Raw genomic sequence first — 56,344 nt, forward strand, 5'->3', positions numbered from 1 at the left:
GGACGCGAAGATCACGCAGATCTACGAGGGGACCAACCAGGTCCAGCGGATCGTGATGGCCCGCAACCTCCCGTAACGCGCACACACACGCACCGACGGCCGGTCCTGGGAGCGGCCCGGCCGTCGGCGCCGACCCCGCGCACGGATGTTAGGTTCCGGTGGATGAGCGAGAAGGAAGAGCAGGACCAGCCCATGAATGACGGGCCCTCGAAGCCGGCGATGCGCGAGGCGCTGGTGGCCGCGGCCTTCGAGCTCTTCCTGGAGCGCGGCTTCGAACAGACCACCGTCGACGACATCGTCTCGCTGGCCGGCGTCGGCCGGCGCTCCTTCTTCCGCTACTTCCCGGCCAAGGAGGACGTGGTCTTCCCCGACCACGAGCGCAGCCTCGCCGAGATGACGGAGTTCCTGGAGTCCGGCACCGGCGAGGAGGACCCGGTCAAGCACGCCTGCGACGCCGCCCGCCTGGTCCTGCGGATGTACGCCGAGCAGCCCTCCTTCTCCGTCCAGCGCTACCGGCTGACCCGCAAGGTGCCCGGCCTGCGGGCGTACGAGCTGTCCGTGGTCTGGCGCTACGAGCACACCCTCGCCGCCTACCTGCGCGGCCGCTTCGCCGACCGCCCGGACGGCCCCCTGCGCGCGGACGTGATCGCCGCCGCCGTCGTCTCCGCGCACAACCACGCCCTGCGCACCTGGCTGCGCTCGGGCGGGAAGAGCGACTGGGTGGCCGAGGTGGACGCGGCGATGGCCTTCGTCACCGGCACCTGGGGCGACCGCCCGGCCGAGGCCGCCGCCGAGGGCGAGTCCGACGACGTCGTGGTGCTGGTCGCCAGCCGCCGGGCGCCGCTGTGGCGGATGGTCCAGAGCATCGAGAGCGCGCTGGGCACCGACGCCCGCTGAGGCCCGACGCGCGGGCCCGGCAAGGAGCCCCCGCCCCGGTACGCGCCGCCCCCGACCGTCACCCGGACGGCGCAGCCGCGCCCGCAGCGGCCCCGGTTGACGGCCCGTGCGCCGTGCGCGGCTCCCGGCGCCGGGCGAGACTCGGTCGCAGGACGGGGCCTCCCGGGCGGCGGGCGGCCCGGGAGCGCGAGGGAGCGGCGATGCCGACGACGTCCCGGCAGCCGGGCAGCGGCCCGAACCTGCACGAGGTGCTGCTGCACAAGGGCTACCCGCGCCTGCTGCTGATCTCGGCACTGGTCGGCATCCCGGTCTCGCTGGCGGCCTTCGGCTTCGTCGGCCTGGAGCACGAACTCCAGCACTGGGTCTGGGAGAGCCTGCCGGCCGCGGCCGGCTACGGGCGCGCCCCCTGGTGGTGGCCGCTGCCCGCGCTGCTGCTGGCCGGCCTGCTGCTCGCCCCGGTCGTGACCCGGCTGCCCGGGCGCGGCGGCCACGTCCCGGTGGACGGGCTGGGCGGCCCGCCCACGCCGCCGGTCGCCGTCCCCGGCGTGGTGCTGGCCGCGCTCGCCGGTCTGCCGCTGGGCGTGGTGCTCGGCCCGGAGGCACCGCTGATGGCGCTCGGCGGCGGCCTCGCCCTGCTCGCCGTCCGGTCCGCCCGACGTGCCGAACAGCCGCAGCTGGTGGCGGTGTTGGGGACGGCGGGGGCGGCGGCCGCGATCTCCACCATCTTCGGCAGCCCGCTGGTCGCCGCCGTGATGCTGATCGAGGCGGCCGGGCTGGGCGGCCCGCAGCTGATCGCGCTGATCCTGCCCAGCCTGCTGGCCGGCGGGGTCGGCGCGCTGGTCTTCACCGGCTTCGGCCACTGGACCGGCCTGGCGATCGGCGCGCTCTCGCTGCCGCAGGTGCCGAAGAGCGGGGTCCCAGACGCGGGTGACTTCCTCTGGGGCGTCCCGCTGGCCGTCGCGATCGCCGTGGTCTGCGTGGCCGGGCAGACCGTCGGCCGCCGGGTGAAGACCCTCACCACGACCGGCACCGCCCGGCAGACGGCTCTGCGCACCGTGCTGTGCGCGGTCGCCGTCGGCGGCTGCCTCGCCGCGTACGCCCTGCTCACCGGCCGCTCCCCGGAGGAGGCCGCGCTCTCCGGGCAGGCCACCCTGGGCACGCTCGCCGCCGACCCGGCCGCCTGGCCGGTCGGCGCGCTGCTCGCCCTGGTGCTCTGCAAGGGGCTGGGCTGGTCGATCGCCCTCGGCAGCCTGCGCGGCGGCCCGATCTTCCCGGCGATCCTGCTCGGCGCGGCCCTCGGTACGGCCTGCGCGCCGCTGCCGGGCTTCGGCGCCGCGCCCGCCCTGGCCGTCGGCCTCGCGGCCTCCGGTGCCGCCGTCACCGGCCTGCCCGTCACCAGTACCGTCCTCGCGGCGGCCCTGCTCGGCGGCGAGGCGGCGAACTCGATGCCGCTGCTGATCGTGTCCACGGTGGCGGCCTTCATCACCGCGGAGGCGCTGCGCGGCCGGCCGAAGCGGGAGGCCGCCCCGGCCGGCCGCACGGAGGACTCCGGGGTCAGCTGACCTCCGCACCCGGGCCGTCCGGGACCGCGGTCAGGTACTGCTCGATCTGCTGCTGGTTCTCCACCAACCGCAGGCACAGGTGCCGCAGTTGGGCCAGCTCCTCGGCGCTGAAGCCGCGGAAGACGGCGGCCATCGCGCGCTCGGTGGGCGCCCGGAACTCCTCCAGCCAGGCCAGCCCCTCGTCCGTCGCGGTGACCAGCACCGCCCGGCGGTCGTTCGGGGCGGGGGAGCGGCGGGCCAGACCCTCCCGCTCCAGGGTGTCCACCAGGCCGGTGGCATTGCGCGGGCTCACCCCGCCGGCCCGGGCCAACTCGCCCACCGTCAGGCCCGGTTCACCCCCTCCGTCCGCTCCACCCGCCCTGCTCGCCGCACCGAGCCGCACCAGCACGTCCAGCGCCCCCGCGCTCAGCCCCCGCCCCCGTGATCCGTGCGCCCGCAGCTTCTCCACCGCGTGGAACGCCGAGCGTGCGGCGGCCGCCGCCTCCAGCGCCAGGGTGTCCCCGCCCTTGGTGAACACGCCCATGGCCGTCCGCACCCTGCTGTCGTACAGCCGGCCCTCGGCATCCCGCCCCAACGGGCCGGCCGCCGCTTCCTCCGATGTATGTACCTGCTTCATAATGAAGTCATTCTGCATTGTGCGGCGCGCCTGTCAAGGGGGTGGTCCGTCAACCCGCCCGCCGAGGGCGGGACTTCGATGGGAGCCGGACGTGCGATCCGCGAGAGTGCGTCGGCCGCCCGAGCCGCCAGCCAACCGTTCCCGTACGCCGGAGCCGCGTATCGGCCCGTTCGAATGACGCTGCCGAGGGACGGGGCGGGACGGGCGGTGCGGCGGCGGTCCGTGGCGGGGGGCCGATCGGGACGAGGGGTGACGGGGGAGTGCTCCAGCCGACTGATCCTGCGAGATAGGCATACGAACTGTATTTCCGCTGGTGGGATCGGCGATTCTGACGGGGCGTGAGGCCGGACGGGTCGCGGCGCCGGTTGCGGCGGGGTGCGGGCCGTGGCTGTCTGAATCGCGGCGGGGCCGACCGGCGCCGCCACTCGATCCAGAAACTCCGTGGAGGAGATTTTCATGCGTGCTCTCAAGCGAGTCGTGGCTGTCGGCGCCCTCACCGTTCCGCTGGTCCTCGGCTGCGCCGGCCTCGCCTCGGCCGGCACTGGAGGCATCGACGCGAACTTCGGCAAGGGCTACTTCACCGCCAACGAGAACGGCGCCGGTCTCGCGGCCCTCGAATCCCACGTCGGTCCCGACGGTGTGTCGCACGAGGACTTCTGGATCTGGGCGGACGACGAGGGCGTCACCGGCTCCTTCACGGGTTCGGGTGCCACCTTCGTCGACCCGGCCGCGGCCCCCGCCGACGCCCCGGCCGCCGCGGTCGCCGCGCCCGCCGCCGCCCCGGCTGCGGCTCCTGCCGCCGCTCCGGTCGAGGCTGCCGCCCCCGCTGCCGCCCCGGCCGAGGCTGCGGTTCCGGCCGAGGCCGCCGCTCCGGCCGCTGTCAACGAGGGCTGACCGAGCCCTGCCACCTCGGGTGTGACCCGCACCGTCCCGTCGGGCCAGGCCCACCCGGATGCCCGGCCGGTTCCCACCGGCCGGGCATCCGCCCGTGGCGGTCGCACCACAGCGGTGACCCGCGCCACAGGGGCGATCCGCACCGGAAAAGCAGAAAGGCCCCAGATCAACTGGGGCCTTTCTTTCGGTGTCCGAGGGGGGACTTGAACCCCCACGCCCGATAAAGGGCACTAGCACCTCAAGCTAGCGCGTCTGCCATTCCGCCACCCGGACTAGGTGTCGTCCTCGCGGCTTCCGATCTCTCGTCCGTCGCGCTGACAGATGTAACTGTAGCAAAGATCGGCTTGGGGTCCCAAAACGGTTTCCGGCGGGCTCCCGGCGGGCGGGTCCGACGGGTGGCGGGGGCAAGGGGCGGCGTGTGGCGGGGGCGTGACCAGCGGGTTTCGGGAACGTGCGGGGGCTGGATCGGGATCGGGGGCTGGGGGAGGATGGGCGGACGTGCTCGTACGGCCCGGGTGCAGGTCCTGGGGGTGGCGCGCTGGTGCGTCGGTGCGGGCCCAAGACGCGAGGAGTGACCGTGAGCGAGCGGAGCGAGTCGGCGGCGCCGAAGGTGACGGCTGAGTCGGAGGTCGCCGAGATCTGTCGCGATCTGATCCGGATCGACACCAGCAACTACGGGGACGGATCCGGCCCGGGGGAGCGGAAGGCGGCCGAGTACGTGGCCGAGCAGCTCGCCGAGTTCGGGCTGGAGCCGAAGATCTTCGAGTCGGCCAAGGGGCGGGCCTCGACCGTGGTCCGGATCGAGGGCGAGGACCGTTCCCGTCCGGGCCTGCTGATCCACGGCCACACCGACGTGGTGCCGGCCAACGCGGCGGACTGGACCCACGACCCGTTCGGCGGTGAGATCGCGGACGGCTGCGTCTGGGGGCGCGGCGCGGTGGACATGAAGGACATGGACGCGATGACCCTGGCGGTCATCCGCGACCGGCTGCGCACCGGGCGCAAGCCCCCGCGCGACATCGTGCTGGCCTTCCTCGCCGACGAGGAGGCCGGCGGCACCTACGGGGCGCGCTTCCTGGTGGACAAGCACCCGGGGCTGTTCGAGGGCGTGACCGAGGCGATCGGCGAGGTCGGCGGCTTCTCCTTCACGGTCAACGACCAGGTCCGCCTCTACCTGGTGGAGACGGCCGAGAAGGGCATGCACTGGATGCGCCTGACGGTCGAGGGCCGGGCCGGCCACGGCTCGATGGAGAACGACGACAACGCGATCACCGAGCTGTGCGAGGCGGTCGCCCGGCTCGGCCGGCACCAGTTCCCGCTGCGGATCACCAAGACCGTCCGGGCCTTCCTGGACGAGCTGTCGGACGCGCTCGGGGTCGAGCTGGACCCGGAGAACATGGACGAGACGCTGCGCGTGCTCGGCGGTATCGCCAAGATGATCGGCACCACGCTGCGGAACACCGCCCAGCCGACCATGCTCGGCGCCGGCTACAAGGTCAACGTGATCCCCGGTCAGGCCACCGCGCACGTGGACGGCCGCTTCCTGCCCGGCTACGAGGAGGAGTTCCTGGCCGAGCTGGACAGCGTGCTCGGCCCGCGCGTGAAGCGCGAGAGCCTGCACTCGGACAAGGCGATCGAGACCGGCTTCGACGGGGCCCTGGTCGAGGCGATGCAGACCGCGCTGCGGGCCGAGGACCCGATCGCCCGCGCGGTGCCGTACTGCCTGTCGGGCGGGACGGACGCCAAGTCCTTCCAGGACCTGGGCATCCGCTGCTTCGGCTTCGCGCCGCTCCAGCTGCCGCCGGAGCTGGACTTCGCCGGGATGTTCCACGGCGTGGACGAGCGGGTGCCGGTGGACGGGCTGAAGTTCGGCGCCCGGGTGCTGGACCGTTTCATCGACGCCTGCTGAGCCGTTCCGCGCGGCGGTGCCCGCGCTGATCAGGTGACTGGGTCGGCCCGCTCCCGGAGTTCCGGGGGCGGGCCGACCGCATTGTCCGAGCTGATGATTGTGGGACAGGAAGAAAGAGATCGACAGAAGCGATTCTGCTCGGAATTCCAGGCCGATCATGTGTGCGAGATCTCACCGTTGCGGGTGAATGGGAGATCCACTCCGTACCCCGTTTGCCGCAGCGTCGTTCATCCCTGTGCAGCCCGCCGAACGGGTTGCGTTGTCCATACAGGAGGAATGATGAAGGTCAAGAAGATCGCCGCTGTCGCCGCCGCCACCGGTGGCCTGGTGCTCGCCGCCGCCGGTGTCGCGTCCGCTCAGGGCGGCGCCGCCGCCGAGGGTGTGGCCGCCGGTTCCCCGGGTGTCGTCTCGGGCAACCAGATCCAGGTTCCGGTGCACATCCCGGTCAACTTCTGCGGCAACACCGTGAGCGTCGTGGGCGTGCTGAACCCGGCGTTCGCCAACCACTGCGCCAACTTCTGAGTCGACCTCCGGGCCGTCGGGGCCTGTTGAGCCGACTCACGCGAGCCCCCGGGCGGCGGACGCGCCGCGCCGGGGGCGTTCGCGTCCGCGCCGGGATACCGGATACACGGGATCCGACACGATCACTCGATCGAGTGAAGCGGGGTTTCGTTGCTCAACCTCCCCGTTGGCCTCTCGTTAACCCGTGTGCAGCCGAAGCCCTTGCGTGATTTACGGATATACGGAAATTCCGACTTTTTTGCAAGGTTCATGCCAAGGTCGACACGTCGTCTCGAAATGTCAGGGGAAAACATGAGGAAAGTAGCCAAGAAGGGGATCCTCACGGCCGTGGCCACCGGCAGTGTGCTGGCCTCGACCGCCGGCTACGCCTACGCGGGGGGCGCCGACGCGCAGGGGGTGGCCACCGGTTCACCCGGTGTCGTCTCGGGCAACTCGGTCCAGGTGCCGATCGAGGTGCCGATCAATGCCTGCGGCAACACGATCGATGTGATCGGCTTGCTGAACCCGTCCTTCGGCAACCGCTGTGCCAACGTCAGCGGCGGCGGCCATCAGGCGTCCAAGCCCGCCCATGGCGGCCAGTCCGGGCCCGCCGGCGCCGGCCGTACCGACAGCTCCAGTGCCAGCGGGAGCCAGGGTGCCACGGCTCCGGCCAGCACCCTCCCGGCCAGCACTCTGCCGGCCAGTACCCTCCCGGCGAGTGCCGTCCCGGACGCCGCGGGTCCGGCCACCAAGGTTCCGGGTGCCGATGGCACGGGTGTCGACGTCCCGGGGGCCGGCGCCTCCGGTGTCGCCGCCAACTCGGCGGGCGTGCTCTCGGGCAACAGCGTCCAGGCGCCGGTGGACGTTCCGGTCAACGCCTGCGGCAACTCGGTGAACGTGGCCGGCGTCGGCAACCCGGCCTTCGGCAACGACTGCGCCAATGTGGAGAAGGTCGAGAAGGTCACCCCGACGCCGCCGGCCGAGGGCTGCGTGGAGACCTGCCCGACCCCGCCGCAGACCTCCTCCGAGGAGGTGACGAGCGTCGCGCGCACCGGCGTGGCTCCGGCCACCTCCGCGTCCGCCGCCGTGGCGCCCGCCGCCAAGCCGGCGCCGTCCGCCCAGCTGGCCACCACCGGTGCCGGCAACGTCGAGCTGCTCGGGGCCGCCGGCCTCGCGATGCTGCTCGGCGGCGGCGTGCTCTACCGCCGGGCCCGGGCCGGCGCCCGCTGACACGGCGGGAGGGGAACCAGGGCGCGCGCTGAACGGGACCGGTGCGCGCCCGCCCCCGGGCGTACCTGAGGAACGACGCATCCGCGGCCGCCGAGCGAACGGGCGGCCGCGGACGCGTGAGGGCTCGCTGCCGCCCGGGGCCGCGGTGCCCCGCCCGTCACCAGTTCCGGACCTGCCGGATGATCCGCCGCTTCAGCCGGACCGTCCGGCTGCCGTCGGGGAACAACCTCAGCCGGTCGAGCTCCCAGTGCCCGTACTCGGCGTGCTCGGTGAGCAGTTGGCGCGCCGCGTTGCGCGTGGTGCCGCGCGGCATGCGCAGGGACTGGTACTCGTACTCCGGCTGCCGGACCGGCTTCCGTGGGGTCAAAACGCTCCTCCTGGGGATCACCTTCAGGCAAGCCTACGGCCTGCCCCGGACAGTCGGCCCGGGTATTTCCGGCCGTCCTCCCGTGCGCGGGCGACGGTCGGAACGGGTGCGGCCCCGGCCGCCGACTGACAGTGCATCAGTCCTGTTGCCACTGTGGAGGGGATACCCCGATCCCGGCGCGCGAAGCGGCAGCCGGACGGCCTCGGCGGGCCCGGCGTGCGCCCTCCGCGCCCGCTTCGCGCCGGTGGCGCGTGGGGACGAAGCGGGACGGATCGGACATCAGGGGGGAAGTTGCGGTGAAATCGCGGGTGTAGGTGACAACCGCTGTGCGTGGCGACACCGCGGGGAGATAGCGTCTGCACCATGTCTGATGCCGCGCAGCCCACCATTGCCGAGGTACGCGCCGCCGCTGAGGCGGTCAAGGCCGCCATCGACCGTCATCTGGAAGCGGTGTCAAGCCCCAACGCAGCCGATGATCCCGCCGTCACCGCCGCCTACGAGCAGCTCGCGACGGCGGCCATCGCCTACGACCAGCTCCTGTACGAGGCCTACGACGAGGTCACGCCCTTCGAGATCCCCGGGGACGAGGGCCCCGGCGGGTACCACGGCCCTGAACAGCCCGAGGCGATCAGCGTGTTGATCCGCCGTGACTACCACGTCGTCGACCCCGAGCGGCTGCGTGCCCAGGCCGAGCGGCTGGACGAGTCGCTGACCCCGGGCGGCGCCGGCGCGGGCGGGGTGAACGCCGCGATCGGCGTGCTGTTCGGCGAGTACGAGCCCGACGAGATCGCCGCCCGCAGCGAGGAGTTCGGCCTGGAGGAGGCCGACTCGACGCTCTGGGTCGCGGCCACCGAGCCGACCGAGCCGGGCGAGTGGCTGCCCGAGCCCTTCGAGCACGCCGACCCGCAGCTGCTGATCTGCCGGTTCGACGTGAGCGAGGTCTACGACGACGAGGACCCGGACGACTGACGCGGACAGGACGACCGACGCCGTGCAGGACGGCCGACGGGCGGGCCCGGGAACACCGGGGCCCGCCCGTCGTGCGTTCCGGCCGGCGGCCCGTCGGAGCGGGGCCGGCCGGAACGCCGGTCAGTACGCCGAGGCGGCGTTCTCGGCGAGGACCGCCCGCAGCCGGGTGGTGCGCGACTGCGCCTGGCGCTCGGCGACGGCCTGGACGAGCGCCGGGCCCGCCGCGTGCACCACGGACAGGTGCCGCTCGCCGCGGCCGAAGGCGGTGTAGACCCACTGCCGGGTGAGCGCCTGGGCGGCGTCCTCCGGGACCACCACGACCGCGCCCGGCCAGCGCCGGCCGACCGCCTGGTGGACGGTCAGCGCCCAGCCGTGCCGCAGCCGGGCGGCCTCGGCCGGCGGGACGGTCCGGTGCGAGCCGTCCGCGTACTCCAGGTGCAGACCGGTGGCGTCGCCGTCCAGCACCCGGGCCGGGCGGGTGACGCCGGGGGTGGGGGAGTCGACCACCCGGTCGCCCGGGTCGAAGCCGCCGAACCGGCCGGGGCCGGGGTTGAGCCGGGCCTTGGCGGCGGCGTTCAGCGCGCGGGTGCCGGCCGGGCCGCCGTGGCCCGGGGTGAGCAGCACCACCTGCTCGGCCGGGATGCCCAGCGCGCGCGGGATGGAGTCGGTGAGCAGCTGGACGGCGCGGTGGACGGCCTCGCCGGCGTCCTTGGCGGTCAGGATGACCACCTCCTTGTCCGGCGCCTCGACCGGCTGGAGCTCGCCGATGCCGACACCGGAGACCAGCTCGCCGATCGGGCCGAAGTCCGGGGTGCGGGAGGCGACCGCCGGGCAGGCCTTGGCGGCCAGCAGGTCGGCGAAGACCCGCCCGGGGCCGGCCGACCAGAGCTGCCCCGGGTCCCCGCTGAGCACCAGCCGGGTGCCGTCGGCCAGCGACTCCAGGACGACGGCGGCCAGGTCGACGTCCAGCAGCGGGGCATCCAGCACGACCAGCAGGTCCAGGGCGAGCGTGCCGTCCGGGGCGCGGCCGGGGCCGGCGGCGCCGGAGAGCAGCTCGGCGAGGGTGACCACGGGGGCCCCGGCGCCCGCCTCGGCGAGCGCGGCGAGGGAGTCCCGCCCCTGGTCCGTCCAGGTGGCGGCCCAGGCCCGCAGCCCGAGGCCGCGGGCGGCGGCGACCAGCGCGGCCGGCTCGGCGCGGGCCGCCTCGCCGCCGGTGTGCAGCACCAGGGCGTGCTCGGCGACGGCCTTGATCAGGGCGGTCGCGGAGGAGGACGACGCGGCCTCGGCGGCGGCCGCCCACGCGGCCGGGCCGGGGACGGCGGGGGGCTGCTGGGCGGAGCCCTCGGCGGCCTCCGCCCCGGCCTCCGCGTCCTCGGAATCGTCGGCGTCCCCGGGCTCCTCGGCGTCCCCGGTCTCCTCGGCGTCCTCGCCCGGCACGAAGGTGGCCATCAGCTGGAGCAGCTTCTCGGCGAGGCTGTCCTCAGCCATCGCCAGCCCGGCCAGGGCGAGCAGCGTCCGGGTCGGCGCCTCGGCCTCCTCGTCGCCCCCCGCCGCGTGCGCCTCGGGGCCGGCCAGCTCCTCCTGGAAGGAGAGCACCCGCCCGTCCTCGACGGCGGCCTGGATCGCGGTGGCCGGCTCGGGCATCCGGAGCCGGTCGAGCCCGACCGCCACCTCGGCCAGCTCCAGGGCGGAGTGCCCGCGCAGCGCCGCCTGCTCCAGCAGCCACGGCACCAGCGCCCGGGCGCGGCGCTCGTCGCCCGGGCCGGCACCGGCGCCGAGCAGCTCCCGGGCGAAGCCGTCCGCGTGCTCGGGCCGGACGCCGGGCAGGCCCAGCACCGCCCACGGGTCCTCGCGCAGCCGTGCGGGCGCCTCCTCGCCGAGCGCGGCCACGGCGGCGGCCGCCAGGTCGGCCGGGGCGCCGCCGGCGGTCAGCACCTCGACGGTGGCGCGGAGCACCTCCTCGCGCTGCCGGTCGGACACCACCGGGGCGGGGGCAGCCGGGGCGGGGACCCGGGCCGGAGCGGGGGCGGCCGCGACCGGGGAGGTCGGAACGGGGGCGGCCGCGACCGGGGCCGCGGCGGCCGGCTCCGGCTCGCCGGGCTCCGACCCTCCGGGCTCCGGGGCCTCCTCCGTCGGATCCTCCGCGGCCGGGGCTTCCGCCATCGAGGCCTCCGCACGGGCGGCACCCGCCCGTGCGGCACGGTCCGCGGCGTCCTCCGGCTGCATGCCGCGGATCCGCTGGGCCAGCTCCGCGAACTTCGCGGCCTTCGCCTCCGGGGTCAGCTTGGCCCCGGCGGTCACCTCCGGAGCGCCGTTCCCCGTGTCAGTCATCGTCGTCCGCTCCAAAGGTCACTCCACTGCAGGTTCTGCTCGACGACCCGGGCCGGTGGTCACAGCTCCGTCCACCCCTGGTCCGGGTAGTGGTGCACCGGCGACGAGATGTCGTCCAGCGCACCACGGATCTCATCCGGAAGCGTAAGCGCCTCCACCGACAGCGCCGACTGCAGCTGGGCCACCGTCCGTGCTCCGACCAGGGCGCTCGCCACCCCGGGCCGGTCCCGGACCCAGGCCAGCGCGACGGCCAGCGGGGTGCTGGCGAGCCCGTCGGCGGCGGTGGCGAGGGCGTCCACGATCCGCCGCGAGCGTTCCCCGAGGTACGGCTGGACGAACCCGGACAGGTACGGCGAGGCGCCGCGCGAGTCCTGCGGGACGCCGTGCCGGTACTTGCCGGTGAGCACCCCGCGCCCGAGCGGCGAGCCGGCCAGCACGCCGACCCCGGCGTCCAGCGCGGCGGGCAGCGCCTCCCGCTCGATGCCGCGCTGGAGCAGCGAGTACTCCAGCTGCGCCCCGGCCAGCGGCACCCGCCCGTGGTGGGCGTGCTGCCAGGCGGCGGACTTGGCGAGCTGCCAGCCGCTGAAGTCGCAGACCCCGACGTAGCGGGCGCGCCCGGAGGAGACGGCGATGTCGAGGGCGCTGAGCGTCTCCTCGACCGGGGTCACCGGATCGAAGGAGTGCACCTGCCACAGGTCGACGTAGTCGGTGCCGAGCCGGCGCAGCGAGGCGTCCAGGGCGCCGAGCAGGTGGCCGCGCGAGCCGTCGAAGCGGCGGGCGGACTCGGGGACGCTGCCGGCCTTGGTGGCGATGACGAGCTCGGAGCGGGGGACCAGGCTGTCGGTGAGCCGGGAGATCAGGTACTCGGCGCCGCCGTCCGCGTACACGTCGGCGGTGTCGACCAGGTTGCCGCCGGCGTCGACGAACTCCTTGAGCTGTTCGGCGGCCTCCTGCTCGTCGGTGTCGCGGCCCCAGGTCATGGTGCCGAGGCCGAGTCGGGAGACCTGGAGGCCGGTACGGCCGAGGTGACGCTTTTCCATCGGACGGGCCTTCCACTGGCCGGTGGCCCCGGGAGCCCCGGCGGCCCTGTGAACGCGCAGGTGGGGAGAGCGCTCCCCACGTCGGCTGAGCGTAGCGGCCGGTGCGCGGAGAGAGGTGCAGACCCGCAGAACGATCAACAGCACCGGTGTGACCGGATCCACCCCTACCCGTCAGTAGCGTGTTCGGTGCGGGCACGGTTACCCTCGCGACCAACCCCAACCCACTGGAAGGTGCGGCAGATGCGACTCGGGATCAACCTCGGCTACTGGGGACTCGGCATGGACGCCGACAACATCGCCGTGGCCCAGGAGGCGGACCGCCTCGGCTACTCCGTCTGCTGGGCGGCGGAGGCGTACGGCTCGGACGCCGCGACGGTGCTCAGCTTCGTCGCCGCGAAGACCGAGCGGATCGACGTCGGCTCGGCCATCTTCCAGATCCCGGCGCGCACCCCGGCGATGACCGCGATGACCGCCGCGACCCTGGACACCCTGTCCGGCGGCCGGTTCCGGCTCGGCCTCGGCGTCTCCGGCCCGCAGGTGTCCGAGGGCTGGTACGGGGTGAAGTTCGACAAGCCGCTCGCCCGCACCCGCGAGTACGTGGAGATCATCCGCAAGGCGATGTCCCGCGAGCGCCTGGTGCACGAGGGCGAGCACTGGACGCTCCCGCTGCCCGGCGGCCCCGGCAAGCCGATCAAGCTCACCGTGCACCCGGTGCGCGAGCACATCCCGCTGTACATCGCCGCGATCGGGCCCAGGAACCTGGAGCTGACCGGCGAGATCGCCGACGGCTGGCTCGGCATCTTCTTCTCGCCCGAGCACGCCGCGCTCTCCCTCGACCCGCTGACGGCCGGCCGCGCCAAGGCCGGGAGGACGCTGGAGGGCTTCGACCTCTGCCCGACCGTGAACCTCGCGGTCGGCGAGGACATCAAGGCCGGTGTCGACGCCCTGCGCTCGTACGCCGCGCTCTACATCGGCGGCATGGGCAGCAAGGAGAAGAACTTCTACAACCAGCTCGCCCGGCGGATGGGCTACGAGCAGGCCGCCGACGAGGTCCAGGAGAAGTACCTCGCCCGGGACCACGCGGGCGCCGCGGCCGCCGTCCCGCACGACCTGATCGACGCCACCTCGCTGATCGGCGACACCGCCCGGATCGCCGACCGGATGCAGGCCTACGCCGAGGCGGGCGTCACCACGCTCACCCTGGCCCCGGCCGGGTTCACCCTGGACGAGCGGATCCTGGCGCTGCGCACCGGTGTCGAGGCGCTGGAGCGCGCCGGACTGGCCTGACCGGGGCCGGGTGTCCGAGCGGCCCGACCGCCTGTGGTCCGACCGGCGGCGCTACAGCCAGTCGTGCCGCTTGAACACCCGGTGCAGCACCAGGCAGACCACGGTCATCAGCACCAGCACCGCCGGGTACCCCCAGATCTGGTGCAGCTCCGGCATGTGCTCGAAGTTCATCCCGTAGATGCCCGCGATCATGGTCGGTACGGCGGCCAGCGCCGCCCAGGCCGAGATCTTCCGCATGTCGTTGTTCTGCTGGACGCTGACCTGCGCCAGGTTGGCGTTCAGGATGTCGGACAGCAGCCGGTCCATGCCGTCCACCTGGTCGTTCACCCGGGCCACGTGGTCGGCGACGTCCCGCAGGTAGGGCGCGGCCTCGGGGCGGACGAAGCGGGCGCCGCGCTCCAGGGCCAGCATCGGCTCCAGCAGCGGGCCGGTGGCCCGGCGCACGGACATCACCTGGCGCTTGTAGCCGTAGATCCGTCCGGCGGTGTCGCGGTCGACCCGGGAGGGGGAGAAGATGTCCGCCTCCAGTTCGTCCAGGTCGGTCTGGAGCCCGGCGGCCACGTCCATGTAGCCGTCGACGATCGTGTCGCAGACCGAGTGCAGCACCGAGCTGGGCCCGTACCGCAACTGTTCGGGGTCCTGCTCCAGGGCGGCCCGCAGTCCGCTGAGCGGGCTGTCCTCGCCGTGCCGGACGGTCATCACGAAGTCCGGGCCGAGGAAGACCATCACCTCGCCGACCGTGACGACGTGCCCGCCGGGGTGGTAGCCGAGGGTCTTCAGCGCGACGAACAGCGAGCCCTTGTAGGCCTCCACCTTGGGGCGCTGGTGGGCGCTGACGACGTCCTCGACGGCCAGCGGGTGCAGCGCGAACTCCTGGCCGACGCGGTCGAGTTCCTCGGCGGTGGGCTCGAACAGGCCTATCCAGACGAAGCCGTCCGGACCGGCCGCGCGGGCGGCGGCGAGTGCGCCGGCCAGGTCCTCGGGGGCCTCGATGCGGCGGCCGTCGTGGTAGGCGGCGCAGTGGACGATCATGCGGGCCATTGTCACCCGAGCGGGGCCGTCCGGCACGGATCCGGGGGATTCCGGTCCACCGGCCCCCGGCGGCCGGGGCGGTGGCGGACCCGGCCGCCGCGGGCCGGACGGGCGGGAAATCCGGTCTCCACGGCCGGGCCCGGAGGCCGTAGGCTGACCCCATGCCCACCCTGCTGCTCGTCCGTCACGGCCGCTCCACCGCGAACACCGCCGGAATCCTGGCCGGTTGGACCCCCGGCGTGGACCTCGACGACACCGGCCGGGACCAGGCCGCCGCGCTGGCCGGCCGACTGGCCGGCATCCCGCTGGTGCGGGCGGTCAGCAGCCCGCTGGAGCGCTGCCGGCAGACGCTGGAGCCGCTGCTGGCGGTCCGGCCCGAGCTCGGGCCGCCGGCCGAGGACGAGCGGCTGGGGGAGTGCCACTACGGCGAGTGGACCGGCCGTCCGCTGGCCGAGCTGGCCAAGGAGCCGCTCTGGCGCACCGTGCAGGACCACGCCGCCGGGGCCGCCTTCCCCGGCGGGGAGTCGCTGCGCGAGCTGAGCCACCGCACGGTGGACGCGGTGCGCGAGTGGAACCGGAGGATCGCGGACGAGCACGGCGAGGACGCGGTCTGGATCGCCTGCTCGCACGGGGACGTGATCAAGGCCGTGGTGGCCGACGCGCTCGGGCTGCACCTGGACCACTTCCAGCGGATCAGCGTCGAGCCCTGTTCGGTCACCGCGATCCGCTACACCCCGCAGCGGCCCTTCGTGCTGAGGATGGGCGACACCGGCGACCTCGCCTCGCTCGCCCCCCGGCCGGGCCCGGCGGCGGCCACCCCGGCCGGCGACGCGGTGGTCGGCGGCACCGTCTAGGCCGCGCCGCCGACGGGCCGTCCGGGGAGGCGCCGTCCGCGGCGGCACCGTTCGCTTCCCCGGGTGCCACCCCGCCCGCGGCCGTCGGCTCGGCTCCCCGGCCGGAGCCCGAAGGTCGTAGGGTGACTAGCGAGTCCATCCGGCCGCGGCCCGCCCCCGGCGGAACCGCGCCGACCGACACGATCCGGAGCGAGAGCGTGCCCCGTCAGGTCTTCTTCTACGACCAGCCCGAACGGTTCGTGGCCGGCACCGTCGGCCAGCCCGGCGCCCGGGCGTTCTACCTTCAGGCCAGCGCCCGGGGCCGGATCACCAGCGTGCTGCTGGAGAAGACCCAGGTCGCGGCGCTCGCCGAGCGCATCGAGGAGGTCCTGGACGAGGCGCTGCGGCGCAGCGGCGGCGACACGTCCATCCCGGCCGCCGCCCCGAACGACCTGCTCGACACCGCGCCGCTGGACCTCCCGCTGGAGCAGGAGTTCCGGGTCGGCACCATGGCCCTGGCCTGGGACAGCGTGGACGCCTGCCTGGTGGTCGAGGCGCAGGCGCTGGTCGAGGAGGAAGAGGAGGAGGACGCCGCCGAGGCGGCCTTCACCGACGACGAGAACGGCCCGGACATGCTGCGGGTGCGGCTGTCCGGCGCGATGGCCCGGGTCTTCGCCAAGCGCGCGCTGGACCTGGTCGCGGCCGGCCGCAAGCCCTGCCCGTTCTGCAACCTGCCGCTCGACCCGGAGGGCCACCTGTGCCCGCGCGCGAACGGCTACCGGCGCTGAACACCGACACCCCGCCGCAGGCCGACCCGTCGGCCGCCGCCGCGCTGGCCGCCGACGTGCCCACCGCCCTCGCGCTGCTGCGCCAGGGCGGGCTGACGGTGCACGGGCGGCTCACCGACGCCTCCAACGCCGCGCTGTACTGCACGGTGGCGCACGGCTCGCTGAGCGCGCAGGCCGTCTACAAGCCGGTCGCCGGGGAGCGCCCGCTGTGGGACTTCCCGGACGGCACGCTGGCCGGCCGCGAGGTCGCCGCGTACGAGCTGTCCGCCGCGACCGGCTGGGCGCTGATCCCGCCGACCGTGCTGCGCGACGGCCCGCACGGGCCCGGCATGCTGCAGCTGTGGGTCGAGCCGGACCCGACGGCCGAGCCGCTGCTCGCGCTCCAGGACCCGCGCGGCCCGGAGGCGGGCTGGCTGCCGATCGTCCGGGCCGAGGTCGAGGGCGGGCGGACGGCCCTGCTGGTGCACCACGACGACCGGCGGCTGCGCCGGCTCGCCGTCCTGGACGCGGTGCTCAACAACGCCGACCGCAAGGGCGGCCACCTGATCCCGGCCGCCGACGGCCGGGTGTACGGCATCGACCACGGCGTCACCTTCAACACCGAGGACAAGCTGCGCACCCTGCTCTGGGGCTGGGCCGGCGACCCGCTGCCCGCCGAGGCGCTGGAGGTGCTGGCCCGGCTGGCCGAACAGCTGGACGGCGAGCTCGCCGAGCGCCTCGCCCCGCACCTGACGGCGGCCGAACTGGACGCCACCCGGGCCCGGGTGGCCGCGCTGCGCGGCTCCGGCCGGCACCCGCTGCCGCCCGAGGACTGGCCCGCGATCCCCTGGCCGCCGGTCTAGGACGGGGCTTCGGCGGGTCCGAACCGGTGCCCGAACCGGTGCCCCGGAGCGCCGGTGGTCCGGACCGCTCGCCGAAAACGGCGGCAGATGGTCTGGACCTGTCCCCGGAACAGGTCGCACACTGCTCCGATGGATGTGCGACGGACGACCCCCACCCCCCGAACCACGCCGGACCTGCCGTTGCACCGGTTACAGGTCCCGCTGCCCCAGCTGCTCCCCTTCGCCATCGGCAGTTTCGACGCGATCGGCCCGCTCTCCCGGGCCGGCTTCCCCCACCGGCACTCGTTCTACGAAATAGTCCACGTCACCGGCGGCCACGGCGCCCACGTCCTGGACCTCGTCCACCGGCCGCTGGCGCCACCGCAGTTGTGCGTGATCACGCCCGGCCAGGTGCACTACTGGGCGGACGCCGAGGAGCTGGTCGGCCGGGTCGTCCTGTTCAACGAGGACTTCCTGCTCGGCCACCCCCAGGACCTCGCCGCCCTGCGGGCGCTGGCCACCCGCCCGGCCCTCGCGCTCGGCGACCAGGCCGACGCGGTCGCCGCGCTGCTCGCCGACATGGAGTACGAGTACCGGACCAGGGGGCCCGGCTACCAGGGCGTGCTGCGGGCCAGCCTGCACATCCTGATCGTCCGGGCGCTGCGCGCCTGCGCCCCGGCCGACCGCCCGTCGGTGCCCGGCCGCCCGGCCGAAGTGGCCGCCGCCTTCACCCGGTTGATCGCCCGGCCGGGCGGGGTGCGGCACTCGGTGGCCTCCACCGCGCAGGAACTCGGCGTCTCCCCGGGGCACTTGCAGACCCTGGTGAAGCAGGCCACCGGCCGGACGCCCGGCGGGCTGATCCGCCGCCAGCAGACTCTGGAGGCCAAACGTCTGCTCGCCTGCACGGACTTGACGATCCGTCAGGTCGCCAAGGAGGCGGGCTTCGTCGACCCGGCGTACTTCTGCCGGTTCTTCCGCCGGGAGACCGGGATGACCCCGGGGGAGTTCCGGTCCAGGGTCGACGGAAATCACCACGATCCCCGGATCATGTCCATCGCGGTCGCACCGGACGGCCCGTAACTTTGCTGGTGGCCACCGGTGGCCGGTCCGGCGCGCACGGACGGGCGGCCGGTCCGGCCCTTGTCATGCCCCCACCATGGCAAGGGCCGCCCCCACCCCCCGCCTCACGATAAGGAGACGGCGCATGCCCACGCCCGACGGCATGATCAGCCGCAAGACCGTCCTCAAGGCCGCCGCCGCGCTCGGGGCCGCCCCGCTGCTCGTCGGCGGCGGGGTCGCACTGGCCCGGGACCAGATCGGCACCGGCGAGCCGCTCGCCCTCACCCCCGAGTGCCACGACGGCGACGCCCCCACCATCGAGCAGACCGAGGGCCCGTACTTCAAGCCCAACTCCCCGCTGCGCAGCTCGATGGTCAACGACGGCCCCGGCACCCGCCTGGTGGTCAGCGGCTACGTCTTCGGCCGGGCCTGCCGGCCCATCTCCGGTGTGCTGCTGGACTTCTGGCAGGCCGACGACGGCGGCAACTACGACAACAGCGGATACACCTTCCGCGGCCACCAGTTCACCGACGCCAACGGCGCCTACAAGCTGGACACCATCGTGCCCGGCCTCTACCCGGGCCGCACCCGGCACATCCACGTCAAGCTCCAGGCCCCCGGCCGCTCGATCGTCACCACCCAGCTGTACTTCCCGGGCGAGCCGCGCAACAACACGGACACCATCTACGACGCCCGGCTGCTGATGAACGTCCGGCAGAACGGGTCGACCCGCGAGGGCAGCTACGACTTCGTGCTGAACGTGGCGCAGACCCCGGGCACGCCGAGCCCCACGCCCACCCCGACCTCCACCTCCACCGGTGGCCCGACCACGCCGCCCGGCGGGAGCTGGGCCGCGGGCACCTCGTACAACGCGGGCGACCGCGTGACCTACTCCGGCGTCTCCTACACCTGCCTCCAGGCGCACACCGCCATGGCCGGCTGGGAGCCGCCGAACGTGCCGGCCCTCTGGCAGCGGTCGTAGCGGCTCCGGCCGCTCCACCCGAGGAGCCGGGCGCCCGGTCGGCGGCAGGGCCGACCGGGCGCTCACCCATGCCCGGAGCCGGGTGCGGGGGGCGTACACCACGCGTTCCGACAGCGCCGGATCCGTGCAATACCAGTCGGGAAACTGTCGGGCAACGGTAGGAAACGAATCCAGTCGATCTTTCGTACTGGTTAGGCTTTCAAATGTTCGCAAGGTTAAAGTTGTTTCCATGCATGCCTGGCCCGCCTCCGAGGTTCCCGCCCTGCCTGGTCAGGGGCTCCCCCTCCGTATCCACGACACCGCAGCGGGCACAGTCCGGGAGGTCGTGCCGCAGGACGGCACCGCCCGGATCTACGTCTGCGGCATCACGCCCTACGACGCGACCCACATGGGCCACGCCGCCACCTACAACGCGTTCGACCTGGTGCAGCGCGTCTGGCGGGACGCCGGTCACGACGTCCTGTACATCCAGAACGTCACCGACGTCGACGACCCGCTGCTCGCCCGCGCGGTCGAGACCGGCCAGGACTGGACCGCCCTCGCCGAGCGCGAGACGGCCCTGTTCCGCGAGGACATGACCGCGCTGCGGATGCTCCCGCCGGCCCACTACATCGGCGCCGTCGAGTCGATCCCGTGGATCGTCCCGATCGTGCAGAAGCTGCTGGCCTCCGGCGCCGCCTACCACGTGGACGGCGACATCTACTTCTCGGTCGACGCCGACCCGCGCTTCGGCGAGGTCTCCGGCCTCACCCGCGAGGCCATGCGCCCGGTCTTCGCCGAGCGCGGCGGCGACCCGGACCGCCCCGGCAAGCGCAACCCGCTGGACGCCCTGCTCTGGCTGGCCGCCCGCCCGGGCGAGCCCGCCTGGGACACCGAGCTCGGCCACGGCCGCCCCGGCTGGCACATCGAGTGCGTCGCCATCGCCCTCCGGTACCTCGGGATGTCCTTCGACATCCAGGGCGGCGGCAGCGACCTCTCCTTCCCGCACCATGAGATGGGCGCCGCGCACGCCCAGGTCGCCACCGGCGCCCACCCGTACGCCCAGGCGTACGTGCACGCCGGCATGGTCGCCCTGGACGGCCACAAGATGTCCAAGTCCCGCGGCAACCTGGTCTTCGTCTCGGCGCTGCGCCGCGAGGGCGTCGACCCGGCGGCGATCCGCCTGGCGCTGCTCTCGCACCACTACCGGGCCGACTGGGAGTGGACCAAGAGCACCCTGGACGAGGCCGTCGAGCGCCTCGCCCGCTGGCGCGCCGCGGTCTCCCGCCCGGACGGCCCCTCGGCCGAGCAGCTGCTCGCCGAGGTGCGCGAGGCGCTCGCGAACGACCTGGACGCGCCCGCCGCGCTGGCCGCGGTCGACCGCTGGGCGGACCGGCAGGAGGCCGAGGGCGGCACCGACATCGGCGCTCCCGGCCTGGTGACCCGCACCGTGGACGCCCTGCTCGGCGTCGCGCTGTGACCCGGGTGCGGTAGACCCGGCGCCGGGGCCACCGCACCACACGCCGAAGGGGCGTCAGGACCACGCGGTCCCGACGCCCCTTCGGCGTGTGCGGTACGGGCTACTCGTCCTCGGCGCCGTCCTGGCTCTCCCGGGCGCCGCCCGGCGCCTCCGGATCGGCCGGCCGCTCCGCCGTGGCGTGCCCGGCCACCGGCTTCTCGCCGGTCGGCCCGACGTTCTCCCGGCGGCGCAGGTAGCGCTCGAACTCGCGGGCGATGGCGTCGCCGGAGGCCTCCGGCAGCTCCGCGGTGTCCTGCGCCTCCTCCAGCTGCTGGACGTACTCGGCCACCTCGCTGTCCTCGGCGGCCAGCTGGTCCACGCCGAGCTGCCAGGCCCGGGCGTCCTCGGCGAGCTCGCCCGGCGGGATGCGCAGGTCCAGCAGGTCCTCGAGCTTGTTGACCAGGGCCAGGGTGGCCTTCGGGTTCGGCGGCTGCGAGACGTAGTGCGGCACCGCGGCCCACAGCGTCACGGCCGGCACCCCGGCGTGGGTGCAGGCCTCCTGGAGCACCCCGACGATGCCGGTGGGGCCCTCGTAGCGGCTCTCCTCCAGGTCCAGCCGGCGGGCCAGGTCCGGGTCGGAGGTGACCCCGCTGACGGGCACCGGGCGGCTGTGCGGGGTGTCCCCGAGCAGGGCGCCCAGGATCACCACCAGCTCGACGCCCAGCTCGTGGGCGAAGCCCAGCAGCTCGTTGCAGAACGAGCGCCAGCGCATGCTCGGCTCGATGCCGCGGACCAGCACGACGTCCCTGGTCGTCGGCTCCGTCACCCGGATCACCGAGAGCCGGGTGGTCGGCCAGGTGATCCGGCGGATGCCGCCGTCCAGCCAGACCGTGGGCCGGTTGACCTGGAAGTCGTAGTAGTCCTCCGCGTCCAGCGCGGCGAACACCTTGCCGTTCCAGGTCTCGTCGAGGTGTGCCAGAGCCGCGGAGGCGGCGTCGCCCGCGTCGTTCCAGCCCTCGAAGGCGCAGACCATCACCGGGTCGATCAACTCGGGAACATCTTCCAGCTCGATCACCCAGCGTCTCCCTCCGGTCGGCGGTCGGACCTGCGCCGCCCCGGCTGGCCTGCCGGGGCGCCGACGGGCCGGCTGCCGACTGTCGAACCTCTCGTCTCCCATGGAACGCCTCGCTCCATGGTCCCTACCTGCCCAGCCTACGGGCTTTGATGCGCACCGCGGCCGGGCACCGGGACAGTCTGGGGGAGCGGACCGCCGGGATCCACCGGATATCGGCGGCGCCGGAGCTGACGGTCCGTCAGGCGTTCACCAGGGGCGGAGCGTGTTCGACCGGCGACGCGCTGTGCCCGCCACCGCCCGGCGCACGGGCCGGCCGGGCGCGCTACTCCGGGTCCACCCAGCCGTCGCGGTACGCCGTCCAGTGCTCGGGCAGCGCGGCGAAGTCCACGTACAGCGCGACGCCGAAGCCGGCCCGCCGCCGGTCCTCCCGGCCCAGGCCCAGCCGGACGCCCCGGACGGCGGCCCGGACGGTCTCGGCGTCGCCCCAGTGCCCCCACTTGTCGTCCCAGAAGAACGGCAGGCCCATCAGCAGGTCCACGTCGGCCGGGGTGGCCCGCAGGGCGAGTTCGGTCTGCCGGGCGACGTAGCCGCCGTACAGTGGCTCGGTGGGCATCGAGGTGTCGTAGCTCATCACCGCGATCTGGTCGACCCGGCGGGCGGTCTCGGTGAAGTACGCCTGGTCCCACCACTTGCCGTGGTCGGTGAGCAGGATGCCGGCCGTGTGCAGGCCCGGGACCGGGTCGATCTGCGGGGCCGCCACCGACAGTTTGGCGCCGCGCCCCGCGGTGACCGGGCGGACCTGGTCGAGCAGGGCCAGCCAGCCCGCCGAACCCGGGCGGATCGGCTCCATGTCGAAGTGCACCCCGTCGAAGCCGAGGTCCAGCACCTGGCGGGCGGAGGCGGTGACCCGGTCCCGGGTCGGGCCGTCCTCCAGGTCCAGGGCGTCCTTCTCCGGCTTGACCTCGTCGCCCAGCCAGCCCTGCAGCCGTACGCCGGGCAGCTCCCGGTGCACGGTGTCGGTGAACCAGCGGCCCCGGGGGTGGACGGCGGGCGGCAGCGAGCCGTCGTGCTCCAGCGGGCCGGTGTGCACGTAGAGGTCCCGGATGCCGGTGCCGGCCAGTAGCCGGCCGAGCGCGGCCACGTCGGCCTCGGTCCTGCGGCCGTCCACCCAGGCGTGGCCGAGCCAGAGCGCGTCCCGGCCCCGGGTGCGGGCGTCGGCGGCGGGCTCGCCGGTGTAGTGCAGCCGGAACAGTACGAACACCGAGCCCAGCGCGGTGGCCGGCACGGCCGCCACCAGCACCAGGGCCAGCAGTGACCGGCGCCACCACGACCACGCCCGCCAGCGGTCGCGCAGCGCGCGGAACGGGGCCGTCAGGGCCCGACCGGCTCGCTGCGCGGAGGTCCCGAATCGGGCCACGCGCTTGCTCCCCCCTTGCGGTCGAACGCTCAGGATACGGAATGGAACGGCGGGCCGACCCGTGGGCCGGATACCCTGGCCACGTGCGGGCCCGAGCAAGCGGGTCCGCAAAGCCGACAGCCGTCGCACCAGGGAGAAGCCCATGGCCACAGCAGCCACCCCGTCCATCACTCAGCAGAACCGTGCGAACGCGCTGCGTGAAGCGCTCGCCACCCGGGTGGTGGTCGCCGACGGTGCCATGGGCACCATGCTCCAGGCGCAGGACCCGACGCTGGAGGACTTCCAGAACCTCGAAGGCTGCAACGAGGTCCTCAACATCACCCGCCCGGACATCGTCCGGTCCGTCCACGAGGCCTACTTCGGGGTCGGCGTGGACTGCGTGGAGACCAACACCTTCGGCGCCAACTTCAGCGCCCTCGGCGAGTACGAGATCGCCGAGCGGATCTTCGAGCTCTCCGAGTCCGGCGCCCGGATCGCCCGCGAGGCGGCCGACGCCCACGCCGCCGCCGACGGCCGCACCCGCTGGGTGCTCGGCTCGATCGGCCCCGGCACCAAGCTGCCGACGCTCGGCCACGCCCCGTACGAGACGCTGCGCGACGGGTTCCAGCAGAACGCGGCCGGCCTGATCGCCGGCGGCGCCGACGCGCTGCTGGTCGAGACCAGCCAGGACCTGCTGCAGACCAAGGCCGCCATCCTGGGCTCCAAGCGGGCCCTGGCCGAGGCCGGCCTGGACCTGCCGGTGCTGGTGCAGGTGACGGTGGAGACCACCGGCACCATGCTGCTCGGCTCGGAGATCGGCGCCGCGCTCACCGCGCTGGAGCCGCTGGGCGTCGACTACATCGGCCTCAACTGCGCCACCGGCCCGGCCGAGATGAGCGAGCACCTGCGCTACCTGGCCAAGAACGCCCGGATCGGCCTGTCCTGCATGCCGAACGCGGGCCTGCCGGTGCTCGGCAAGGACGGCGCCCACTACCCGCTCTCCCCGGCCGAACTGGCCGACGCCCACGACGTGTTCACCCGCGAGTACGGCCTCTCGCTGGTCGGCGGCTGCTGCGGCACCACCCCCGAGCACCTGCGCCAGGTGGTCGAGCGGGTCCAGGGCCGCCCGATCGCCCCGCGCGACCCCCGCCCCGAGCCCTCGGCGGCCTCGCTGTACCAGGCCGTGCCGTTCCGCCAGGACACCTCGTACCTGGCGATCGGTGAGCGCACCAACGCCAACGGCTCGAAGAAGTTCCGCGAGTCGATGCTGGCCGGCGACTGGCAGGCCTGCGTGGAGATCGCCCGCGACCAGATCCGGGACGGCTCCCACCTGCTGGACCTCTGCGTGGACTACGTCGGCCGCGACGGCGTCGCCGACATGAAGGAGATCGCCGGCCGGCTGGCCACCGCCTCCACCCTGCCGATCGTGCTGGACTCCACCGAGCCGCAGGTGCTGCGGGCCGGCCTGGAGGCGCTCGGCGGCCGCGCGGTGCTCAACTCGGTCAACTACGAGGACGGCAACGCCCCGGACTCGCGCTTCGGCCGGATCGCCTCGCTGGCCCGCGAGCACGGCGCCGGCCTGATCGCGCTGACCATCGACGAGGAGGGCCAGGCCCGCACCGCCGACAAGAAGGTCGAGATCGCCGAGCGGCTGATCGCCGAGCTCACCGCCGACTACGGCGTCGACGAGGGCTCGATCCTGGTCGACTGCCTCACCTTCACCCTGGCCACCGGCCAGGAGGAGTCCCGCCGGGACGGCATCGAGACCATCGAGGCGATCCGCGAGCTCAAGCGCCGCCGCCCGGCCGTGCAGACCACGCTGGGCCTGTCCAACATCTCCTTCGGCCTCAACCCGGCCGCCCGGGTGGTGCTGAACTCGGTCTTCCTGCACGAGTGCGTGGAGGCCGGCCTGGACTCGGCGATCGTGCACGCCTCCAAGATCCTGCCGATCTCCCGGATCCCCGAGGACCAGCGCGAGGCCGCCCTCGACCTGGTCTACGACCGCCGCCGGGACGGCTACGACCCGCTGCAGCACCTGCTGGAGCTGTTCGACGGGGTCTCCTCGGCCTCGGTCAAGGCGTCCAAGGCGGAGGAGCTGGCCGCGCTGCCGCTGGACGAGCGCCTCCAGCGCCGGATCATCGACGGCGAGCGCAAGGGCCTGGAGGCCGACCTGGACGAGGCGCTGGCCGGTCGGCCCGCGCTGGAGATCATCAACGACACCCTGCTGTCCGGCATGAAGGTGGTCGGCGAGCTCTTCGGCTCCGGCCAGATGCAGCTGCCCTTCGTGCTCCAGTCCGCCGAGGTGATGAAGACCGCGGTGGCCCACCTGGAGCCGCACATGGAGAAGTCCGACAGCGAGGGCAAGGGCACCATCGTGCTGGCCACCGTCAAGGGCGACGTCCACGACATCGGCAAGAACCTGGTCGACATCATCCTGTCCAACAACGGCTACAACGTGGTCAACCTGGGCATCAAGCAGCCGGTCTCGGCGATCCTGGACGCCGCGCAGGAGCACAACGCGGACGTCATCGGGATGTCCGGCCTGCTGGTGAAGTCCACCGTGATCATGAAGGAGAACCTGGAGGAGCTGAACCAGCGCAAGCTGGCCGCGAGCTTCCCGGTGATCCTCGGCGGCGCCGCGCTCACCCGGGCCTACGTCGAGCAGGACCTGCACGAGATCTACGAGGGCGAGGTCCGCTACGCCCGGGACGCCTTCGAGGGCCTGCGGCTGATGGACGCGCTGATCGCGGTCAAGCGCGGCGTGCCCGGCGCGGCCCTGCCGGAGCTCAAGCAGCGCCGGCACGCCCGGGTCGAGGTGGAGGAGCCGGAGCCCGAGGTCAACCTCGGCCAGATCCGCTCCGACGTCGCCGTCGACAACGCCGTGCCCGTCCCGCCGTTCTGGGGCGACCGGATCGTCAAGGGCATCCCGTTCGCGGACTACGCCTCCTGGCTGGACGAGGACGCGCTGTTCAAGGGCCAGTGGGGCCTGAAGGCCTCCCGGGCCGGCGACGGGCCGTCCTACGAGGAGCTGGTGGAGACCGAGGGCCGGCCGCGGCTGCGGGCCTGGCTGGACCGCCTGCAGACCGAGGGCTGGCTGGAGGCCGCCGTGGTCTACGGCTACTACCCGGCCAACTCCAAGGGCGACGACCTGATCGTCTTCCACGAGGACGGCACCGAGCGGACCCGCTTCACCTTCCCGCGCCAGCGGCGCGGGCGCCGGCTCTGCCTGGCCGACTTCTTCCGCCCGGAGGAGTCCGGGGTGCGGGACGTGGTGGGCCTCCAGGTGGTCACCATGGGCAACCGGATCTCCGAGGCGGCCAACGAGCTGTTCGCCGAGAACTCCTACCGGGACTACCTGGAGCTGCACGGCCTCTCGGTGCAGCTGGCCGAGGCGCTGGCCGAGTTCTGGCACGCGCGGGTCCGCTACGAGCTGGGCTTCTCCGGCGAGGACCCGCAGGACGTCAAGGACATGTTCGCGCTCAAGTACCGCGGCGCCCGCTTCTCGCTCGGCTACGGGGCCTGCCCCGAGCTGGAGGACCGGGCCAAGATCGCCGAGCTGCTGAAGCCGGAGCGGATCGGCGTGGTGCTCTCCGAGGAGTTCCAGCTCCACCCGGAGCAGTCCACCGACGCGATCGTGATCCACCACCCGGAGGCGAAGTACTTCAACGCCCGGTAACCCCCGGTTCCCGCCGCATTCGCTCTTTCCGGACGAAGCGGGCGTATCCTTGATGATCCTGAACGGGCCGGTCCGCTCACCTGCGGGCCGGCCCGTGCCTTCCCCGGGGCCGCCCGGGCCTGCCGGAAGGACCCCCGCCATGACCACCAGCCCCACTGCCACGCGCATCCTCGACCACGGGGACGACCGCGGGCTCCAGGCGGTGCTGCTGGACATGGACGGGACGCTGGTGGACACCGAGGACTTCTGGTGGCAGGCCGAGGCCTCGCTCTTCGCCGAGCTGGGCCACGAGCTGGACGAGGCGGACCGCGCCCACGTGGTCGGCGGTCCGATGGTCAGGGTGATGGAGTACCTGGTCGCCCGGACCGGTGCGGACATCGCGCCGGCGGACCTCGGCGTGCTGGTCAACCAGCGCTTCGTCGACCTGCTGGCGGGCGGCGTGCCGCTCATGCCGGGCGCCGAGCGGCTGCTCAACACCCTTGCCGCGCACGGCATCCCGGCCGCCCTGGTGTCCGCCTCGCACCGGCACGTGATCGACATCGTGCTGCGCTCGCTGGGCGCCCACCACTTCGCCTTCAGCATCGGCGGGGACGAGGTGCCGCGCACCAAGCCGTTCCCGGACCCGTACCTGGAGGCGGCCCGGCGGCTGGGCGCGGAGCCGGCCCGCTGCGTGGTGGTCGAGGACACCCCGACCGGGGTGCGGGCGGGCGAGGCGGCCGGCTGCCCGGTGATCGCGGTGCCCTCGGTGGCGCCGGTCGAGCCGGCTCCGGGGCGGCTGGTGGTGTCCTCGCTGGAGCAGGTCGACCTCGACCTGCTGCGCTCCCTGGTCGCCTCGCGGGTGTGATTGTCGTCTCATTGCGAGACGGCTCTACTCGCCGGTACGAGGCCCGGCGAGCCCCCGGACCGGCGCTGCCGGGGGAGAAAACGGTCATTGGCTGACAACTCGTCGGGCGCGCGGTGATGCCCTCAACGACCGTGTCCCAAACGTCATCTGCACGGGTACCGGTCGTGCGTGTTCGATATGGCACGCTACTCCAGTTCGTGCCACCCAGAAGGACGCGCCTCGTGAAGACTTCAGCTGAACGCCTGGCAGTACTCGGTTGCGCCGGCCTGGTCGCCGTGTCGGTGGCGGGCTGCGGATCGGTGACCGACGTGGTCAAGGGGGACAGCGGCAAGTCCATCACCATGGGCACCAGCCAGCTGACCGGTGTCCTGGACCCGGCCGCCGCCTACGACTCCGGCTCCTGGCTGCTGCTGCGCAACACCTTCCAGTCGCTGCTCACCTTCCAGGCCGCCGCCAGCGCGCCCTCCCCGGACGCCGCGCAGTCCTGCGAGTTCACCAGCGCCGAGGCCACCGAGTACCACTGCACCCTGAAGCCCGGTCTGAAGTTCTCCAACGGGCACCCGATGACGGCCCAGGACGTGGTCTTCTCGATCGAGCGCACCAAGAAGATCAACGACCAGAACGGCCCGGTCGAACTGCTGGACTCGATCAAGTCCGTCGAGGCCAAGGGCGACAACGAGGTGCTCTTCCACCTCTCCGCGCCCGACGCCACCCTGCCGGCCAAGCTGGCGAGCCCGGCCGGCGCCATCGTGGACCACCAGGTCTACCCCGCCGACAAGGTCGTCCCCAACGACAAGCTGATCGGCTCCGGCCCGTACCGCATCGACTCGGTCGAGAACCTGAACGGCGGCAAGCAGCTGGGCAAGGTCGTGCTGTCGGCCAACGACAAGTACGGCGGCGAGGCCAAGCTCCGGAACAGCAAGTTCACCGTGCGGTACTTCGACAAGGCCGAGGACCTGAAGACCGCGCTGGACAAGAGCGAGATCGACCTCACCGACAACAGCCTGGAGCCGAACACCGCCGCCCAGGTCCGCTCCGACCAGCAGGGCGGCAAGGCCGACCTCCAGGTGACCGAGGGCGACAGCAACGACACCCGTTCGCTGGTCCTCAACACCAAGGACCCGCTGATGAGCAACGTCGCGGTCCGCCAGGCCGTCGCCCAGATGATGGACCGCAAGGCGCTGGCCCGCGACGTCTTCGCCCGCACCGTCCAGGCGCTCTACTCCATGGTCCCGGCCGGCCTGCCCGGCCACACCACGGCCTTCTTCGACCGCTACGGCGACCAGGACGTGAACAAGGCCAAGAAGATCCTGGCCGACGCCAAGGTCCAGACCCCGGTCAAGTTCACGCTGACCTGGTCCCGTTCGCGGGCCGGCAGCAACGAGGCCGAGACGCTGAAGAAGCAGCTGGAGACCGGCGGCCTGTTCCAGGTGACGCTCGCCCAGGAGCCGGACTGGGACTCGTACCGCAAGGGCTGGGCCGAGAGCAAGTACCAGGCGTACATCATCGGTTGGTTCGCCGACTACCCGGACCCGGACAACTACCTCGCCCCGCTGCTGATCAACGGCGGTGCGTACCACCACGGTTGGGACGACCCGCGGATCAGCGGCCGGCTGGTGCCGGAGGGCCTCAAGCAGACCGACCGCAGCGCCGCGGCCGGCACCTACGCGCAGATACAGCAGATCGAGGCCGAGAACGTGCCGCTGATCCCGCTGTACCAGAACAAGTCCTTCTTCGCGGCCCGCTCGTACGTCACCGGCGTCGAGTCCACCGTCGACACCACCGGCTACTTCCGCTTCTGGGAGATCAGCCGGACCAACAAGTAGCGCCCGCAGGACGGCGGCCCGCCCGCTTCCCCGTCGGTACGGGGGAGCGGACGGGCCGCCGTGACGTTTCTGCCGCCCTGGGGCCGCTGGCGGCCCGCTACAGGGCGCCCGGGCGCACCAGCCCGCTCTCGTACGCGTACACCGCCGCCTGCACCCGGTCGCGCAGCTGGAGCTTGGTCAGCACATGGCCCACGTGGGTCTTCACGGTGGTCTCGCTGACGAACAGCTCGGCCGCGATCTCCGCGTTCGACAGCCCGCGCGCCACCAGCTTCAGCACCTCCAGCTCACGCTCGGTCAGCGCGCCCAGCGCCTGCGGCGGCGCCTCGTCGCCCGAGGGCAGCTTGGTGGCGTACATGTCCAGCAGCCGGCGGGTGATGCTCGGCGCCAGCATTGCCGCGCCGTCCGCGACCACCCGGATCGCCTGCACCAGCTCCTCGGCCGGGACGTCCTTCAGCAGGAAGCCGCTGGCGCCCGCGCGCAGCGCCTCCACCACGTACTCGTCCAGGTCGAAGGTGGTCAGCACCAGCACCTTGGCCGGGCCGTCGCGCCCCGGGCCGGCGATCCGGCGGGTCGCCTCGACGCCGTCCATCCTGGGCATCCGGATGTCCATCAGCACCACGTCGGGCTGCAGCGCCCGCACCTGGTCCAGCGCCTGCTGGCCGTCGCCGGCCTCGCCGACCACCACCAGGTCGGACTCGGCCTCCAGAATCATCCGGAAACCGGTGCGCAGCAGCGGCTGGTCGTCGACCAGCAGCACTCGGATCGTCACCTAGGACTCCTTGCTCATCGGATCCCCCGTGGGATCGCTTTCATCCGACGTACGGGCCAGCGGCAGCGGGTACGGCGGCGGGGTGCCGCCGAACTCCGGGCAGCTGGCCTGGTGGTCGCACCAGTCGCAGAGGCGGTTGCGGGTCGCCGGGAAGTCCCCGGTGGCCACCGCGTGGCCGATCCGCTCCCACAGCGCCCGGAGCTTGCGCTCCACCGCGAGCAGGTCCGCCTCGTCCGGGTCGTAGCTGACCACGTCCCCGCCCCCGCCGAGGTAGACCAGCTGGAGGCGCTTGGGGAGCACGCCCTTCCAGCGCCACACCACCAGGGCGTAGAACTTCATCTGGAACATCGCCTTGCCCTCGAAGTCCCGCGAGGGCGCCCGGCCGGTCTTGTAGTCCACCAGCCGGACCTCGCCGGTCGGGGCGACGTCCACCCGGTCGATGTAGCCGCGCAGCAGCAGCCCCGAATCCAGGGCCGTCTCCACGTACAGCTCCCGCTCCACCGGGTGCAGCCGGGTCGGGTCCTCCAGCCGGAACCACTGGCCGACCAGCTTCTCGGCGTCCGCCAGCCAGCGGGTGAGCGCCGCACCGTCCGGGTCGTCCGGGAACAGCGAGCCCAGCTCCGGGCGCTCGCCCAGCAGCCGCTCCCACTGCGGGCGCAGCAGGCCCAGCGCCCGATCCGGGGTCCGCTCGGCCGCCGGGCTGTCGAACAGCCGCTCCAGCACCGCGTGCACCAGCGTGCCCCGGGTCGCCGCCGAGCTCGGCGGCTCGGGCAGCCGGTCGATCACCCGCAGCCGGTACAGCAGGGGACAGGTGAGGAAGTCCCCCGCTCGGGACGGGGAGAGCCCGGTCGGGGGTGCCGCCGGGCGCCCGGCGGCACTGCTGGTCTGGGTGTGCTGCATGGCTACGACCCTATTGCCCTTTGCTGTCATCCCGCTGCCACGGTGCTGCCACAGCCGCCGGTGAGTGGGTATGAAGGCAGAAGGAGGGCCGCGCAGCGCCGGGGGGCCGCGATCACGTAGCGTGGGCGCACCGGGCACGACGGGGGAGACGACCGAAGGGATCACGGTGAGCGACAGCAGGGGGCAGCAGCCCTCCGAACGGCCACCGCAGGCGGGCGACGGGCGCCCGGCCGCGCCGCCGCCCGAGCGCCGCGGCGGAATCCTGATGGGCCGGCCCTTCGGCGTGCCCATCTACGTCACCCCCTCCTGGTTCGTCATCGCCGCGCTGATCACCTGGGTGTTCGGCGGGCAGCTGGGCGACGTGCTGCCCGACCTCGGCGGCGCCCGCTACCTGGTCGCGTTCTTCTTCGCGGTCGCCTTCTACGCCTCCGTCCTGGTGCACGAGCTCGCCCACACGCTGGTGGCACTGCGGTACAAGCTCGGGGTGCGGCGGATCCAGCTCCAGTTCTTCGGCGGGGTCTCCGAGATCGAGAACGAGGCGGAGAGCCCCTGGCGGGAGTTCTGGCTGGCCTTCGTCGGCCCGCTGCTCTCGCTGCTGCTCGGCGGCGTGTTCTACCTCGGGGTGCGGGCGGTGGAGCTGTCCACCGTGCCCGGGGTGCTGCTCACCGGCCTGATGGTCTCCAACCTGGTGGTCGCCGCCTTCAACCTGCTGCCCGGCCTGCCGCTGGACGGCGGCCGGATGCTGCGCGCGGTCGTCTGGGCGATCACCGGCCGGCCGATGACCGGCACGGTGGCCGCCGCCTGGGTCGGCCGCGGGCTGGCCGTCGCCGTGCTGATCGGCCTGCCGCTGCTGAGCGCCGCCCGTGGGGTCGAGCGCACCACCACCGACACCCTGGTGGACGCGGTGCTGGCCGCGGTGCTCGCCGCGATCATCTGGAACGGCGCCACCGGCAGCCTGCGCAACGCCCGGCTCAAGGAGGTGCTGCCCTCCCTGCGGCTGCGCGAGCTGGCCCGGCGGGCCGTCGAGGTCACCGCCGACACCCCGCTCGGCGAGGCGCTGCGCCGCGCCCGCGAGGCCGGGGCCGGCGCGGTGATCGTGGTGGACGGCCGGGGCGAGCCGATCGCCCTCGTCCGGGAGTCCGCCGTCCGCTCGGTGCCCGAGCACCGCCGCCCCTGGGTGGCCGTCGGCCCGCTCGCCCGCGACCTCGAACCCGGGCTGCGGCTGGACGCCGACCTCGGCGGCGAGGACCTGCTGCGGGCCGTCCAGGCCACCCCGGCGGGGGAGTACCTGGTGGTCGAGCCGGACGGCCGGGTGTACGGCGTGGCCGCGCTCAGCGACATCGAGCAGCGGCTGACCGCCGCCGTCTCCGGCCGCTGATCATGGTGGTAAGGCGGAAGGCTCCGCTTCCCTTAGGATTGTCCGCATGTCCGAACCGACCGGTGCCGCCCGCCGACGCGGGCCCTTCCAGGTCGGGGACCAGGTCCAGCTGACCGACCCCAAGGGTCGCCACTACACGTTCACGCTCCAGGCCGGGAACCAGTTCCACACCCACAAGGGTGCGTTCCCGCACGACGAGCTGATCGGCGCCCCCGAAGGCACGGTCGTGCGCACCACGGGGAACGTCCCGTACCTCGCGCTGCGCCCCCTGCTCCCCGACTACGTCCTGTCCATGCCGCGCGGCGCCGCCGTGATCTACCCCAAGGACGCGGGGCAGATCCTGGCGATGGCCGACATCTTCGCCGGCGCCCGCGTCGTCGAGGCCGGCGTCGGCTCCGGCGCGCTCTCCACCTACCTGCTGCGCGCCGTCGGCGACACCGGCATGCTGGCCTCCTACGAGCGCCGGCAGGACTTCGCCGACATCGCCCAGGGCAACGTCGAGCGCTACTTCGGCGGCCCGCACCCGGCGTGGAAGCTCACCGTCGGCGACCTCCAGGACAACCTGGTCGAGACCGACGTCGACCGCGTCATCCTCGACATGCTGGCGCCCTGGGAGTGCCTGGACGTCGCCTCCGAGGCGCTCGTTCCCGGCGGCCTCATCTGCTGCTACGTGGCCACCACCACGCAGATGTCGAAGACCGTCGAGGCGCTGCGCGACCACGGCACCTTCACCGAGCCGCAGGCCTGGGAGACCATGGTCCGCACCTGGCACCTGGAGGGCCTGGCGGTCCGCCCGGACCACCGGATGATCGGCCACACCGGCTTCCTGCTCACCGCCCGCCGCCTGGCGGACGGCGTCGAGCCGCCGCTGCGCCGCCGCCGTCCGGCCAAGGGCGCGTACGGCGAGGACTACGACAACGGGACGCCCGAGCCCACCCTCCAGGAGCGCGCCGCCGCCCGCAAGGCCGCCCAGGCCACGGAGGCGGACCAGCCCGACCTGGGCTGAGCCCCGAACCCACCGACAAGGGGTGGTACGAGCACACCGCTCGTACCACCCCTTTCGCATTCCGCCGATCACGGTGTGGGACGATGCTGGCTCACGCCTTGGCTCTTGGAGCGCTGGAGGGGACGCCTGGTGGAGACCGCGGTCGGGACGACGGCGACGGTTGGACAGCAGACACCGCGGGGCCGCTCCGGGCCCGGGCACGCGCGCACCGTCCCCTGGCACTGGGCCGTCGCCCTGGCCGGCTGCGGCGCGGTGGTGGCGGCCGCGCTCGCGGCCTCTCCGGCGACCGGCACCCCGGTGCCCGCGCACGGCACCCCCCAGGCCCTCGTCGCGAGCGCCGCCCCCGACCCGGCCCGGGCCCAACTCCCGCTGGACTGCGGCCCGTTCCCGGTCAAGACGGCGCTCAGCGTGCCGGCCCGGCTCGGCGACGGACGCCCCGGCACGGTGGTCGCCGCGCACTGCGCCACCGAGACCGGCACCCCGCCGGACGCCGTCTACCTGCTCGGCTTCGGCCCGGGCGGGCGCCCCGAGGTGGTGGCCACCCTGCTCCCCGAGCGCGAGAACCTCACCGTGAGCCGGATCGCGGTGCGTTCGGACGGCGCCATCACCGGCCACGCGCAGGGGTATTCGAGCGAGGACGTGCCGCGGTTCCGGCCCGACATCTCGCTCGACCTCACCTGGACGCAGCGGAGCGGCGGCTGGGAACGCTCCCAGACCGCCGCCCCGCTCCACCAGGCCTGAGCCCGGCCCGTCCTACTCCGCGTCGGGGCCGTACACCTCGACCCGGTCGGCGACCCGGCGCACGTGGATGCAGTCGCCGGGGCACTCCTTCGCCGAGTCCACCACGTCCTGAAGGATCGTCAGCGGCACCGGGGCACTCTCCCCGGGCTGCTGGCGCAGCTCGTCGTCCGGCCCCTTCACGTAGGCCAGCCCGTCGATGTCGAGCTCGAAGACCTCGGGCGCGTACTGCACGCAGATGCCGTCACCGGTGCACAGATCCTGGTCGATCCACACCTCCAGCGCCTCGGCCGCCGCCGTCTGCTCGGTCACCGACATGGTCCCCTGCCGTTTCTGTCCCGGGTCGCCCCTATTCCTGGAGCAATCCCGCCATTCGTACAACGATCGGACCTCGACTTGTGGTCGCGATCGGATATCACTTCGCTCGACGATACATCTGGCCCGCTTTGGGTGGTGCGCGGTGGGTATCCCCCTTAGCAGAGGGGAAGCACGCTGGGGCGAAGATCGGACACGCCCGTTCCATCTTTCTTGATCTAGGGGTTTACGGACCCCTGGTCCCAGGTAGGGTCTGGAAGCGTCCAGCTCCCCGGAGGAGGTGAGGACCGTGGCAGCCCACGATGACGACTACAACCGCAGCACCGGCAGGCCCGCTCGTGGTTCCGACGAGGCCGCTCAGGTCTCGTACCTTGAGCAGGAAATCGCCGTGCTGCGCCGCAAGCTCGCCGACTCGCCGCGCAATTCGAGGATCCTCGAAGAGCGGATCGTCGAGCTCCAGACCAACCTGGCGGGCGTGACCGCCCAGAACGAACGGCTCGCCTCCACCCTGCGAGAGGCCCGCGACCAGATCGTGGCCCTCAAGGAGGAAGTGGACCGGCTGGCACAGCCCCCGGCCGGCTTCGGCACCTTCCTCGACGCGAACGAGGACGGCACCGCGGACATCTTCACCGGCGGGCGCAAGCTCCGTGTGAACGTCAGCCCGAGCGTCGCCCTCGACGAGGTGCGGCGCGGCCAGGAAGTGATGCTCAACGAGGCCCTCAACATCGTGGACGCGATGGCCTTCGAGAACATCGGCGAGATCGTCACCCTCAAGGAGCTCCTGGAGGACGGCGAGCGCGCCCTGGTGCTGGGGCACACCGACGAGGAGCGGGTGGTGCGCCTCGCCGAACCGCTGCGCGGGCTGACCATCCGGTCCGGGGACGCCCTGCTGCTGGAGCCCCGCTCCGGCTACGTCTTCGAGGTCGTCCCGAAGTCCGAGGTCGAGGAGTTGGTCCTCGAGGAGGTCCCGGACATCGACTACCGCCAGATCGGCGGCCTGAGCAACCAGATCGAGCTGATCCGCGACGCGGTCGAGCTGCCGTACCTGCACGCCGACCTCTTCAAGGAGTACGAGCTGCGCCCGCCCAAGGGCGTGCTGCTCTACGGCCCGCCCGGCTGCGGCAAGACGCTGATCGCCAAGGCGGTCGCCAACTCGCTGGCGAAGAAGGTGGCCGAGGTCACCGGACGCCCCCAGGGGAAGAGCTACTTCCTCAACATCAAGGGCCCCGAGCTGCTCAACAAGTACGTGGGCGAGACCGAGCGGCAGATCCGCCTGGTGTTCCAGCGGGCCCGGGAGAAGGCGGGCGAGGGCACGCCCGTCATCGTCTTCTTCGACGAGATGGAGTCGCTGTTCCGCACCCGCGGTTCCGGCGTCAGCTCGGACGTGGAGAACACCATCGTCCCGCAGCTGCTCGCCGAGATCGACGGCGTGGAGGGCCTGGAGAACGTCATCGTCATCGGCGCCTCGAACCGCGAGGACATGATCGACCCGGCGATCCTGCGGCCCGGCCGCCTGGACGTCAAGATCAAGATCGAGCGCCCGGACGCCGAGGCCGCGAAGGACATCTTCTCCAAGTACCTCAAGGACTCGCTGCCGTTCCACCCGGACGACCTCAAGGAGCACGAGGGCTCCGTCGAGGCCACGGTGGTCGCGATGATCCAGTCGGTGGTGGAGCGGATGTACTCCGAGACCGAGGAGAACCGCTTCCTGGAGGTCACCTACGCCAACGGTGACAAGGAGGTCCTGTACTTCAAGGACTTCAACTCCGGCGCGATGATCCAGAACATCGTCGACCGCGCGAAGAAGATGGCCATCAAGGACTTCCTCGACCACGGTCAGCGGGGCCTGCGCGTCTCCCACCTGCTCGCCGCCTGCGTCGACGAGTTCAAGGAGAACGAGGACCTCCCGAACACCACCAACCCGGACGACTGGGCCCGCATCTCCGGCAAGAAGGGCGAGCGGATCGTCTTCATCCGCACGCTGGTCACCGGCAAGCAGGGCGCCGAGTCCGGCCGCTCGATCGACACTGTCGCCAACACGGGGCAGTACCTGTAAGCACGCGGTTGTCCGGGCCGGCAGCGGTCCCCGGAGCTGTACGCACACCGTCCGGCTGTGGCGCCTCGCGGCCCCGCAGCCGGACGGCGCGTCTCCGGGCCCGCCGTTCGGCGCCGGGTTCTAGGCTCGACCCACCGTGCGCGGGCAGAGGCCCGGCACCGGTGTTGTTCGGCGGTACGTCAGAGTGCTCCGCCCGTCGGGGGCGGTGCACCGGGCAAGGAGGGCCGCATGACCGTACGGCGCGTGATGGGCATCGAGACGGAGTACGGGATCTCCGTGCCCGGGCACCCCAACGCCAACGCCATGCTCACCTCGTCCCAGATCGTCAACGCGTACGCGGCGGCGATGCACCGGGCACGGCGGGCCCGCTGGGACTTCGAGGAGGAGAATCCGCTGCGCGACGCACGGGGGTTCGACCTGGCCCGCGAGGTCGCGGACGCCAGCCAGCTGACCGACGAGGACATCGGCCTCGCCAACGTCATCCTCACCAACGGGGCCCGGTTCTACGTGGACCACGCGCACCCCGAGTACAGCTCGCCCGAGGTGACCAACCCGCGCGACGCCGTGCTCTGGGACAAGGCCGGCGAGCGGATCATGGCCGCCGCCGCGCAGCGCGCGCTGGAACTGCCCAATGGGCAGACCATCCACCTGTACAAGAACAACACCGACAACAAGGGCGCCTCCTACGGCACCCACGAGAACTACCTGATGAAGCGGGCGACACCGTTCGCCGACATCGTCCGCCACCTCACCCCGTTCTTCGTCTCCCGTCAGGTGGTCGCCGGCGCCGGCCGGGTCGGCATCGGCCAGGACGGCTCGGCGCACGGCTTCCAGCTCAGCCAGCGGGCGGACTACTTCGAGGTCGAGGTGGGTCTGGAGACGACGCTCAAGCGCCCGATCATCAACACCCGGGACGAACCCCACGCCGACGCCGAGAAGTACCGCCGGCTGCACGTGATCATCGGCGACGCCAACCTCTCCGAGATCTCCACCTACCTCAAGCTGGGCACCACCGCGCTGGTGCTGTCGATGATCGAGGACTCGTTCATCGCCGCCGACCTCGCCGTCGACCAGCCGGTGCGCACCCTGCACCGGGTCTCCCACGACCCGACGCTCAAGCACCTGATCACCCTGCGCAACGGGCGCAAGCTCACCGCCGTCCAGCTCCAGCTCGAGTACTTCGAGCTGGCCCGCAAGTACGTCGAGGACCGCTTCGGCACCGACGCGGACGAGCAGACGGTGGACGTGCTGACCCGCTGGGAGGACGTCCTCGGCCGGCTGGAGCGCGACCCGATGTCGCTGTCCCGGCAGCTGGACTGGGTCGCCAAGCGGGAGATCCTGGAGGGCTACCGCAGCCGGGACGCCCTGGAGTGGGACAACCCGCGGCTGCACCTGGTCGACCTCCAGTACAGCGACGTACGGCCCGAGAAGGGCCTCTACAACCGCCTGGTGGCCCGCGGGCGGTTCGAGCGGCTGCTCACCGAGGGCGAGGTCGAGCGGGCCGTCTCCAAGCCGCCGGACGACACCCGGGCGTACTTCCGCGGGCGCTGCCTGGAGCAGTACGCGGAGCACGTCGCGGCGGCCTCCTGGGACTCGGTGATCTTCGACCTGCCCGGCCGGGACTCGCTGCAGCGCGTGCCCACCCTGGAACCGCTGCGCGGGACCCGCAACCACGTCAAGGAGCTGCTGGACCGCTGCCGCACGGCCGAGGACCTGCTCCGGGTGCTGTCCGGCGGGTAACTTTTCGATCACCATGGGTGAACGTCCGCCGAATGGGAATCATCCGGGGTGGCAGCGGGTGTTGGACAGGAAGCGCCACCGGCAAACCGGGAGCGGCAGTCGCACCTTGTGTATAGGGTCGGTGCAGCAAGCAACGACCCAACCGTGCCAGACGAATCGAGCGGGGTGAGGGAAATGGCGAGCAAGGACACCGGCGGCGGCCAGCAGCGGGCGAACCGCTCCTCCGAGGAGGTCGAGGAGCAGGCCGCGGAAAGCCAGAATTCCGAGGACCTCAAGGAGCGCCAGGAAAAGCTGAGCGACGACGTCGACGCGGTTCTGGACGAAATCGACGAGGTCCTCGAGTCGAATGCCGAGGATTTCGTTCGCGGATTCGTCCAGAAGGGCGGGCAATAGCCCGGTCCGGGCATTCCGAATTCACGGTCGCGACCGATCGGGGCGGCCGGGCGGCGAACACCGCCCGGCCGTCCGGCACCGGCCCCTCCACCCGTGGACAGTGATCGTCGGGCGGGTAGGGTGCGGGCAGCGCGCGCTTCAAGCTACCTGGAAGGAATCGTGTGGAAGCCAACACTCGTGGCACCGGGCGTCTACCGGCTGCCTTCCTGACCCCGGGGTCGTCCTCGTTCCTCGACTTCCTCGCCGAGCACAAGCCGGAGATGGTCCCCGGGCTCCGGGGGCTCCCCGAGGGCGTCGTGGTCGAGGCCCCGCACGGGACCACGCTGGTGGCCGCGATCTTCGACGGCGGCGTCGTGATCGCGGGTGACCGCCGGGCGACGATGGGCAACGTGATCGCCCAGCGGGACATGGAGAAGGTCTTCCCGGCCGACGAGTACAGCGCGGTCGGCATCGCCGGCACCGCCGGCCTCGCGGTCGAGATGGTCCGGCTGTTCCAGCTGGAGCTGGAGCACTACGAGAAGATCGAGGGCGCCACCCTCTCCCTGGAGGGCAAGGCCAACCGGCTCACCACCATGATCCGGGGCAACCTGGGCATGGCGATGCAGGGCCTCGCGGTGGTGCCGCTGTTCGCCGGCTACGACCTGGACCTCGGCCGCGGCCGGATCTTCAACTACGACGTCACCGGCGGGCGGTCCGAGGAGCGCGGCTTCGCCGCCACCGGCTCGGGCTCGGTCTTCGCCCGCGGCTCGCTGAAGAAGCTCTACCGCGACGGCCTGACGGCCGACCAGGCCGCCACCCTGGTCGTCCAGGCCCTGTACGACGCGGCGGACGACGACTCCGCCACCGGCGGCCCGGACCTCGCCCGGAAGATCTTCCCGATCGTCTCGCTGATCACCGAGGACGGCTTCCGCCGGCTCACCGACGCGGAGGTGACGGAGATCGTCGTCGCCATCACCGACGAGCGCCTGGACCGGCCCAACGGCCCGCAGGCCCCGCTGATCTAGCCATCACCTCACAGGAAAGGGGACGACCGCCGGTGTCGACACCGTTCTACGTCTCGCCCCAGCAGGCCATGGCGGACCGCGCGGAGTACGCCCGCAAGGGCATCGCGCGCGGCCGCAGCGTGGTCGTGCTCACCTACGCCGACGGCATCGTCTTCGTCGCGGAGAACACCTCCAGGGCGCTCCACAAGGTCTCCGAGATCTACGACAAGATCGCCTTCGCGGCGGTCGGCCGCTACAACGAGTTCGAGAACCTGCGCATCGGCGGCGTCCGCTACGCCGACCTGCGCGGCTACTCCTACGACCGGGCCGACGTCACGGCCCGCGGCCTGGCCAACGTGTACGCCCAGACCCTGGGCACCATCTTCTCCTCGGTCGGCGAGAAGCCGTACGAGGTCGAGCTGATCGTGGCCGAGGTCGGCCGCACCCCTGACAACGACCAGATCTACCGGCTCACGCCGGACGGTTCGGTCGTGGACGAGAAGAACTACGTGGTGGTCGGCGGCAACGCCGACTCGATCGGCAACTACCTGGGCCAGCGCCACCGCGCCGGCATCGGCCTCACCGAGGCGGTGAAGCTCGCCGTGGACTCGCTTGCCCGCGACCCCAACGGCGGCAGCCCGCGCGGCCTCACGCCGGAGCAGCTGGAGGTGGCGGTCCTCGACCGCCAGCGGTTCCAGCAGCGCAAGTTCAAGCGGATCCTGGGCAACCAGCTGGGCCGGCTGCTCGACGGGGACCAGTCCGCGGAAGCGGACGACGAGGACAACCCGGCGGACGGCACGCCGGTGTAGCAGTGCCTGTGGAGTCCCGGACGGCGGCCCCGCCGCCGTCGTCCGGGACTCCGGTGCCCCTGCGGCGGCCCAGTCGTCGTGGAGGCGGTTTCGGACAGCTCCGACAGAGAATGGAGTGCTCATGGACCGCCGGATTTTCGGGCTGGAGAACGAGTACGGCGTGACCTGCACGTTCCGCGGGCAGCGACGGCTGTCCCCGGACGAGGTGGCGCGGTACCTGTTCCGCCGGGTCGTCTCCTGGGGCCGCAGCAGCAACGTCTTCCTGCGCAACGGCGCCCGCCTCTACCTCGACGTCGGCTCCCACCCCGAGTACGCCACCCCCGAGTGCGACGACGTCGTCGAGCTGGTGACGCACGACAAGGCCGGTGAGCGCATCCTCGAGGGGCTCCTGGTGGACGCCGAGCGCCGGCTGCACGAGGAGGGCATCGCCGGGGACGTCTACCTCTTCAAGAACAACACCGACTCGGCCGGGAACTCCTACGGCTGCCACGAGAACTACTGCGTGGCCCGGCACGGGGAGTTCTCCCGGCTGGCCGACGTGCTGATCCCGTTCCTGGTCACCCGGCAGCTGATCTGCGGCGCGGGCAAGGTGCTCCAGACCCCGCGCGGCGCGGTGTTCTGCGTCAGCCAGCGGGCCGAGCACATCTGGGAGGGCGTCAGCTCCGCCACCACCCGCTCGCGCCCGATCATCAACACCCGGGACGAGCCGCACGCGGACGCCGAGCGCTACCGCCGGCTGCACGTGATCGTCGGCGACTCCAACATGTCGGAGACCACGACACTGCTCAAGGTCGGCTCCACCGACCTGGTGCTGCGGATGATCGAGGCCGGCGTGGTGATGCGCGACCTCACCCTGGAGAACCCGATCCGGGCGATCCGCGAGGTCAGCCACGACCTCACCGGCACCCACCAGGTGCGGCTCGCCAACGGCCGGGAGGCCAGCGCGCTGGACATCCAGGAGGAGTACTACACCAAGGCCCTGGAGTTCGCGGACCGCAAGGGCATCAACACCGGCACCGTCGCCCGGGTCCTCGACCTGTGGGGCCGCACCCTGGAGGCCGTCCGCAGCGAGCGGCTGGACGGGGTCGCCCAGGAGATCGACTGGATCATGAAGTACAAGCTCATCGAGCGCTACCGCGAGAAGCACCAGATGAGCATGTCCAACCCGCGGGTGGCGCAGATCGACCTCGCGTACCACGACATCCACCGCCGCCGCGGCCTGTTCTACCTGCTCCAGGGCAAGGGCCAGGCGCAGCGGGTGACCACCGACCTCAAGACCTTCGAGGCCAAGTCGATCCCGCCGCAGACCACCCGGGCCCGGCTGCGCGGGGACTTCATCCGGCGGGCCCAGGAGCAGCGCCGGGACTTCACGGTCGACTGGGTGCACCTGAAGCTGAACGACCAGGCGCAGCGCACGGTGCTGTGCAAGGACCCGTTCCGTTCGGTGGACGAGCGGGTGGAGAAGCTGATCGCGGGGATGTAGCCCCTGGCCGTGTGATCAAGGCGGCGACCGGCCCCGGTGGTGTCTACCGGGGCCGGACGCGTGCCGGGCATACGCTGTCCGTCGAGTCAGGAGAGCCGACTTCGACCGACAGTTAGGACCACCGTGCGCCGCACCGCCGGTTTGCTTCTCACCCTGCCGTTGCTGCTCGCGGTCGCCTGCAGCAGCTCGCCCAAGGCGGCGGGCCCGGTGACGCCGTCCGCGGCGAGCGCCGCCCCGACGGTGCCCGCGCCGGTCGGCGAGGCGTCACCGATGCCCACTCTTTCGGGTGGCGGGTTCGGCAGCAAGGCCACCATCACCATCCCCGAGGGCCAGCAGCCCGGCGGCCAGTTCGTGGTGAACACGGTCAGCGAGGGCGACCGGGCGACCGTCAACAAGGGCGACTGGGTGACGGTCAACTACACCGCCAGGGACTGGACCACCGCCAAGGACCTGCCCAGTTCGTACGACGCCAACGGCAAGCCGCAGCTCTACCAGGCCGGCAGCGGGCAGCTGGTGCCGGCGCTGGACCAGAGCGTGATCGGCAAGAAGGTGGGCAGCCGGCTGCTGGTGGTCGCCCCGCCGGCGGCGGCCTTCGGCGAGCAGGGCTCCACCCAGCTGGGCGTCAACAAGGGCGACACCGTGGTGTTCGTGCTGGACATCATGGAGAGCCTGCCGCCGGACTCCACGCTGACCGGGGCGATGGCCGAGCCGGCCGCGACGATGCCGCAGGTCAAGGACAACGGCAAGGCGCCGGCCACGATCACGATCCCGACCGGGCAGGCCGCGCCCACCGACCTCCAGCAGGCGGTGCTGATCAAGGGCGAGGGCAAGCAGGTCAAGAGCGGGCAGACCCTGGTGGTGCAGTACACCGGGGTGCTCTGGGCCAACGGCCAGCAGTTCGACGCCTCCTGGACGCACGGGGGCGCGCAGGCGGTGCAGATCGGCACCGGCAGCGTGATCGAGGGCTGGGACAAGGGCCTGGTCGGGCAGAACGTCGGCAGCCGGGTCCTGCTGGTGGTGCCGCCGGCGCTCGGCTACCAGGACAAGGCGCAGGGCTCGGTTCCGGCGAACTCGACCCTGGTCTTCGTGATCGACATTCTCGAAGCGGTCTAGGAAGTCACCGGGGGGATTCCGTACGCTTGGGCGGACGCTCGTACAACGAAGCGTCCGCCCTCATCCTGAGCTGTCATACTGCCCACGCACTGTGGCAGGCGCCGCCCGGCGCCGAGGTCCGGGGCGGGCGGTGCGACGGCAGGCCGGCGTGCCCACGCCGGGCGCAGACCTGGAAGACCTCGTGGCGAGATGGATGGGGAGTCATGACTGAGAAGACGCCGAGCCCGGGCGGGGCCGGCACCGCGGCGAACGACAGCTCCGCGGGTGACCCGGCCGCCTCTCGTCCCGGCGGTCCGGTTGGCGGGGACCGCGAGTCGATCGTCGTCCCCCCGGCGATCCTGGCGCAGCAGGCGGGCTGGGCGCAGCCCGGCGAGGCGCCGCGCGCCGCGGGCGGGACCAAGACGGACGACGCCCCGCAGATCTTCGCCTCCAACGTGCGCAAGTCCGACACGTCGGAGGCCGGGTACGACGAGAACCCGCCCGGCGTCGGCAAGCTGGGCGTGATCCTCGGCACGGTGATCGCCCTGCTGCTGGTCGGCAGCGGCGTCACGCTGTACATGGTGAACAAGGACGGCTCCAAGGACAGCGCCGCGGCCAAGCCGGACGCGGCCAAGAGCGCGCCGCCCACGCCGACCGCCGACCCGGTGCCGCCGATCAAGGACAGCGCCAAGGTGCTGCCGACGGTCGCCGGCGACTTCGGCAAGAAGGCCGACATCCAGATCCCGGGTGAGGCCTCCGACGGCTCCTTCGTGGTGAAGGTGCTCACCGAGGGCACCGGCGCCAAGGTGGAGAAGAACTCCTGGGCCTCGGTGGACTACACCGCCAAGGACTGGAACACCGGCAAGGACATCCCGAGCTCGTACGACGCCAACGGGAAGCCGCAGATCTTCCAGGCCGGGACCGACTCGCTGATCCCGGCGCTGGACCAGGCCGTGATCGGCAAGAAGGCCGGCAGCCGGCTGCTGGTGGTGGCCCCGCCGGCCGCCGCGTTCGGCGCCCAGGGCAAGGCCGACATGTCGATCGGTCCCAAGGACGACCTGGTCTTCGTGATCGACATCCGCAACGCCAACGCGCCCGACGCCGTGGTGAGCGGTACCGTCACCCCGCCGCCCGCGGACTTCCCGCAGGTCAAGGACAACGGCAAGAAGCCGGCCGAGATCACCCCGGTCGCCGGGGCGAAGGACCCGACCGAGCTGAAGTCGCACGTCCTGATCAAGGGCACCGGGCCGAAGGTGGAGAAGGGCGAGAAGGTCGTCGTCCAGTACACCGGCGCGCTGTTCTCCAGCGGCAAGGTGTTCGACTCCTCGCTCAGCAAGGGCCAGGCGTTCACCTTCCCGGTCGGCGGCGGCCAGGTCATCCAGGGCTGGGACCAGGGCCTGGAGGGCCAGACCGTCGGCAGCCGGGTCGAGCTGGTGATCCCCGCCTCGCTGGGCTACGGCGACAAGGGCCAGGGCGACATCCCGCCCGGTGCGACGCTGGTCTTCGTGGTGGACATCCTGGACGCCGGTCAGGGCTGATCCACTTTCGGGTGACAATGGTGCACGTGTGACCTTCGGGTCCGGCCGCGTGGCCGGTCCCCAACGGGCGGCGGGCGCCCGTACCGTGGTCCGGGACGAACGGACCGGGTGCGGGCGTCCGCCGCTTGGTCGTGACAGCAGAGCGAATGTGAGAAGAGGGACTGTGAGCGTCAACCTCAACGAGAAGCCCGAGATCGACTTCCCGATCGGCGACGCCCCGACGGAGCTGCAGATCCGCGACATCGTCGTGGGCGACGGCGCGGAGGCCAAGCCGGGCCAGAACGTCAGCGTCCGGTACGTCGGTGTGACCTTCGAGACCGGCGAGGAGTTCGACGCCAGCTGGAACCGGAGCCCCAACGAGTTCCGCTTCCCGCTGGGCGGCGGCCGGGTCATCAAGGGCTGGGACCAGGGCGTCGTCGGCATGAAGGTCGGCGGCCGCCGCGAGCTGACCATCCCGTCGCGTCTGGCGTACGGCGCCCAGTCGCCGACCTCGGCGATCCCGCCGCACTCGACCCTGATCTTCGTGGTCGACCTGCTGGCCGTCTGAGCCCGCTCGTGCCGTGGGCCGGACCCCTCCGGGGGCCCGGCCCACGGGCGTGTCCGGGGGCGTTCGGGGAGGCCGCTTTTGCCGTGCGTACCGCTACCGGTACGGTCGGTCCCGCCGGGTGGTGATCGCCCGGTTGGCGCACCCCGCGCGCGGCGCGGCACACCGGAAGGGTCAGCGATGGCGATCGCGAAGGCAGAGCGGCTGATGAATCTCGCCCTGTGCCTGATGAACACCAGACGTCCGCTCTCCAAGAAGGAGCTGCGGGAATCCATCGAGGCGTACCGCGAGGCCTGGCAGAACAGCAGCGAGGACGCCTTCAACCGGATGTTCGAGCGGGACAAGGACGACCTGCGCGAGCTCGGCCTGGTGATCGACGTGGACGAGAGCACCCTGGACGGCGAGCTCGGCTACCTGGCCCGCGCCGACCGCAACCGGCTGCCCGAGATCGCCCTGGACGCCGAGGAGGCGGCCGCGCTGACCCTGGCGGCCCGGGTCTGGCAGCAGGCCAAGATGTCCGGTGCGGCCAGCGGCGCCCTGCAGAAGCTGCGCGCGGCCGGGGTGCCGTTCGCCGAGGCCGAGGGCCGGACCGCCCTGGAGCCGCGCATCCCCGCCCGGGAGGCCGCGTTCGAGCCGCTGCTCACCGCCGCCCGGGACCGCCGTCCGGTCACCTTCGAGTACCGCAAGGCCGGCGCCGCCGCCGTCGAGCAGCGCAGCGTCGAGCCGTGGGCGCTGGAGTGCTGGCGCGGGCACTGGTACCTGGCTGGGTACGACCGCGACCGGGGCGACGCCCGGGTGTTCCGGCTCAGCCGGATCACCGGCCGGGTGAAGGCGAAGTCCGGGGCGTTCCTCGGCGCCGTGCCCGAGCACGTGGACGTCCGGGCCACCGTGGCGAAGTTCGCGGGCGAGGGGGCGACCGCCACCGCGACCGTCCGGGTCCGCCGGGGCGCCGGCTTCCCGCTGCGGACCAAGGCGCTGGGCAGCACCCGGGTGGACGAGCTGTGGGACGAGCTGGAGATCCCGTACGGCAACGGGCTCGGCGCGGACCTGGCCGAGTTCGGGCCGGACGTGCTGGTGCTCGGGCCGGAGGAGCTGCGGGCGGATGTGGTCGACCGGCTGCGGGCGGTCGCGGGTTTCGAAGGAGTGGGCGCGTGAGCAACGCCATCGACCAGACGCGACGGATGCTGTCGCTGGTCACCTACCTGCGCGAGCGGCCCGGGGCCGAGGTCGCCGAGGTGGCCCGGGCGTTCGGGATCAGCGAGCGCGAGCTGATCGCGGACCTCAACGTGCTGCCGATGTGCGGCACCAGCTTCCGCGGCGGCGACCTGCTCGACATCGACACCGACGGCGAGCGGATCTGGTGGCACAACGTCGACGACGTCGCCCAGCCGCTGCGGCTGGCCGCCGACGAGGCGACCGCGCTGCTGGTGGCCGCCCGCGCGGTGGCCGGACTGCCGGGCCTGCGGGCCGGGGATCGGGAGGCGCTCACCCGGGCCGTCGCCAAGATCGAGAACGCGGCGGGGGAGAGCGCCGAGGGCAGTGCCCGGGTCGGCGTGACCTTCGAGGCGGAGAGCCACGTCTTCGCCGACATCGACCGCGCGCTCAGCGAGGGCCGCCGGCTCTGGCTGCGCTACTACTCGCACGGGCGCGGCGGGATGACCGAGCGCGAGGTCGACCCGATCCGGCTGCTCACCGAGGGCCACACCTACCTCGAGGCCTGGTGCCGCACCTCCGAGGACCACCGGATGTTCCGGCTCGACCGGGTCGCCGAGATCCGCGTCCTGGACGTCCCTGCCGACCCGCCCCGGCGCGAGCCGCGCGACCTGAGCGGCGGGCTGGTCAACCCGGCGGCGGACGACCCCGAGGTGGTCGTCGAGGTCTCCTCCGGCGGCCGCTGGGTGGCCGAGTACTACACCCACGACCGGGCCGAGGAACTGCCCGACGGCGGGCTGCGGATCACCCTGCGCAGCGCCGACCCCTCCCAGCTGCGCCCGCTGGCGCTGCGGCTGGGCCGGGACGGCCGGATCGTCTCGCCGCCCGAGCTCGCCGAGCAGGCGCGCTCGGCCGCGCGGGAGGCGCTGGCCGCCTACGGGGAGGGGCGGGTCTGAGCGGTGGAACCCGGGACCAGATTCAAGGTGTACTGCTCCGAGTGCCGGGAGAAGGTGGAGCTCCCGGCCGAGGACTTCCGCCTGACCCTCGGTCGCACCCCGGCCCAGGCGCACTACAGCTTCGGCTGCCCGCGGTGCGGGGCGGCGGTGCGCAAGCCGGCCGGGGAGAAGATCGTCGAGGCGCTCACCGGGGCCGGGGTGCGCACCATGCGGCTCGTCCCGGCCGAGGGGTAGCACGCGTATAGGCTGGGGCGCATGTCCTGGATGCTCGTCGCCGCCGTCCTGCTCGCCACCGCGGGCCTGCTGGTCCTCGGGGTCCTCGCGATCCGGCTCTGGCTGGACGTGCGGGCGCTGGCCAAGGGCGTGGACGCGGCCTCGCGGGCGCTGGCCGCGGCGGCCGGGGACCTGGCGGACGCGGTGCCCGCCCAGGGCGCCCCGGCGGGGGAGCGGAGCGTCCCCGCCGCATAGCACGGTCGGGACCGCGGTGGTACGGGGGCTGCTGCGCGCGGGCGGGGGCGGGTTACGCTCTCAGTTGGCTCCTGAACCGTGTACCGGGGGCCGCTGTCCTGTTCGGGCGGCCGTCGTCATGGCGTCATCCGCAGCGGTTACCATCCGCAGCGGACGGCCCGTCGGGCCGCCATGACTGAAGGTGGTCGCGCATGCGCATCTCGATGACCGCGATCGTGGTGATCGTGATCCTCGCCATCGTGCTGTTCGGAGCCAAGCGGCTCCCGGACCTGGCGCGCTCGCTGGGCAAGTCGATGCGGATCCTGAAGAGCGAGGCGCAGGCGATGCGCTCGGACGGCGAGTCCGAGCAGCCGTCCCGGCCCGCCCCGGCCCCGGTCGACGGTGCCGCGGCCAGGACCGTCCAGGCGGCTCCGGGAGCGTCGGCCACGGCCCGTCCGGTGACCGAGCCCGCCGCCGGGGCCTCCGCGCCCGACGGCGACCGCCCGCACTGAGCGCGGCGCACGTGAGGCACCTGACGCCCGCCGCGCACACCGTGTGCGCGGCGTTCGCGACCACGGAGGCCCGCCGACCGGCGGGCCCCGACGCACGAGTTGAGGACCGGGGTTGAGCAAGCTCTCCAAGGCGCCGAAGGCGTCAAAGGATCCTGAGGGGCGGATGGCCCTCGCCGACCACCTGAGGGAACTGCGCAACCGCGTGGTCAAGTCGGTCCTGGCGATCGTGCTGATCACCATCGTGGCGGCGGTCTACCACAAGCAGATCGAGGACTTCCTGCTGCAGCCGCTGCCGCGGTGCGAAACCCTGGAGCTGGCCAAGCACTACCACGGCAAGTGCGCCCAGGTCTCGAACATCGGTCTGACCGCCGGTTTCACCTGGATGCTGAAGGTGGCCCTGACGGCGGGCGTGGTCGGGACCGTGCCGATCTGGCTCTACCAGGTCTGGGCCTTCGTGGCGCCGGGCCTGCACAGGCACGAGAAGAAGTACACGGTCGTCTTCCTGATCTGCGGGACGCCGCTGTTCCTGGCCGGTGTGGCCGTGGCCATCCTGGTGCTGCCGACCACGGTCGACGTGCTGCTCTCGTTCACCCCGAACGACACCACGCCGATCCTGCCGCCCGAGGACTACTTCGACATCGCCACCCGGATGGTGCTGGTCTTCGGCCTGGCCTTCGAGTTCCCGCTGCTGCTGGTGATGCTGAACATGGTCGGCGTGGTCGGCGGCAAGCGGCTGCTGGGCTGGTGGCGCGGCATGGTCATGGGCATCACGGTGTTCGCGGCCTTCGCCACGCCGAGCGCCGACCCGCTGAGCATGCTGGCGCTGGCCGCGCCGATCTGGGCGCTGTACTTCATCGCGGTGGCGATCGCGATCTTCAACGACAAGCGCAAGGCGCGCCGCAACCCGGACTCCGGGCTGGACGACGAGGAGGCCTCGCACCTGGACCTCTCGGTGCAGCCGGTGGCCGGTGCGGAGTCCGTCCAGGCCTCGGCGGCTCCGGCGGCCGGCGCCTCGGTGCCGGCGTCCCGCCGCGAGGAGATGGACGACATCACGTGAGTCGGTAGGGCCTGAGGGAGCCCCGGTCCGCCGCTGCCGAGCGGTGGGCCGGGGCTTTCCGCTGGTCGGGGCGGTTCCGGGTTTCGGCGGGTGGTCTTGGCAGCTCGCATGGCATGTGACATATTACTGGCGTGCTGAAGACCGAGACACCTCCCCTGGACGTGGTCGTGGTCGGCGCCGGTGTGGTCGGCGCCGCCTGCGCCTACTACGCCGCCCGCGCCGGGCTCGCCGTCGCCGTCGTGGACCGCGGGCCCGTGGCCGGCGGCACCACCGGCGCGGGCGAGGGCAACCTGCTGGTCTCCGACAAGGAGCCCGGCCCCGAACTCGACCTCGCCCTGCTCAGCACCCGGCTCTGGCGCGACCTCGCCGAGCGGCTCGGCCCGGCGATCGAGTACGAGCCCAAGGGCGGCGTGGTGGTGGCTTCCACCGCCGCCGGGCAGGACACGCTGCGGGCCTTCGCCGACGGGCAGCGGGCCGTCGGGGTCGAGGCCGAGGAGGTGCCCGGCGAGCGGCTGCGCGAACTGGAGCCGCACCTGGCCGAGGGCCTGGCCGGCGGCTTCCACTACCCGCAGGACGCCCAGGTCCAGCCCGCCCTCGCCGCCGCCCACCTGCTGCGCGAGGCCCGCCGGATGGGCGCCGAGCTGATCACCGGGGAGAGCGTCACCGCCGTCGACCGGGGCCCGGACGGCGCCGTGCGCGGCGTACGGACCGACCGGCGGCACCTGGCCGCCCCCGCCGTGGTGAACGCGGCCGGCACCTGGGGCGGCGAGGTGGCCGCGCTGGCCGGGGTGCACCTGCCGGTGCTGCCCCGGCGCGGCTTCGTGCTGGTCACCGAGCCGCTGCCGCGGGTCGTGCGGCACAAGGTCTACGCCGCCGACTACGTGGCCAACGTGGCCAGCGGATCGGCCGGGCTGGAGACCTCCGCCGTGATCGAGGGCACCCCGGGCGGGCCGGTGCTGATCGGCGCCAGCCGGGAGCGGGTCGGCTTCGACCGCACGCTCTCCCAGGAGGTGCTGAGCCGGCTCGCCGCCCAGGCCGCCGCCCTCTTCCCGGTGCTCGCCGACGTCACCGTGCTGCGCGCCTACCGGGGCTTCCGCCCGTACCTGCCGGACCACCTGCCGGCCATCGGCGCGGACCCCCGGGTGCCCGGGCTGTACCACGCCTGCGGGCACGAGGGGGCCGGCATCGGGCTGGCCCCGGCGACCGGGCTGCTGATCAGCGAGCAGCTCACCGGCAAGCAGCCGGAGCTGGACCTCGCGCCGTTCCGGGCGGACCGCTTCCCGGCCGAGTGACGGCGTGACGGCCCGGACGCCTGCGACCGAGGCCTGTGTGAGATTCCTTCCTGGACCCGTGAGATTGGAGAGGCCGCCGATGCGCCGCCGCACCCCCGCCGGGCTGGTCGAGGCCGAGCCCGGGCCCGCCCACCACATCGAGTTCGACGGGCGGCCCGTCCCCGCGCTGCCCGGGCAGTCGATCGCCGCCGCGCTCTGGGCCGACGGCGTGCTCGCCTGGCGCACCACCCGGGTCGGCGGGAAGCCGCGCGGGGCGTTCTGCGGGATCGGCGCCTGCTTCGACTGCCTGGCCACCGTGGACGGCCGCCCCAACCAGCGCACCTGCCTGCTCCCCGCCGAGCCCGGCACCACCGTCACCACCCAGGAGGGCCACGGCCGTGCCGACCTCGCCGTCTGAACCCCTCGACGCCCCGTCGTACGACCTCGTGGTGGTCGGCGCCGGCCCGGCCGGGCTGGCCGCCGCCGTCACCGCCGCCGACCTCGGGCTGCGCTGCGCCCTGCTGGACGGCGGGCAGAGCACCGGCGGGCAGTACTACCGCCACCCGGCGCCCGGCCTCGGCGCGGCCCGGCCGGACCGGCTGCACCACCACTGGTCCGCCTACACCGGGCTGGCCGACCGGCTCGACGCGCACGGGCGCGCCGGGCGGGCCGACTTCCGGGCCGGGCACCAGGTCTGGGCGCTGGAGCGCACCGGGGACGGCTTCGCGGTGCACGTCACCCGCGGACCGGAGAGCACCGACCGGGCCACCGTCCGGACCCGGTCGGTGCTGCTCGCCACCGGCGCGTACGAGCGGCAGCTGCCGTTCCCCGGCTGGACCCTGCCCGGGGTGGTCACCGCGGGCGGCGCCCAGGCCATGCTCAAGGCCGGCTTGGTGCTGCCCGGGAAGCGGATCGTGGTGGCCGGCAGCGGCCCGCTGCTGCTCGCGGCGGCCTCCTCGCTGGTCACCGCCGGGGCCGAGGTGCCCGCCGTGGTCGAGGCCACCGCCTACCTCGGGTACGCGCGGCGCCCCGGCGTGCTGGCGGCCGTCCCCGGCAAGCTGGTCGAGGGCGCCGGGCACGGCGGTGCGCTGCTGCGGCACGGCGTACGGCTGCGCCCGCGCAGCGCGGTGGTCGAGGCGCACGGGACGGACCGGGTCACCGGCGTCACGGTGGCCCGGCTGGACGCCGACTGGCGGCCGGTGCCCGGCACCGGGCGGCGGATCGACTGCGACGCGCTCGCCGTCGGCCACGGCCTGCTGCCGCAGATCGACCTGGCCACCGAGCTCGGCGCGCGGACCGTGACCGGGCCGGACGGCGCGGTCGCGCTGGAGGTCGACGCCCGGCTGCGCACCAGCGTGCCCGGCCTCTGGTCGGCGGGGGAGACCAACGGCGTCGGCGGCGCGGACCTCGCGCTCGCCGAGGGCGAGCTGGCCGCGCACGCGGTGGCCGGGGAGCGGCCCGCGGCCGCGCTGCTGCGCCGCCGCTCCCGGCTGCGGGCCTTCGCCGACCTGATGGCCGCCGCGCACCGGCCGGGCCCCGGCTGGACCGGATGGCTGCGTCCGGACACCGACGTCTGCCGGTGCGAGGAGGTGCCGGTGGCGGCGATCCGGGAGGCCGTCGAGGACCTGGGCGCGGGCGATCCGCGCACCGTGAAGCTGCTCACCCGGGCCGGGATGGGCTGGTGCCAGGGCCGGATGTGCGGTCCGGCCGTGGCCTGCCTGGCCGGCCCGGGTGAGCCGGGGCCGGACCGGCGGCCGCTGGGCTGCCCGGTGCCGCTCTCCCAGCTGGCGGCGGGGCCGAACCCGGAGGCGTAGGGCGTGCCCGACCGCTCGCGTCGGGCGGGAACGGTCGGCACGCCCCCGGGGTCCGTCGTCGAAGGACGGGCCGGGGACCTTGTCTCCGGCCCGTCCACTCTAGTAAAATGTCACACCTCATCAAGGAGCTCATGTGTCCATCACCCAGCACGACAGCACCCGTCCCTGGCGCGGCATCATGGTCGCCACCACGCTTCCGCTGCGCCCGGACCACTCCGTCGACTACGACGCCTACGCCGAGCACGTCCGCTGGCTGATCGACTCCGGCTGCGAGGGCGTCGTCCCCAACGGCTCGCTGGGCGAGTACCAGACGCTCACCGCCGAGGAGCGCGCCAAGGTCGTCGAGGTCGCCATCGAGGCGGCCGGCGACGGCTCCCGGGTGATGCCCGGCGTGGCCGCCTACGGCAGCGCCGAGTCCCGCCGCTGGGCCGAGCAGGCCGCCGAGGCCGGCGCCGGCTCCGTCCTGCTGCTGCCGCCGAACGCCTACCGGGCCGACCACGCCTCGGTGCGCGCCCACTACGCCGAGGTCGCCAAGGCCGGGCTGCCGATCGTGGCGTACAACAACCCCATCGACACCAAGGTCGACCTCGTCCCCACGCTGCTCGCCCAGCTGCACGCCGAGGGCTCGATCGTCGCGGTCAAGGAGTTCAGCGGCGACGTCCGCCGGGCGTACGAGATCGCCGAGCTGGCCCCCGGGCTGGACCTGCTGATCGGCGCCGACGACGTGCTGCTGGAGCTGGCGCTCGCGGGCGCGGTCGGCTGGATCGCCGGCTACCCGAACGCCCTGCCCGCCGCCTCGGTCGCGCTCTACGACGCCGCCGTCTCCAAGGACCTGGAGAACGCGCTGCCGCTGTACAAGTCGCTGCACTCGCTGCTGCGCTGGGACTCCAAGACCGAGTTCGTCCAGGCCATCAAGCTCTCGATGGACATCGCCGGGCGCCCCGGCGGCCCGGTGCGCGCCCCGCGCCTGCCGCTCGTCCCGGAGATCGAGGAGGCCGTCCGCGCGGCCACCGAGAAGGCGCTGGCCGACGGCCTGGTCTGACACCGGCGCGATCCCGGGCCTCCGGGCCGGCTGCGGCGGCAGTCGGCCCGGCCTACCCACCAACCATCCGAACCTGTACGGGAGTTGTGACCCATGCGCAGCCGTCACGTGTTCCACGCCGTCGACTCGCACACCGAGGGCATGCCGACCCGGGTGATCACCGGCGGCTTCGGCGTCATCCCCGGCGCCACCATGGCCGAGCGCCGGGTGCACTTCCAGGAGCACCTGGACCACTTCCGCACCCTGCTGATGTACGAGCCCCGCGGCCACGCCGCGATGAGCGGCGCGATCCTCCAGCCGCCGACCCGGCCGGACGCCGACTTCGGCGTGCTCTACATCGAGGTCTCCGGACTGCTGCCGATGTGCGGGCACGGCACCATCGGGGTCGCCACCGTACTGGTCGAGACCGGGATGGTCCCGGTGGTCGAGCCGGTCACCACCGTACGGCTGGACACCCCGGCCGGACTCGTGGTCGCCGAGGTGAAGGTCGAGGACGGCGCCGCCAAGGCGGTGACCATCCGCAACGTGCCCTCCTACTCCGTCGCCCTGGACCGCAAGGTCGAGGTGCCCGGCTACGGCACGGTGACCTACGACCTCGCGTACGGCGGCAACTACTACGCCATCCTGCCGCTCGCCGAGTTCGGGCTGCCCTTCGAGCGCGAGCGCAAGCAGGAGATCCTGGACGCCGGCCTGGCCATGATGGACGCGATCAACGCGGGCCCGGACCGGCCGGTGCACCCGGAGAACCCGTCCATCCACAGCTGCCACCACGTCCAGCTGCTCGCCCCCGGCTCCACCGCCGAGCACTCCCGGCACGCGATGGCCATCCACCCCGGCTGGTTCGACCGCTCGCCCTGCGGCACCGGCACCTCGGCGCGGATGGCCCAGCTGCACGCGCGCGGCGAACTGCCGCTCGGACGGGACTTCCGCAACGACTCCTTCATCGGGACCACCTTCACCGGGCGGCTGGTCGAGGAGACCGAGGTGGCCGGGCTGCCCGCGGTGGTGCCCACCGTCACCGGGCGGGCCTGGGTCACCGGCACCGCCCAGTACTTCCTCGACCCGAGCGACCCGTTCCCGGCGGGCTTCCTGCTCTGACCCCTCCTTCCTCCTTCGTCCCCGTACCTCCCCCCGAAGGGCTGCTGGCCGTGACCATCACCTCGTACAACCCCGCCGACCCCGACGACCTCGTGGTCGCCGTCGAGGAGCCCGGCGCCGAGGCCGTGCGGGCCGCCGTCGGGCGGGCCCGGGCGGCGCAGGGCGACTGGCTCGCCGCCGGGGCGGGCGCCCGGTCGGCGGCGCTCGGCCGGATCGCGGACGCCGTGGAGGCGCACGCCCACGAGCTGGCCGCGCTGATCGTGCGCGAGGTCGGCAAGCCGCTGGCCGAGGCGCTCGGCGAGGTCGCCCGCACGGCGGCGATCTGGCGCTACTACGCGCAGGCGCCGTACGCGCCCTCCGGGGCGGTGCACGAGACCGCCGCCGGCCCCGGGCTGCTGTTCACCCGCCGCCGCCCGTACGGGGTCGCCGGGCTGATCGCGCCGTGGAACTTCCCGCTGGCGATCCCGACCTGGAAGGCCGCGCCGGCCCTCGCCGTCGGCAACGCGGTGGTGCTCAAGCCGGCCCCCGAGGCGACGGCCTGCGCGCTGCGGCTGGCGGAGCTGGCCGGGCTGCCCGAGGACGTGTTCACGGTGCTGCCCGGCGGGGCGGAGGAGGGCGCGGCGCTGGTCGACTCCGCCGACGTGGTCTCCTTCACCGGCTCGACCGGCGTCGGCCGGGCCGTGGTGCGGGCCGCGACCGATCGCGGGGTGCCGGTGCAGGCCGAACTCGGCGGGCTGAACGCCGCGCTGGTGCTGCCGGACGCCGACATCGCGCAGGCCGCCGGGCACATCGCCGCGGCCATCGCCGGGTACGCCGGGCAGAAGTGCACCGCCACCAGCCGGGTGATCGCGGTCGGCGCCGCGTACGAGCCGCTGCGCGAGGCGCTGGTCAAGGCGCTGGCGGCGGTCGACGACGCGGTCTGCGGGCCGGTGATCAACGCCGGTGCGCGGGAGCGGCTGACCGGGGCCGTCTCCTCGGCCGTCGAGGCCGGGGCCAGCGTGCTCACCGGCGGCGGGGTGCCCGAGCGGACCGGCTGGTACGTCGAGCCGACCCTGCTCGCCGAGGTGCCGGCCGAACACCCGCTGGCCCGCGAGGAGTTCTTCGGCCCGATCGCGGTGCTGCACGCCGCGGCCGACCTGGACGAGGCCATCGCGCTCGCCAACGACACCCCGCACAGCCTCTCCACCTCGGTGCACACCCGCAGCCTGGACGTGGCGCTGGCCGCCGCCGACCGGCTGGACGCGGGCATGATCCGGGTCAACGCCCCGTCCAGCGGCGTCGACTTCCACCTGCCCTTCGGCGGGGCCAAGGGCGCGAGCCACGGCGACCGCGAACAGGGCCAGGCCGCCCTGGACTTCTACACCGTCAGCCGGACCGTCAGCGTGCTGCCGGGCGGAGGTGCGCTCTGATGTTCGTACGGACGGTCGACTACCACACGGCCGGCGAGCCGTTCCGGATCGTGCTGGACGGCGTGCCCCCGATCCCCGGCGACACCGTCGCCGAGCGCCGGGCCATCGCGCTCGGCGCGGGCGGCAGCGCGACCGCGCCCCGGCCCAGCGCGCTGGACGAGGTCCGGCAGCTGCTCAGCCGGGAACCGCGCGGCCACGCCGGGATGTACGGCGGCTTCCTGGTCCCGCCGGACGACGACGAGGCGCACCTGGGCGTGCTGTTCTGGCACAAGGACGGCTACTCCACCGCCTGCGGGCACGGCACCATCGCGCTCGGCGCCTGGGCGGTGGACTCCGGACTGGTGGCCGCCCCCGCGGACGGCGTGGCGCGGGTGCGGATCGATGTGCCGTCCGGCCGGGTCACCGCCCTGGTGCACCGCGCCGGCGGGCGGACCACCGGGGTGACCTTCCGCAACGTGCCCAGCCGGGT

53 protein-coding genes, 1 tRNA gene and 1 pseudogene (1 of these 55 cut by a window edge) are annotated in these 56,344 nt (G+C 73.1%); 44 read left to right on the top strand and 11 right to left on the bottom strand.

The window, feature by feature from the left end; all coding sequences use genetic code 11:
• From ACFVU7_RS40920 to ACFVU7_RS40930, 3 genes are all read left to right on the top strand, one after another.
• On the top strand, positions 1-76 hold a 76-nt coding region (locus ACFVU7_RS40920; RefSeq protein ID WP_374214750.1), incomplete at its 5' end, for an acyl-CoA dehydrogenase family protein.
• 86 nt (positions 77-162) lie between these two features.
• The gene (locus ACFVU7_RS40925) at positions 163-897 is read left to right on the top strand and encodes a TetR family transcriptional regulator (RefSeq protein ID WP_234348735.1); all 735 of its coding nucleotides are present in this window, start codon (positions 163-165) and stop codon (positions 895-897) included.
• 200 nt (positions 898-1,097) lie between these two features.
• On the top strand, positions 1,098-2,459 hold the full coding sequence (locus ACFVU7_RS40930; RefSeq protein WP_388051342.1) for a chloride channel protein: 1,362 nt from the start codon (positions 1,098-1,100) through the stop codon (positions 2,457-2,459).
• Here the strand turns inward: ACFVU7_RS40930 and ACFVU7_RS40935 are convergent.
• A complete protein-coding gene (locus ACFVU7_RS40935; RefSeq protein ID WP_388051345.1) occupies positions 2,452-3,075 on the bottom strand; it encodes a MarR family winged helix-turn-helix transcriptional regulator in 624 nt (207 codons plus the stop codon). The genes ACFVU7_RS40930 and ACFVU7_RS40935 overlap by 8 nt on opposite strands.
• Before the next feature lie 456 nt (positions 3,076-3,531).
• Here ACFVU7_RS40935 and ACFVU7_RS40940 point away from each other — a divergent pair, with 456 nt between their 5' ends.
• On the top strand, positions 3,532-3,969 hold the full coding sequence (locus ACFVU7_RS40940; protein ID WP_388051347.1) for a hypothetical protein: 438 nt from the start codon (positions 3,532-3,534) through the stop codon (positions 3,967-3,969).
• 188 nt (positions 3,970-4,157) lie between these two features.
• Here the strand turns inward: ACFVU7_RS40940 and ACFVU7_RS40945 are convergent.
• A tRNA-Leu gene (locus ACFVU7_RS40945) sits at positions 4,158-4,242 on the bottom strand.
• A gap of 304 nt (positions 4,243-4,546) precedes the next feature.
• Here ACFVU7_RS40945 and ACFVU7_RS40950 point away from each other — a divergent pair.
• The 3 genes from ACFVU7_RS40950 to ACFVU7_RS40960 all read left to right on the top strand — a co-directional run bounded on the left by ACFVU7_RS40950 (position 4,547) and on the right by ACFVU7_RS40960 (position 7,609).
• The gene (locus ACFVU7_RS40950; protein WP_049659731.1) at positions 4,547-5,878 is read left to right on the top strand and encodes a M20/M25/M40 family metallo-hydrolase; all 1,332 of its coding nucleotides are present in this window, start codon (positions 4,547-4,549) and stop codon (positions 5,876-5,878) included.
• Positions 5,879-6,157: 279 nt separating this feature from the next.
• Entirely contained in the window at positions 6,158-6,400 is a 243-nt protein-coding gene (locus ACFVU7_RS40955; RefSeq protein ID WP_049659730.1) for a chaplin, read from the top strand.
• 327 nt (positions 6,401-6,727) lie between these two features.
• Positions 6,728-7,609 (top strand): chaplin, encoded by an 882-nt coding sequence (locus ACFVU7_RS40960; protein ID WP_388051349.1) that lies wholly within the window; start codon positions 6,728-6,730, stop codon positions 7,607-7,609.
• Positions 7,610-7,766: 157 nt separating this feature from the next.
• Here ACFVU7_RS40960 and ACFVU7_RS40965 read toward each other — a convergent pair whose 3' ends face one another.
• Complete coding sequence (locus tag ACFVU7_RS40965) at positions 7,767-7,976, bottom strand: DUF5703 family protein (RefSeq protein ID WP_037901221.1); 210 nt, start codon at positions 7,974-7,976, stop codon at positions 7,767-7,769.
• 363 nt (positions 7,977-8,339) lie between these two features.
• Between ACFVU7_RS40965 and ACFVU7_RS40970 the strand changes: the two genes are divergently transcribed.
• Entirely contained in the window at positions 8,340-8,945 is a 606-nt protein-coding gene (locus ACFVU7_RS40970; protein WP_049660402.1) for a hypothetical protein, read from the top strand.
• Positions 8,946-9,065: 120 nt separating this feature from the next.
• Here ACFVU7_RS40970 and ACFVU7_RS40975 read toward each other — a convergent pair whose 3' ends face one another.
• Together ACFVU7_RS40975 and ACFVU7_RS40980 are read right to left on the bottom strand one after the other, a co-directional pair.
• Entirely contained in the window at positions 9,066-11,276 is a 2,211-nt protein-coding gene (locus tag ACFVU7_RS40975) for a helix-hairpin-helix domain-containing protein (protein ID WP_388051352.1), read from the bottom strand.
• Positions 11,277-11,335: 59 nt separating this feature from the next.
• Positions 11,336-12,316, bottom strand: a complete 981-nt coding sequence (locus ACFVU7_RS40980) for an aldo/keto reductase (RefSeq protein WP_388051354.1) — start codon at positions 12,314-12,316, stop codon at positions 11,336-11,338.
• Between the two features lie 240 nt (positions 12,317-12,556).
• On the opposite strand from ACFVU7_RS40980, the gene ACFVU7_RS40985 reads away from it, so the two are divergent.
• Positions 12,557-13,603 carry an LLM class F420-dependent oxidoreductase gene (locus ACFVU7_RS40985; protein ID WP_117487218.1) on the top strand — a complete coding sequence of 349 codons (1,047 nt, stop codon included), beginning with the start codon at positions 12,557-12,559 and terminating at the stop codon, positions 13,601-13,603.
• Positions 13,604-13,654: 51 nt separating this feature from the next.
• Here the strand turns inward: ACFVU7_RS40985 and ACFVU7_RS40990 are convergent, their stop codons facing one another.
• Positions 13,655-14,635: a magnesium and cobalt transport protein CorA gene (locus tag ACFVU7_RS40990; RefSeq protein WP_388051357.1), complete on the bottom strand. Its 981-nt coding sequence runs from the start codon at positions 14,633-14,635 to the stop codon at positions 13,655-13,657.
• Positions 14,636-14,796: 161 nt separating this feature from the next.
• Here ACFVU7_RS40990 and ACFVU7_RS40995 point away from each other — a divergent pair, with 161 nt between their 5' ends.
• The 6 genes from ACFVU7_RS40995 (at position 14,797) to mshC (ending at position 20,577) form a co-directional block, all read left to right on the top strand.
• On the top strand, positions 14,797-15,489 hold the full coding sequence (locus ACFVU7_RS40995; protein WP_049650989.1) for a histidine phosphatase family protein: 693 nt from the start codon (positions 14,797-14,799) through the stop codon (positions 15,487-15,489).
• A gap of 197 nt (positions 15,490-15,686) precedes the next feature.
• Positions 15,687-16,256 (top strand): DUF3090 family protein, encoded by a 570-nt coding sequence (locus tag ACFVU7_RS41000; RefSeq protein ID WP_049650988.1) that lies wholly within the window; start codon positions 15,687-15,689, stop codon positions 16,254-16,256.
• Positions 16,257-16,300: 44 nt separating this feature from the next.
• Positions 16,301-17,098: an SCO1664 family protein gene (locus tag ACFVU7_RS41005; protein WP_074002602.1), complete on the top strand. Its 798-nt coding sequence runs from the start codon at positions 16,301-16,303 to the stop codon at positions 17,096-17,098.
• A gap of 129 nt (positions 17,099-17,227) precedes the next feature.
• A complete protein-coding gene (locus tag ACFVU7_RS41010) occupies positions 17,228-18,157 on the top strand; it encodes an AraC family transcriptional regulator (RefSeq protein ID WP_107086412.1) in 930 nt (309 codons plus the stop codon).
• A gap of 124 nt (positions 18,158-18,281) precedes the next feature.
• Positions 18,282-19,118 (top strand): carbohydrate-binding protein, encoded by an 837-nt coding sequence (locus tag ACFVU7_RS41015; RefSeq protein WP_049650986.1) that lies wholly within the window; start codon positions 18,282-18,284, stop codon positions 19,116-19,118.
• A 229-nt stretch (positions 19,119-19,347) separates the two neighbouring features.
• Entirely contained in the window at positions 19,348-20,577 is a 1,230-nt protein-coding gene (mshC, locus tag ACFVU7_RS41020; protein WP_074002316.1) for a cysteine--1-D-myo-inosityl 2-amino-2-deoxy-alpha-D-glucopyranoside ligase, read from the top strand.
• Between the two features lie 100 nt (positions 20,578-20,677).
• Here mshC and ACFVU7_RS41025 read toward each other — a convergent pair whose 3' ends face one another.
• Together ACFVU7_RS41025 and ACFVU7_RS41030 are read right to left on the bottom strand one after the other, a co-directional pair.
• Positions 20,678-21,631, bottom strand: a complete 954-nt coding sequence (locus ACFVU7_RS41025) for a PAC2 family protein (protein WP_049650984.1) — start codon at positions 21,629-21,631, stop codon at positions 20,678-20,680.
• A gap of 322 nt (positions 21,632-21,953) precedes the next feature.
• Positions 21,954-23,048 (bottom strand): hypothetical protein, encoded by a 1,095-nt coding sequence (locus ACFVU7_RS41030; RefSeq protein ID WP_388051361.1) that lies wholly within the window; start codon positions 23,046-23,048, stop codon positions 21,954-21,956.
• A 142-nt stretch (positions 23,049-23,190) separates the two neighbouring features.
• Between ACFVU7_RS41030 and metH the strand changes: the two genes are divergently transcribed.
• The 3 genes from metH (at position 23,191) to ACFVU7_RS41045 (ending at position 29,373) form a co-directional block, all read left to right on the top strand.
• Positions 23,191-26,703 carry a methionine synthase gene (gene metH, locus ACFVU7_RS41035; RefSeq protein ID WP_049650983.1) on the top strand — a complete coding sequence of 1,171 codons (3,513 nt, stop codon included), beginning with the start codon at positions 23,191-23,193 and terminating at the stop codon, positions 26,701-26,703.
• Positions 26,704-26,842: 139 nt separating this feature from the next.
• Entirely contained in the window at positions 26,843-27,547 is a 705-nt protein-coding gene (locus ACFVU7_RS41040) for an HAD family hydrolase (protein WP_388051363.1), read from the top strand.
• Between the two features lie 221 nt (positions 27,548-27,768).
• A complete protein-coding gene (locus tag ACFVU7_RS41045) occupies positions 27,769-29,373 on the top strand; it encodes an ABC transporter substrate-binding protein (RefSeq protein ID WP_158077697.1) in 1,605 nt (534 codons plus the stop codon).
• Between the two features lie 97 nt (positions 29,374-29,470).
• Here ACFVU7_RS41045 and ACFVU7_RS41050 read toward each other — a convergent pair whose 3' ends face one another.
• Positions 29,471-30,142 (bottom strand): response regulator transcription factor, encoded by a 672-nt coding sequence (locus ACFVU7_RS41050; RefSeq protein WP_049650980.1) that lies wholly within the window; start codon positions 30,140-30,142, stop codon positions 29,471-29,473.
• A complete protein-coding gene (locus tag ACFVU7_RS41055) occupies positions 30,143-31,042 on the bottom strand; it encodes a RecB family exonuclease (protein WP_049650979.1) in 900 nt (299 codons plus the stop codon).
• A gap of 166 nt (positions 31,043-31,208) precedes the next feature.
• On the opposite strand from ACFVU7_RS41055, the gene ACFVU7_RS41060 reads away from it, so the two are divergent.
• The 3 genes from ACFVU7_RS41060 to ACFVU7_RS41070 all read left to right on the top strand — a co-directional run bounded on the left by ACFVU7_RS41060 (position 31,209) and on the right by ACFVU7_RS41070 (position 34,167).
• A complete protein-coding gene (locus ACFVU7_RS41060) occupies positions 31,209-32,420 on the top strand; it encodes a site-2 protease family protein (RefSeq protein ID WP_074002318.1) in 1,212 nt (403 codons plus the stop codon).
• 46 nt (positions 32,421-32,466) lie between these two features.
• Positions 32,467-33,426 (top strand): tRNA (adenine-N1)-methyltransferase, encoded by a 960-nt coding sequence (locus ACFVU7_RS41065; protein ID WP_074002319.1) that lies wholly within the window; start codon positions 32,467-32,469, stop codon positions 33,424-33,426.
• 129 nt (positions 33,427-33,555) lie between these two features.
• Entirely contained in the window at positions 33,556-34,167 is a 612-nt protein-coding gene (locus ACFVU7_RS41070; protein WP_380741655.1) for a hypothetical protein, read from the top strand.
• Positions 34,168-34,179: 12 nt separating this feature from the next.
• Here ACFVU7_RS41070 and ACFVU7_RS41075 read toward each other — a convergent pair whose 3' ends face one another.
• Complete coding sequence (locus ACFVU7_RS41075; protein ID WP_049651996.1) at positions 34,180-34,482, bottom strand: ferredoxin; 303 nt, start codon at positions 34,480-34,482, stop codon at positions 34,180-34,182.
• Between the two features lie 286 nt (positions 34,483-34,768).
• Here ACFVU7_RS41075 and arc point away from each other — a divergent pair, with 286 nt between their 5' ends.
• The 23 genes and pseudogenes from arc to ACFVU7_RS41190 all read left to right on the top strand — a co-directional run.
• Positions 34,769-36,535, top strand: coding sequence for a proteasome ATPase (arc, locus tag ACFVU7_RS41080; RefSeq protein WP_049651997.1), 1,767 nt, complete (start codon positions 34,769-34,771; stop codon positions 36,533-36,535).
• A gap of 228 nt (positions 36,536-36,763) precedes the next feature.
• Positions 36,764-38,275, top strand: a complete 1,512-nt coding sequence (gene dop, locus ACFVU7_RS41085) for a depupylase/deamidase Dop (RefSeq protein WP_049651998.1) — start codon at positions 36,764-36,766, stop codon at positions 38,273-38,275.
• Between the two features lie 174 nt (positions 38,276-38,449).
• Complete coding sequence (locus ACFVU7_RS41090) at positions 38,450-38,668, top strand: ubiquitin-like protein Pup (RefSeq protein ID WP_049652012.1); 219 nt, start codon at positions 38,450-38,452, stop codon at positions 38,666-38,668.
• Positions 38,669-38,800: 132 nt separating this feature from the next.
• A pseudogene (locus tag ACFVU7_RS41095) lies at positions 38,801-38,878 on the top strand (recombination endonuclease VII); the annotation flags it as partial.
• On the top strand, positions 38,875-39,672 hold the full coding sequence (prcB, locus tag ACFVU7_RS41100; RefSeq protein ID WP_369808298.1) for a proteasome subunit beta: 798 nt from the start codon (positions 38,875-38,877) through the stop codon (positions 39,670-39,672). The pseudogene ACFVU7_RS41095 and the gene prcB, both read left to right, overlap by 4 nt.
• A 32-nt stretch (positions 39,673-39,704) precedes the next feature.
• A complete protein-coding gene (gene prcA, locus ACFVU7_RS41105) occupies positions 39,705-40,460 on the top strand; it encodes a proteasome subunit alpha (protein ID WP_049652000.1) in 756 nt (251 codons plus the stop codon).
• Positions 40,461-40,581: 121 nt separating this feature from the next.
• Positions 40,582-41,943, top strand: coding sequence for a Pup--protein ligase (gene pafA / locus ACFVU7_RS41110; protein WP_049652001.1), 1,362 nt, complete (start codon positions 40,582-40,584; stop codon positions 41,941-41,943).
• Between the two features lie 123 nt (positions 41,944-42,066).
• The gene (locus tag ACFVU7_RS41115) at positions 42,067-43,056 is read left to right on the top strand and encodes an FKBP-type peptidyl-prolyl cis-trans isomerase (RefSeq protein ID WP_074002320.1); all 990 of its coding nucleotides are present in this window, start codon (positions 42,067-42,069) and stop codon (positions 43,054-43,056) included.
• Between the two features lie 203 nt (positions 43,057-43,259).
• Positions 43,260-44,573 carry an FKBP-type peptidyl-prolyl cis-trans isomerase gene (locus tag ACFVU7_RS41120; RefSeq protein WP_049652002.1) on the top strand — a complete coding sequence of 438 codons (1,314 nt, stop codon included), beginning with the start codon at positions 43,260-43,262 and terminating at the stop codon, positions 44,571-44,573.
• Between the two features lie 163 nt (positions 44,574-44,736).
• Positions 44,737-45,120, top strand: coding sequence for an FKBP-type peptidyl-prolyl cis-trans isomerase (locus ACFVU7_RS41125; protein ID WP_049652003.1), 384 nt, complete (start codon positions 44,737-44,739; stop codon positions 45,118-45,120).
• Between the two features lie 177 nt (positions 45,121-45,297).
• Positions 45,298-46,272, top strand: coding sequence for a YafY family protein (locus ACFVU7_RS41130; protein ID WP_049652004.1), 975 nt, complete (start codon positions 45,298-45,300; stop codon positions 46,270-46,272).
• Positions 46,273-46,298: 26 nt separating this feature from the next.
• A complete protein-coding gene (locus ACFVU7_RS41135) occupies positions 46,299-47,225 on the top strand; it encodes a YafY family protein (protein ID WP_181970795.1) in 927 nt (308 codons plus the stop codon).
• Between the two features lie 3 nt (positions 47,226-47,228).
• Positions 47,229-47,459, top strand: coding sequence for a hypothetical protein (locus tag ACFVU7_RS41140; RefSeq protein WP_049652006.1), 231 nt, complete (start codon positions 47,229-47,231; stop codon positions 47,457-47,459).
• Between the two features lie 21 nt (positions 47,460-47,480).
• Entirely contained in the window at positions 47,481-47,693 is a 213-nt protein-coding gene (locus ACFVU7_RS41145) for a hypothetical protein (RefSeq protein WP_049652007.1), read from the top strand.
• Between the two features lie 191 nt (positions 47,694-47,884).
• Positions 47,885-48,184, top strand: a complete 300-nt coding sequence (tatA, locus tag ACFVU7_RS41150; protein WP_388051365.1) for a Sec-independent protein translocase subunit TatA — start codon at positions 47,885-47,887, stop codon at positions 48,182-48,184.
• Positions 48,185-48,347: 163 nt separating this feature from the next.
• Positions 48,348-49,241, top strand: coding sequence for a twin-arginine translocase subunit TatC (gene tatC / locus ACFVU7_RS41155; protein WP_049652009.1), 894 nt, complete (start codon positions 48,348-48,350; stop codon positions 49,239-49,241).
• A gap of 131 nt (positions 49,242-49,372) precedes the next feature.
• A complete protein-coding gene (locus ACFVU7_RS41160; RefSeq protein ID WP_388051368.1) occupies positions 49,373-50,533 on the top strand; it encodes an NAD(P)/FAD-dependent oxidoreductase in 1,161 nt (386 codons plus the stop codon).
• A 79-nt stretch (positions 50,534-50,612) separates the two neighbouring features.
• Positions 50,613-50,930 (top strand): (2Fe-2S)-binding protein, encoded by a 318-nt coding sequence (locus ACFVU7_RS41165; RefSeq protein ID WP_049652011.1) that lies wholly within the window; start codon positions 50,613-50,615, stop codon positions 50,928-50,930.
• Positions 50,911-52,326 (top strand): NAD(P)/FAD-dependent oxidoreductase, encoded by a 1,416-nt coding sequence (locus ACFVU7_RS41170; RefSeq protein ID WP_388051370.1) that lies wholly within the window; start codon positions 50,911-50,913, stop codon positions 52,324-52,326. The genes ACFVU7_RS41165 and ACFVU7_RS41170 overlap by 20 nt, the downstream gene beginning before the upstream one ends.
• A 178-nt stretch (positions 52,327-52,504) precedes the next feature.
• Positions 52,505-53,368 carry a dihydrodipicolinate synthase family protein gene (locus ACFVU7_RS41175; RefSeq protein WP_369808372.1) on the top strand — a complete coding sequence of 288 codons (864 nt, stop codon included), beginning with the start codon at positions 52,505-52,507 and terminating at the stop codon, positions 53,366-53,368.
• A 93-nt stretch (positions 53,369-53,461) separates the two neighbouring features.
• Positions 53,462-54,466: a proline racemase family protein gene (locus tag ACFVU7_RS41180; RefSeq protein WP_049660310.1), complete on the top strand. Its 1,005-nt coding sequence runs from the start codon at positions 53,462-53,464 to the stop codon at positions 54,464-54,466.
• A gap of 50 nt (positions 54,467-54,516) precedes the next feature.
• The gene (locus ACFVU7_RS41185) at positions 54,517-55,875 is read left to right on the top strand and encodes an aldehyde dehydrogenase family protein (RefSeq protein ID WP_388051373.1); all 1,359 of its coding nucleotides are present in this window, start codon (positions 54,517-54,519) and stop codon (positions 55,873-55,875) included.
• Positions 55,875-56,344, top strand: the beginning of a protein-coding gene (locus ACFVU7_RS41190) for a proline racemase family protein (protein WP_387966332.1). It continues 559 nt past the right edge of the window; only the first 470 of its 1,029 coding nucleotides appear in the window; it begins with the start codon at positions 55,875-55,877; its stop codon lies off the right edge, out of view. The genes ACFVU7_RS41185 and ACFVU7_RS41190 overlap by 1 nt, the downstream gene beginning before the upstream one ends.

Source organism: Kitasatospora sp. NPDC058046 (assembly GCF_042885595.1).
In the GTDB taxonomy this organism is placed as follows: Bacteria; Actinomycetota; Actinomycetes; order Streptomycetales; family Streptomycetaceae; genus Kitasatospora.

What these genes read in the sequence shown, in the direction of transcription:
- ACFVU7_RS41010 (WP_107086412.1), top strand. Translation starts at nt 17,228, where the DNA reads ATGGATGTGCGACGGACGACCCCCACCCCCCGAACCACGCCGGACCTG.
- ACFVU7_RS41055 (WP_049650979.1), bottom strand. Translation starts at nt 31,042, where the DNA reads ATGCAGCACACCCAGACCAGCAGTGCCGCCGGGCGCCCGGCGGCACCC.
- ACFVU7_RS41015 (WP_049650986.1), top strand. Translation starts at nt 18,282, where the DNA reads ATGCCCACGCCCGACGGCATGATCAGCCGCAAGACCGTCCTCAAGGCC.
- tatC (WP_049652009.1), top strand. Translation starts at nt 48,348, where the DNA reads ATGGCCCTCGCCGACCACCTGAGGGAACTGCGCAACCGCGTGGTCAAG.
- ACFVU7_RS40940 (WP_388051347.1), top strand. Translation starts at nt 3,532, where the DNA reads ATGCGTGCTCTCAAGCGAGTCGTGGCTGTCGGCGCCCTCACCGTTCCG.
- metH (WP_049650983.1), top strand. Translation starts at nt 23,191, where the DNA reads ATGGCCACAGCAGCCACCCCGTCCATCACTCAGCAGAACCGTGCGAAC.
- ACFVU7_RS41130 (WP_049652004.1), top strand. Translation starts at nt 45,298, where the DNA reads ATGGCGATCGCGAAGGCAGAGCGGCTGATGAATCTCGCCCTGTGCCTG.
- ACFVU7_RS41135 (WP_181970795.1), top strand. Translation starts at nt 46,299, where the DNA reads ATGCTGTCGCTGGTCACCTACCTGCGCGAGCGGCCCGGGGCCGAGGTC.
- ACFVU7_RS41180 (WP_049660310.1), top strand. Translation starts at nt 53,462, where the DNA reads ATGCGCAGCCGTCACGTGTTCCACGCCGTCGACTCGCACACCGAGGGC.
- ACFVU7_RS41075 (WP_049651996.1), bottom strand. Translation starts at nt 34,482, where the DNA reads ATGTCGGTGACCGAGCAGACGGCGGCGGCCGAGGCGCTGGAGGTGTGG.
- ACFVU7_RS41040 (WP_388051363.1), top strand. Translation starts at nt 26,843, where the DNA reads ATGACCACCAGCCCCACTGCCACGCGCATCCTCGACCACGGGGACGAC.
- ACFVU7_RS41145 (WP_049652007.1), top strand. Translation starts at nt 47,481, where the DNA reads ATGTCCTGGATGCTCGTCGCCGCCGTCCTGCTCGCCACCGCGGGCCTG.
- ACFVU7_RS40980 (WP_388051354.1), bottom strand. Translation starts at nt 12,316, where the DNA reads ATGGAAAAGCGTCACCTCGGCCGTACCGGCCTCCAGGTCTCCCGACTC.
- tatA (WP_388051365.1), top strand. Translation starts at nt 47,885, where the DNA reads ATGCGCATCTCGATGACCGCGATCGTGGTGATCGTGATCCTCGCCATC.
- ACFVU7_RS41090 (WP_049652012.1), top strand. Translation starts at nt 38,450, where the DNA reads ATGGCGAGCAAGGACACCGGCGGCGGCCAGCAGCGGGCGAACCGCTCC.
- ACFVU7_RS40985 (WP_117487218.1), top strand. Translation starts at nt 12,557, where the DNA reads ATGCGACTCGGGATCAACCTCGGCTACTGGGGACTCGGCATGGACGCC.
- ACFVU7_RS41175 (WP_369808372.1), top strand. Translation starts at nt 52,505, where the DNA reads ATGGTCGCCACCACGCTTCCGCTGCGCCCGGACCACTCCGTCGACTAC.
- ACFVU7_RS40930 (WP_388051342.1), top strand. Translation starts at nt 1,098, where the DNA reads ATGCCGACGACGTCCCGGCAGCCGGGCAGCGGCCCGAACCTGCACGAG.
- ACFVU7_RS40995 (WP_049650989.1), top strand. Translation starts at nt 14,797, where the DNA reads ATGCCCACCCTGCTGCTCGTCCGTCACGGCCGCTCCACCGCGAACACC.
- dop (WP_049651998.1), top strand. Translation starts at nt 36,764, where the DNA reads ATGACCGTACGGCGCGTGATGGGCATCGAGACGGAGTACGGGATCTCC.
- ACFVU7_RS41165 (WP_049652011.1), top strand. Translation starts at nt 50,613, where the DNA reads ATGCGCCGCCGCACCCCCGCCGGGCTGGTCGAGGCCGAGCCCGGGCCC.
- ACFVU7_RS40990 (WP_388051357.1), bottom strand. Translation starts at nt 14,635, where the DNA reads ATGATCGTCCACTGCGCCGCCTACCACGACGGCCGCCGCATCGAGGCC.
- ACFVU7_RS40955 (WP_049659730.1), top strand. Translation starts at nt 6,158, where the DNA reads ATGAAGGTCAAGAAGATCGCCGCTGTCGCCGCCGCCACCGGTGGCCTG.
- mshC (WP_074002316.1), top strand. Translation starts at nt 19,348, where the DNA reads ATGCATGCCTGGCCCGCCTCCGAGGTTCCCGCCCTGCCTGGTCAGGGG.
- ACFVU7_RS41120 (WP_049652002.1), top strand. Translation starts at nt 43,260, where the DNA reads ATGACTGAGAAGACGCCGAGCCCGGGCGGGGCCGGCACCGCGGCGAAC.
- ACFVU7_RS41065 (WP_074002319.1), top strand. Translation starts at nt 32,467, where the DNA reads ATGTCCGAACCGACCGGTGCCGCCCGCCGACGCGGGCCCTTCCAGGTC.
- ACFVU7_RS40970 (WP_049660402.1), top strand. Translation starts at nt 8,340, where the DNA reads ATGTCTGATGCCGCGCAGCCCACCATTGCCGAGGTACGCGCCGCCGCT.
- pafA (WP_049652001.1), top strand. Translation starts at nt 40,582, where the DNA reads ATGGACCGCCGGATTTTCGGGCTGGAGAACGAGTACGGCGTGACCTGC.
- ACFVU7_RS40975 (WP_388051352.1), bottom strand. Translation starts at nt 11,276, where the DNA reads ATGACTGACACGGGGAACGGCGCTCCGGAGGTGACCGCCGGGGCCAAG.
- ACFVU7_RS40925 (WP_234348735.1), top strand. Translation starts at nt 163, where the DNA reads ATGAGCGAGAAGGAAGAGCAGGACCAGCCCATGAATGACGGGCCCTCG.
- ACFVU7_RS40935 (WP_388051345.1), bottom strand. Translation starts at nt 3,075, where the DNA reads ATGAAGCAGGTACATACATCGGAGGAAGCGGCGGCCGGCCCGTTGGGG.